This is a genomic window from Bacillus sp. CH140a_4T, assembly GCF_008923725.1.
In the GTDB taxonomy this organism is placed as follows: domain Bacteria; phylum Bacillota; class Bacilli; order Bacillales; family Bacillaceae_G; genus Bacillus_A.
On record NZ_WBPF01000013.1, the window covers coordinates 346,030 to 403,069 of the forward strand.

A 57,040-nucleotide genomic window follows, 5' to 3' on the forward strand; every position below is an offset into this window, starting at 1 on the left:
ATTTTTTGTATAACACTTGTGTTCCGCTATTCTCTTCCCCATCATTGATTAGCTCTTCATACAATTTCTTCGCCAAGCTTAAACCTGGTACTGGTAATTGCAATTTTTCAGCCTCATCTAAAGCAATCTTCATATCTTTCATAAAATGCTTTACATAAAACCCTGGTTCAAAATCTCCCTTTAACATTCGAGGAGCTAAATTACTCAATGACCAGCTACCTGCTGCTCCCGTTGAAATACTCTCTAATACTTTATCAGGATCTAATCCAGCCTTTTTCGCATAAGCAACAGCTTCACATACTCCAATCATATTAGAAGCAATCGCAATTTGATTGCACATTTTTGTATGTTGTCCACTTCCAGCTGGCCCTTGCAACTGAATATTTGTTCCTAGTTTTTCAAATAACGGTAAACATTTTTCATATATTTCTTTTTCCCCACCGACCATAATTGCGAGTCTTGCTTCTTTCGCACCAACGTCTCCTCCAGATACAGGCGCATCTAACGTATATATATTCTTACTTTTACCAGTTTCATTAATACGTTTTGCCAATGTTGGTGTAGATGTCGTGAAATCAATTGCTATCGTGCCTTCATTTGCATTCTCCAAAATTCCATCTATCCCAAAGTACACTTCTTCTACATCATGTGGATATCCAACCATAGTCATTACAACATCTACTTGCTTTACTAACTCTTTCGGTGTATCACACCAATTTGCACCATCTTGCACTAAAGAGTCTGTTTTCGCTTTTGTTCTATTATATACATATACTTTATGACCGTCTCGCATTAAATGACGCACCATACTTTTTCCCATTACACCAATACCGATGAAACCTATTGATACATTTTTACATTCCATTTTCTCATCCCCTTTGTTCTAATAAATCACTTACCATCTTTCGGAACTCGTTATTAAAATCATCATCCATACTATTTTTCACATTTGAAAATAAAATAACAAAAGTACCTTTTTCTTTATTAAAATTATTGAACGTGTTCCAGCCAGATAGTACACCATGATTATGAAAATAATCTGGATATATGTAAAAACTAAATGCATATTTTCCTTCTGTTGAAGATGAAAACATCGCTTGTATACTTTGTTCAGAAAGAAGTTTCCCATTTATAATCGCTTCGTCTAACTTCTTCATATCACCAACTGTCGTATACATCTCACCGCATCCGTATAACCAGTCCATTAACAATTTTTGTGCAGGTTCAAGTACATTCTCTTTCTTAACATATCCTTTCGTAAAATGCGGATCTCCCTGAGCCATATTGCCCATACCAGATTCATGCATTTCTGCTTTAGTAAATATATTTTCTTTTATGTAATCTCCTAAAGGCTTTTTTGATATGCTTTCTATAATATAGGCAAGCACCATATAATTATAATCTGTATATCTCCAACCTGTTCCTGGTGGAAATTCTAATTTTTGGCTTCCAATCCAATTTACTAAGTTTATACGAGAAGCAGCATTCACTTTCCCTTTTCCGCTTTCCGGTAAACCTGATGTGTGTGTTAACAAATGATATAAAGTAATATTTTTATCTACTGGAAAAGAGGGAATATATTTATTTACATTGTCTTGAATATTTAGCTTCCCTTGTTCCTGCAGCTGTAAAATAGATGTGGCCACGACTGTTTTCGTAATAGAACCGATACGATATTTTGTTTGAGGTGTATTCTCTATCTTATTTTGAACATCAGCATACCCATATCCTTTATTCAATATAACATGCTCTTTACCTGTTACTAAAACCGTTCCATTAAATTGCTTTCCTATCAAATATTGATCTAACTTTTGAGATATACTAGCATAATCAATTTGTTGTTCTTCTTTTTCTTCTATATTCTCTTGTACTTCTGATTCAATAGTAGGATTTACCTTAGTTGTTAATACAGTATTTTCCTTTATACTGGGATTATAGAGAAAATAGTATACTCCAACACAAACTACAGCAGACAGCGAAGCTATCGTCATTATTTTTTTTATCATATTGCTCCTCCATAATTCCTTCGTTCAAAATCCCTCCCACATTCTATTATCGAACAATAAAAAAAAATCGCAACAATTTGTTGCGAAAAATCACTTTTTTTCTTTTCTATATACGCATACTTGATTTTTTCCATTTTTTTTCGCTTCATATAATGCAATATCCGCTCGTTGCATTAATTCTTCTCTTGTAATCCCTTTTTCATATAATGCAACTCCAAAACTCGCTGTTAATTTCGAAATTCCTGAGAATTGCTTTGTTTCAATGAAAAATCGTAATGATTCCGCAACCTGAAATGCTTCTTTTTCTACTGTATTCGTTACTAATATAATAAATTCTTCGCCTCCCCACCTTGCAAATACATGTTGCTGCTCCACTTTAGATTTCATAAGCTCTGCAAGCTGAATTAACGCTAAGTCACCAAAATCATGGCCATATGTGTCATTTACTGTTTTAAAATTATCTATATCAAATAAAATAAGTGCTATGTTTTCATTATTACGTATCGCATTATCCCATTCTACTTCTAGTATTTGTTGGAATTTCAAACGATTATAAATCTCCGTTAACGAATCTATCATAGCAAGCCTTTCTTGTTCTTGATAGATTTCATCTAATTCTGTAATCTCTGTACACTTTACAATAAATCTCGATAAATCTTCTGGCAATGGTGTCGCACGTAATAAAAAAGTTGACACTTCCCCTTCATAGTTGGACATCTTAATTCTTCTATCATATGCTAATGTATCATCTAACCATGTTATATCATGAGTTGTTGAATAGTATCCATTTTCTCTAATAAAATGTTCAGCAAATACTAAATGTTGCTCACGATAGGCGAACAAATTTTCATAGCCAAAAAACTCTAAAAAATTTGTATTGCAATCAACAATCTCATCGTCTTCTACTATGAATAATAGATCATTTCGAAAATCAAACATCGTTTGAAGTAGTTCTTGTTGCAAACTTACTTGTCGCACTAAAGAAAGCTGATACAAACTTTTATTCACTTCCTCTAACACCATTTGTGGAGTCACAGGGGCTATCACAATATTACGGATCCCTAACGTAAGCACCTCTGTAAACTCACTGGTTATTTGTTGATCCCAAATGACAATAAAAGTACTCTGTGGATTATACATATTCTTAATATATTTTATTTGAGAAAAATCTGTTACATACATAATTACAATATGTGGTTTAGTCCTCTGAAACAACAATTCTCCTTCTTCAAAACTATTTGCTATAAACATACATTTTGGATGGATATTTTCTATCGTTTGTTGATGTGTACATCCATTTTCTATATAAAGGACATTTAACTGAAGATCTTGTAATACATTTTGGAAAACCGTATTCTCTAATAAAAAATGTAGTATGTTCATCACTAGTCTTCACTCACTTCATATATCTTGTTCTACTGAATTCCTCACAAACATTTTATAAAAGACTGTTCTTTAAAAATTTTAATGAGTGAGGGATACATGTTAACAAGCTCATTAAGAATGTTATCTTCGCTTTTTCACTCTATAAATTCCTTTTTTAGTGTATGATTATAGGAATTGTATCGTTTGTATGAATGCCCTAGCTCCCACTTTAAAACTTGACAATTAAAATCAATATATTATATTCTTAAATTCGATAACTTACAAAATGTAAGTAGTATATATTACATGTATTTTTTCATTATTTGATATGTAATTTGGAGGATATATAATGACAAACGCTAACTTTTTTAATGTTCTATATGAACGCACATCTACACGTGCGTTCAACCCAGAGAAAGAAATTTCATCTACGGAGTTACACGAGATTTTAAAGGGAGCTGCTCAAGCACCTTCTGCTTGGAACTTGCAACACTGGAAATTCCTTGTATTCCAAGGTGAAGATGTACAGAAACGATTACATCCAATTGCTTATAACCAGCAACAAATTCTTGATGCTTCTGCTGTAGTCGCTATTTTAGGTGATTTAGAAGCTTATAAAAACGTCGAACCAGTTTATGGTCCAATTGTAGAACAAGGATTTATGAAAGAAGAAGCAAAAGAGCGCTTAGCTAAAAATATTGAGTCTGCATATGCTCGTGAGCAATTCCCAAGAGATGCTGCCTTTTCAAATGCATCTTTAGCAGCGATGCAACTTATGCTTGCAGCTAAAGCAACTGGCTGGGATACTTGCGCTATTGGTGGTTTCAACCCACAAGCACTTACAGAAGAATTCAATGTCTCATCCCGCTACGTACCAATTATGCTTATTACAATTGGTGAATCAACTTTAAAAGGTCACCCTGCACCACGAATGAGCGTAGAGCAAGTGAGTGAATGGGCAAAATAATAAAGTGAAACTTTAATCAATGTGAGGGTCTTACTGCCCGTTAATACAAGAAAAAAAGAAACGAAGGTAATTTCATTACCTTCGTTTCTTTTTTTCTGTTACACATCCGTAATATTACAATGTATTATTCGACATCTACGCATAGAGAAATAGTAATTTTTATGCTATTTCTCTAAATATAAATGACGTTTCGTGTCGAATTTTGTTAAATCACCGAAATATAACCGTGTGTTTTTGTTACAATTATGATACAATGATAACAAATAGATAACAAGAGAGGGATTTTCATTGAGTTCATACGGAAGCTTTATTGCACTTTTATGTTACATAGTAACTGTACTGCTTCTATATTTTATTGGCGATGCTGCAAACATTTCAGTATTACAATTTCCCAAAGAAGAAGCGTTCCAATTAGAATCAGAAAAACATACTGCACGATCCATTGTACCACTACTCTTAGCTCTTCCTGTATATATCATCGTTTTATATAAAAGTAAAAAAGTGTAAAGGCTACCTATTTCATTCATTTCGGTGGTCTTTACATTTTTTGTGATACTTCCCCTATCTTAAACATCATTCCCTACTAAATACCGACCTAGTCTTTTAAAATGAGAAAATCCCCTAGAAAAAATTCCACGCTCTGTCCAATCACCAACTACCGAACTTACATAGATTATAAGTGTGAAGGGGGTGATGAGGATTATGTTTGGATCATTTGGATGCTGTGATAACTTTAGAGACTGTCATCATCGTGAAAGAGATTGTGACCATCGTGAGAAAGAGAAAGAGGTAGTTAGACCACAACGCCCTGCGGTATGTAACTTGCTTGCTAACATATCTGTAGGAACAGAAATTACCAGTTTAATTGTTAGAGATATTGTCGACCCATTTGCTGCGGTAGTATTTGAAGGTTTTGCTAATGGTGTTGCTCTTTTCTCAACTGGTGAGGGTCTTTTACGTGTATGCCCAACTGATATTGTTGCAATCGTTATCTAGTCCTGTACTTTATTATCGTAACAAATTAACTTTTATTTTTTCTATAGAAAAAACCTGAGACCGATTTCAAATCGACTCAGGTTTTTTATTGATTATATGCTTTTAACTAGTTCAACAACTTCTTCAGCAGTTGACATCATTAATGCTTTTTCTGCTAATGTTTCCATTTCTACTTTTGACAACTTGCTTAGTTGTGTTCTTGCAGGAAGAATAGATGTTGCACTCATACTGAACTCATCTAAACCTAATCCTAATAATAATGGGATAGCAAGTGAATCTCCTGCCATCTCACCACACATACCAGCCCATTTGCCTTCTTTATGAGCAGCATCGATAACCATTTTTACAAGACGTAAAATAGATGGGTTATACGGTTGGTATAAGTAAGCTACTTGTTCGTTCATACGGTCTGCAGCCATTGTGTATTGGATTAAGTCATTTGTTCCGATAGAGAAGAAATCAACTTCTTTTGCAAATTGATCTGCTAATACTGCAGAAGCTGGGATTTCAACCATCATACCCACTTCAATAGAATCAGAAACAGTTGTACCCGCTTCTACAAGTTTCGCTTTCTCTTCTAATAAGATTGCTTTCGCTTGACGGAACTCATCAAGAGTTGCAATCATTGGGAACATAATTTTTAAGTTACCGTATACGCTAGCACGAAGTAATGCACGAAGTTGTGTACGGAACACATCTTGCTCATCAAGACATAAGCGAATTGCACGGTATCCTAAGAATGGGTTCATTTCTTTTGGTAAATGTAAGTATGGAAGCTCTTTATCTCCACCGATATCAAGTGTACGAACAACAACAGGTTGACCTTCTTTTACACCTTCAAGAACTGCTTTATACGCTTCGAACTGCTCTTCTTCTGTTGGAAGATTGTCACGGCCCATGTATAAGAATTCTGTACGGTATAAACCAACGCCTTCTCCGCCATTATCGATAATACCTTGTACATCATTTGGTGTTCCGATATTTGCAACAAGCTCAACGTGATGTCCATCACTTGTTACAGTAGCTTGGTCTTTTAATTTTGCCCATTCAGTTTTTTGCTCTTCAAATTTCGCTTTCTTTTCTTCAAAAGAACGAAGGGTTTCTTCTGATGGATTTACAATTACTTCTCCATCTAAACCGTCGATGATTACGATATCGCCGTTTTGGATTTCCTCCATAACAACTTTCGTACCAACAACAGCTGGAATTTCCATAGAACGAGCCATAATTGCAGAGTGAGATGTACGGCCACCGATATCAGTTGTAAAACCTTTTGCATACTTACGGTTTAACTGAGCTGTATCAGATGGTGTTAAATCTTCAGCAATGATGATTACTTCTTCAGAAATTGTACCAGGGTTTGAGAAGTTAATGCCTAGTAAATGTGCAAGAACACGTTTTGTTACGTCACGAATGTCCGCAGCACGTTCTTTCATATATTCGTTATCCATGTTTTCAAACATAGAAATAAACATTGATGCAACTTCATCCATTGCAAATTCAGCATTTACTTTTTCGCTATTTACTTTATCTTTTACTGGGTTTACTAGTTCTGGATCATTTAACACTAATAAATGTGCTTCAAAGATCGCAGCTTTATCAGCACCCAGCTCAGCAAAAGCATGGTCCTTAATAGCTTCTAATTCAGTTTTTGCTTTCTCAAGCGCAGCGTCTAAGCGTGCAATTTCAGCAGCTTCGTTTGTAATTGATTTCTTTTCGATGTTAAATTCAGGATTCTCAAGTCTGAAAGCCTTTGCAATAGCAATCCCACTTGATGCAGCGATCCCTTGAATGTTAAGAGTCATTATTCTCCTAATCCTTCGTTTTTCATAGTTTCTTCGATAGCTGCTAGTGCTTGAGCTGCATCATCACCATTTGCAGTGATTTTAATTTCTGCGTTTTGTTGAATGCCTAAAGACATAACGCCCATGATTGATTTTAAGTTAACGTTCTTTCCGTTATACTCTAAGTTAATATCAGAACCAAATTTGCTTGCAGTGTTTACAAGTAGAGTTGCTGGACGAGCATGAATTCCTGAGTCGCTAGTTACTTTAAAGATTTTTTCCATGATAATTTATCTCCTTTAAATTACAGTATTTTTTAGTTGTATAGACGTGAGTACTACATCATCTATTGTATATAATAGGCGATGTTCGGTCAACCACATCGCCTATTATAATTATAAACATTTTGCGTCAAATTCCTATTGAATGTCAATAATAGCGTTTTCGCCCTTCTTAACATTTCCATCTTTTTTCAATTCGACTTGTTGCCCTTGTTGTAAATTCGTAAAGACAATTGGTGTAATAATAGATGGTGCATTTTCTTTTACAAATGCAAGATCTACTTTTAATAATGGTTGTCCTTGTTTCACTTTGTCGCCTTGTGCTACAAGTGCTTCAAAACCTTCACCATTTAATTTTACTGTATCAATACCGAAGTGGATTAAAATTTCTTTTCCACCTTCAGATTGAATACCAATCGCATGCTTCGTAGGGAATACGTTTACGATTTCACCGTTAACTGGAGAAACTACTGTTCCTTCTGTTGGTTCGATTGCAAATCCGTCTCCCATCATTTTTCCTGAGAATACTTGATCAGGTACTTCTGTAATCGGTAAGATTTTCCCTTCAATTGGTGAAACGATTGTTTCATTTTCATCAACTTTTTGAGGAGCTTCTTCTACTTTTACAGCCTCTTCTTTTTCAACATGAGGTGTACGACCTGACATAATATCATGAATTTGTGATTTTAATGTGTCAGATTTCGGTCCAAAAATAGCTTGAATGTTATTTCCAACTTCAAGTACACCAGCTGCTCCAAGCTCTTTTAAGCGATCTTTGTTTACATTCTTTTGTTCGTTAACTTGAACACGTAAACGAGTAATACAAGCGTCTAAAGAAGCAATGTTTTCTTTACCACCAAGTGCTACTAATACTTCACGTGGAAGTTCTCCTGCTTCTGTTTTACCTGCGCCGTCATTCGCATTTGCTACTTCACGACCAGGTGTTTTTAAATCCCATTTACGGATTGCAAAGCGGAATCCGAAGTAGTAAATAACTGCTAGCACAAGACCAACAATAATTACCCACCACCATGCTGTACGGCCTGGTAGTACACCGAATAACATAAAGTCGATTAAACCACCAGAGAATGTCATACCAATTTTAACACCTAAAATTTGCATTGTCATAAATGATAGACCAGCGAATACTGCATGAATTCCGAATAGTACTGGTGCTACGAATAGGAATGAAAATTCAAGTGGTTCTGTAATACCTGTTAAGAAAGATGTTAATGCAGCAGAGCCTAAAATACCAGCTGCTAATTTTTTATTTTCAGGACGTGCTTCATGGTACATTGCTAATGCTGCTGCTGGAAGACCGAACATCATGAACGGATACTTACCAGTTGTAAATGTACCTGCTGTTAATTCTACACCGTCTTTTAACTGTGCCATAAAGATTTTTTGGTCACCACGGATTAATTCGCCAGCTGCATTTGTGTACTGACCGAATTCGAACCAGAACGGTGAATAGAAAATGTGATGTAATCCAAATGGAATTAATGAACGTTCAATTAAACCGAATATGAATGCTGCTAATGTTCTATTTGCATCAATCATTTGATGTGAGAACGTATTTAAGCCACCTTGAATGTATGGCCAAATGAAACACATGATTATACCTACTACTAAAGAGAATGTTGCAGTTGCGATCGGTACGAAACGCTTACCTGCGAAGAAACCTAAGTATGATGGTAATTCAATATTGAAGTATTTATTGTAGCAATATGCCGCTACTATACCGACGATAATACCACCAAACACTCCCGTTTGTAGCGTTGGAATTCCTAATACGTTTGCATATGCTGGATCTGTAAATCCAATTTTTACTGGGTCTGCTCCAGAACTTGTTACTTTCACTAGCTTATCTACTTCTAAGAACACACTCATCGTTTTGTTCATAATTAAGTAGCCGACGAACGCTGCTAATCCAGCTACTCCGTCTCCACCAGCTAAACCAATTGCTACCCCAACTGCGAATAATAATGCAAGGTTAGCGAAAATGATATCACCAGATTGTTCCATAATTTTTGCTACCATTACGAACCAATCTGCTTTTAAAGCAGGAATAACATTTGTTAACTGTGGATTTTGAAATGCATTACCAAATCCAAGTAAAATACCTGCTGCCGGTAAAATCGCTACTGGAAGCATTAACGCTTTTCCGACTTTTTGAAGAACACCAAAGATCTTCTTAAACATGGAAACCCTTCCTCTCTTATCTATATTGATACCTTCCGACAAACGCCAAAAAGACATGAGGAAAAAAAGATAGAACGATAGCTATACAAAGGGTAGTATATCCCTTTCTCTAGCTTACATTCCTTGCTTTTCTCCACTCATGCCTGATCGAATCAGTAACACGTGTCAAAAATAGGTTTACGTATAAGTTCACTATAATTAAGGCAAACGTTTTCGTTACTTACCTTAATGTGTTTGTCGAAATTTGTATAACTTTGCAATAGTTATTATACATAACTATTGTAAGCGATTCAATGATTTTTTTTAACGTTTTCATTTTAGACAAAAATATATGTCTTTTTACACATGCTCTGCTTTCACTAAGCGCTGCAGGTGCATCGTTAAATATATGCTCTCTGCTTCATACACAGGAAGTTGCAATTCTTTTTGCATGACCTTAACTAGCTTCCAAGCTAAATTATAACAGACAGGATATTCTGCCTTTAATAAATCAGCAAAACTTTGTGATTCCTCTACTTTTTCCCCTTTTTTTACCCGTTCAATTGCATATTGTAAATGACGGATAAGGCGTAAATAGTGGATACTTTCTTGGTCTAATGTAATTTGTAAGTTTGTCTCAATTAAAGATACAAGCTGTGCAATGAGACGGGAGTTTTGATTAACTGAAGATAAATCTGAATTTGTAAGCGAACTGTAAATATGGAGTGCAATAAAACCAATTTCTCCTTCTGGCAATGTAATTTGTAAACGAGAATTTAAAAGGTCTACAACACCTTCAGCAATTTCATATTCCTCTGGATAGAGCATTTTCGTTTCAACTAAAAAAGGATTATCAATTGTAAGCCCTTGCTTTAATCGCTTAATTGCAAAAGAAATATGATCTGTTAAAGCGATATGAATATGTTCATTTAATGGTGATTTTGCTTTTTCTTGAATATAGAACATAATATCATTCATTAATTCAATTAATTTTTCACTCACATGTGGCACTAACAGTTTGTATTGTTCACGATCACGTTCATTTTTTAAAACAAACATTTTTTCAATTTGTTCTTGCTCCAATACATCTTTCGCTTTTTTCCCAAAGCCAATTCCTTTACCAATCACTACTACTTCCTCGTGTTCAGGATGGCTAGCAATGATGACATTATTGTTTAAAACTTTTTTAATTTCTAGATAATTACTCATATAACACCACCCTCGTACTTAAATAGCCTGCTTTTATGTTACAGAACATCCTTCTTTGTCGTCAATGTAAAACATCTACCATTTCATAAAAATTCATTTTTTAGACATGTTTATATATGATGCGTATAATGTAAGAGCAACTGTACATAGAAAGGAGATAACAACATGATTAAAATGTTTGTAAGTGATATCGATGGTACAATGATGCAACACGGAGGGTTAATTGACGAACAAGATATTGCAGCACTTCGCAGTCTCGCTGAGCAAAATGTTATTCTTTGTTTCGCTTCTGGCCGACTTGATAATGAAATTGCAAATTTAATGCAAACTGTAAATACAAATTTCCACCGTATTAGTGTCAATGGTGTTTTTGTATACACACACGAAAATAAGCAACTATTATCTGCAACTTTTGATTCCAGTATTCTTCCTGATTTGCTAGCGATGACAAATGAAGATCCTTATTTTCGTTATGTAAGTGATGAACATAATTATTACATTGAAGAGAAAACACCGTTTATTCATGAACTTGAACAACAAGTAACAATGACTTCCGTTGAAGAACCGCATCTATTAGAAAAAATTGATGATACTATTTTCCCAAATAAAATCTCTGTCGGCGGAACAAAGGAAAGTTTACAACTCCTTCAGAAAAAAATTGATGAAAAATTCCATGGAAAAGTTAGTACCTTCATTTCAGCAGAACAATGTTTAGATGTAATGCCACCTAATATTAGTAAAGGTTCTGCTATTTCTGTTTTATTACAAGAATTTCAAATACAACCAGAGGAAATTGCTTGCATAGGGGATTCTTATAATGATATTCCAATGTTTTCTTTAACTCCTCACAGTTTTGCTATGTCTCAAGCTGATGACGCAGTAAAAGAACACGCTCACTATGTAGTAAATACAGTTAAAGATGCTGTTAACCACGTAATTGCTCATAATAAAAATACGACTCACTCCTTGTAAGGATGAGTCGTATTTTTTCTTTACATGTTAAACAATTTAACATTAACTGTACTTCACAAACTGAAATATATTATTTGTTACGTGCGATATTTGTAATAAACTTATAACGATCCCCACGATAAATACATTTCACATACTCTAACGGTACTTCACCTTCTGAATATGACCATTGACGCATTACAAGCACTGGCGCCTTTTTAGGAATATGCAGATGTTCAGCTTCATTATCCGTTGCAATTGAAGCTTCAATTGATTGAGTAGCGCTAACAAGTTTAAAGCCCAGTTTTTTCTCTAAATGTTCATATAAAGATTGTTGCAATATTTCTTCGTTAATATCTTTTACAAGAGCTGGCGACAAATATGTCGTCTCAAAAGCAATCGGTTCATCATCAGCTAAGCGAATACGCCTCACTTCATAAACCGACTCTCCCTCCTGTATTCTCAACCGGTCTGCTATTTTCGCAGTAGCTGGAACTAGGCGGAAACTAAGTAATTGACTACTTGGGTTCATCCCACGAGAAATCATATCTTCTGTGAATCCCGTCATTCCTTGCAATTTTTGTTCCACTTTCGGAAGTTGGACAAACGTACCGATTCCACGTTTCCGATATAAATAACCTTGTTCCACTAAATTATTAATCGCCTGTCTGATTGTCATACGACTCACTTCGAACTTATCGCAAAGTTCATTCTCAGATGGGATTTTATCTCCCGGCTTCCATTCGCCGTCCTCAATTAGCTGTTTCACCCACTCTTGAATCTGATAATAGATCGGAAATGGTGAATACTTGTCGATGTTCATCAGCAATCGCCTCACTGCATAAAGATAGAGCTTCTTGATCAGCGATTACGGTTACATTCGGATGACGTTGTAAAACTGTAGCAGGACACGCTTCACTATATTCACCTTGCAATAATTCTTTAACAGCTTCTGCCTTTTTAGAACCCATAGCAACAAGTAGAATTTGTTTCGCTTTCATAATGCTTCCGATTCCCATTGTAATCGCATGAGTTGGCACATCTTCTTCTTTTTCGAAGAAGCGAAGGTTTGCTTGGCGTGTAGATTCTGTTAATTCAACAATGTTTGTTGGAGAATTAAACAGTGTTCCTGGTTCGTTAAATCCGATGTGACCGTTTTCACCGATTCCAAGAATCTGTAGGTCAACTGGGTTAGCAGCTAGAATGCCCTCGTAACGTTTGCACTCTTCCTCTAAATCACTTGCCATCCCGTTTGGTACATAAGTTTGTTTAAATGGAAGATGATCAAACAACTGTTCTTGCATGAAATAGTGATAGCTGTTTTTATCTTCATGTGGTAAATTTACGTACTCATCTAAGTTTACAGTGGTTACACGGCTTGTATCAAGTTTATTTTTTCGCATTTCTGCATAAATACCTAATGGAGAGCTTCCTGTAGCCATTCCTAATGTTGGATTTTCTTTTGTTTTTACAACTTCTTCAATTAATTTATAACCTGCTTCTGCTAGTTCTTCTGGATTTTTTACAACAAGAATATTCATTTAATTACTTCCCTTCCTTCATATGAATTCCTAAACGAACCGTATCATATACATGTAAATCTTCATTCATCACAACAAAGTCTGCATCTTTTCCTACCGCTAATGCACCTTTATGATTTAATCCAAACTCTTCTGCTTGGTTAACTGATGTCATCAGTACTGCATCTTCGATTGAACAACCTGTAAATTCAATTACATTTCGGAAAGCTTGATCCATTTTTAGAATACTACCAGCTAACGTTCCATCTTCTAATCGAGCACTACCATCTTTTACATGTACTGGCTGTCCGCCAAGCTCATATAATCCTTCTTCAAGACCTTTTGCACGCATTGCGTCAGTAATAACACTTACTTTTTTCGGTCCTTTTAATTTATATGCTAATTTCACCATATCAGGGTGAATATGAATACCATCTGTAATTACTTCAACCATTACATCTGGATTTAATAACACATGACCAACAACTCCTGGTTCACGGTGATGTAATCCACGCATTTGATTGTATAAATGCGTTGCATGTGTAATGTTTCTATTTTTTAGTTGCGCATCAATTGCATCTGTATGCCCCATTGTGCCAACAACACCAGTTTCAGCAAGATACTGCTCAAACTCTAATGCACCTTCTTCTTCAGGTGCATATGTTACTAATTTAATCAGATTCCCGCTTGCTTCCTGCCATTGTTTAAATTGTTCAATATTCGCAGGAACAATATGTTCAAGTGGTTGTGCACCTGCACGTTTTTTTGAAACATACGGTCCTTCTAAGTGAATATATTCGAAATGTGCTCCTTTTTCTTTCGCTTCCTTTGCAGCATGTAGTGCCGCTTCGATTGCTTCTGGAGCTTGTGTCATTGTTGTTGGAAAGTAAGTTGTAACTCCTTCTTTTAACATTTCTTTACCTAGAGTTACTAATCCATCGCTATTTGCATCCATCGCATCAATATCGTATCCACCATGAATATGAACATCAATCATACCTGGAATCACAATCTTCCCTGCCGCATCTAAAACCGCTTCATTTTCTTGTGATACATATTGAGCCATCAAACCAATTTCTTTAATTGTTTCTGCGTAACGAATAAATCCGTTTTCCACTACTTCTTGACCTGTATAAATTTTGGCATTGATGACAACTTGCGTTTTCATTTTCATCGATCCTTTCCCATGAAATACCTACTTGTTATTATTACCTTATTCGCCTAATTCCATCTTAATATATGCACGAGTAGTTGTCTATACATTCGAATGAAATTTCCTCTTTGTTTAACAAAAAGGAAACTTAGTACGTCTCTTGCAATTATAATATATGTTATTCAGTTTTCCAAAAAGGGAGAATATCCCCTATCATATTACTCACTTAAGTAATGGCATTAATCCACTAGAGCCTATTGTAATATGCTCGCCGTCTGTTTCCATTTCTACTGTACGTTTATTTGTTCCATATATCATTATACCACGCTGTTTTAAACGTCTCACTACACTTTGATGCGGATGTCCATACGGATTTCTGCTCCCATATGAAAGAATCGCAAACTGTGGTTCTACTTTCTTTATAAACATTTCACTTGTTGAAGTATAGGAGCCATGATGTCCCACCTTTAACACATCTGCATGTACATCAAATTGCTTTAATATTTCAGTTTCCGTCCGCACATCAGCATCACCCATTAGTAAAAAATCCGCTTTCCCGTATCGTACCTTTAACACAATTGAAGATTCATTATTTTCATCTTTTGATTTCCCATTGTTTAATACTTGTATGGAAACATGCGGATCTAGCGGTATGTATTGTCCCTCTTTTACTGAAACGAAAGGAATTCCTCTTTTTTTAATATGATTCCGGTATGTGTGATAAGTAAAAGAACTATATGTTTTTCCACTATCTAATATAAGTGATACCGGCATTTGCTCGACAATCGGAATGAGTCCTCCAATGTGGTCCATATCAGGATGCGTACTGACGATAACATCTAAATGGTTAATCCCTTTTTCGATTAGTTTTTGAATGATAACCTCTCCAGCTTCATAAGGTCCCCCATCAATTAACATCGTTTGTCCATTTGGCAATGTAATAAGTGTCGCATCACCTTGCCCAACTTTTAAAAAACTCACTTTCATTTTTCCAAAATGTTGCCGCTGCATATGTAACGGAGACGCGGTATGAATAGACATCATATATCTTTTGGCCGATGCACTATTTAAAGAAAAGCATAACAAAACAGAAACTAACAATAAAATACTTCGCATACTTCTCATAACTCGTCTCCTTTTTTCAATTAGTATGGCACGGTATATAATTGATATACAAAAAAAGCTTAGCAAAATGCTAAGCTTTTATTTCGATATCTCCTGTAAAGAACCAAAGAATAAATCTGCTTCATTCATTTGTTCATTCTCTTCAGAAAGTGCTGGTAAATCATCTAATGTTTTCAATCCAAATGTATCCAAAAATTCTTTCGTTGTTCCATATAAAATAGGACGCCCTGGGCCTTCTGCTCTTCCCATTTCTTTTATAAGTAAGTGTGAAACTAACGTTTGTAGCGCCTTATCGGTTTTTACCCCTCTAATCTCTTCCATTTCAGTCCTTGTAATAGGTTGACGATATGCCACAATCGCTAATGTTTCTAAAGCAGCCTGAGAAAGTGAAGCCGCTGTTGGGATATCTATTAATTTTTGATAGTACGAAGCATGTTCTTTCTTTGTAGCAAAACGATATACTTTTGCATACTGTACAATTTGTAAACCGCGGTGTGCACCTTCACATTCTTCTTGCATTTCTTCTAAAATATCGATTACTTCATTTCCTTCAATTTCAAGCACTTTCGCTATTTGTTCTGGATAAATCCCTTCATCACCAGAAACAAATAAAAGCCCTTCAATGATTGATTTCTGTTCTTTTCTATCCATTTTACGAGCTCCTTCCTCCATTTTTCTCCATAAAAATACACATCAAAAAACCGAATCACAATCAATGCGTTCGGTTCAATATTTTTTCTCTTGTTCCAAACGATACATTCAAACCTAGCATGAGATATAATATTTCCATCCCATTTTCCATACTAACTCTATGCAGATTTAGTAGAGCTTGATACGAAAATTTCATCAAAATTATGTTCTTGTTCAATTATGATTTGTTGATTTTTCATAAGCTCAAGAACCGCTAAAAATGTTACAACCATTATTTCCCGTTCATCATCAACAAACAAATCATAAAAACTTTGACGACCACCTTGTATTTCTAACTGCTTTAAAATATCAATCATGCGCTTTTCAATTGGTATTTCTTGACGAGTAATACGTGTTGTTACAGGTTTCTTTGCTTTTTTACGGCGCATTAATTTTTGAAATGCCGCTAGCATATCATATAACGTAACATCAAGAGGCAAGTTTGTCTCCTCTTCTTGTTGCAATGATGTAAAATCAATTGGCGGACGTGTATATAGCTGTGCTCTTTCTTGTTCTCTTTCTTTTAGCTCAGTAGCAACTTGCTTATATTTCTTATATTCAATTAACCTCTCCATCAATTCTTGACGAGGATCATCTATAAAGTCATCACCGTTATCAAGTACATCTTCTTCATGTTTCGGCAACAACATTTTACTTTTAATTTGTAATAAAGTCGCAGCCATTACTAAATACTCACTTGCAACATCTAATTGTAGTTCTTTCATCGTGTGAACATAAGATAAATATTGCTCTGTAATTTCCGCTACAGGAATATTATATATATCAATTTCATAACGATGTATTAAATGTAACAATAAATCTAAAGGCCCTTCAAAAGCCTCTACTTTAAAATTATACTGCACAAAGCATCCCACCACATTTTTTCTATAACAACATAAGTATAGAGCATACTCATGTTCTATCCAACCTTTTTAAGAAATTTAATTAAAAATAGACCGATGCCTATGTCATCATGCCCACCGCTTCATATGATAACAGTGTAGTAAGAACAATGTAGGAGGTCAAAAAACTATGGGTCACGTTGATTGCGGTTTTAGCGGTGGGTTCGCATTACTTGTTGTATTGTTTATTTTACTAATTATTGTAGGGGCAGCTTGCTTCTGCTAATATGAACAATAACGACTAGGGAAAATTCCCTAGTCGTTTATTGTTCATATTTCTATGGTACACTTGTATTTATAACCGTTAAACAGGGGTGAAGAAAATGTATCCTACTGAATACATACAATTTTTAATTCATTTTCATGGAGATTATGATTATTTTGAATGTCACGAAATACTGGAAGAATATTGGAAAACAAAACCGCGAGAAAATCGTGATAATTATTTAGTCGGTCTTATTCAAATTGCAGTTTCTTTATACCATCAAAGACGCTCCAACTGGAATGGCTCAGAGAAGATGATGAAAGGCGCCATAACGATTTTAGAAAACAACAGTGCACCTTTACAACGTTTAGGAATAAATCAGACACAACTTCTATTCTTACTCAAGGATAGATTACAATCTATACAGAAAGAAGAAGGTTTTACGCCGTTATTTTTACCATTATCGGATACAGCATTAGAAAAGCATTGCATGGAATTATGTCAGAAACAAAATTTTCCTTGGAAGGACGTGAATGCTACTTCTAATGAATATATCATACATAAGCACACATTACGTGATCGAACAGAAGTCATCGCTGAACGAAACGAACAATTACAAAAAAGAAAGCAGAGATAATAAACTACTTATCTCTGCTTTCACGAATGTATATTTTGTTCCAGCCCTTTACACTTTTTGCAAAAACTTGCTGTTTGCTCATTTCCGCAAATTGTAAACTCAAGAAATTTACTCTTTAACTCTTGAACCATCTTCGTCCCAATACCCATATGACGGTGAGATGGGTTCACACTCAAATGCTGAATTTCCAACACTTGATTCTCTTTTTTTACAATCCCCATTATCCCAACAAAATCTTCGTTTTGTTTCCACAAATACAATTGCCAATCATCCTTTGCTTCATAATCTTTCATAGTCAATTGTAATGTTTTCACATCTTTTTCAGTTGGCATAAATGAAAGAAGCCCCATTGCAATCTTTTCATAACTTTTTTTAAAACGAATTAACATAACCCTTATCCCTTCTTACAAAAGTTACAAACTATTAATCCCCTCAACCACTCTTTTCATATCACATTCATTTTACAATATTTTCAACAGAGTGAGAAGAGGCTAAAACAACTTGATAATCATACAAAGCGAAAAGAAGAAAGTCAAATATATGTTTCAATACTATTTTTTCTAAGTAGATTAAAAAAAGAAACACTGTTATATGAAAGTAAAAAGAAACATCAGTTGCTCATTACCACTTCAATATTCATCACCTGAGAGCAAATGAATTCTAGCAAAATTAATTTAATAAAAAATATTTATTGAAACATGTAATCTAATGTATTCTATGTAATTTGGTAAAATTTTGTTCTCATAAGCGCCATATTTTCGCTACAATAACAGTACGACTTGTATCATATACTACAAACGAAATACCCATTCCTATTAAAAAAACAAAAAAGAGAGCCATAGCTCTCTTTTCCCATTAACTTACTCTTCCCAAACTTTAACTTCTTTCATTACATCGCCTTGACGCATGTTTAATACTGTTTCAATACCGCTTGTTGCTTTACCGAATACAGTATGTACACCATCTAAATGTGGTTGTGGCTCATGAACAACAAAGAATTGGCTACCGCCAGTGTTACGGCCAGCATGAGCCATAGAAAGTGACCCTACAAGGTGTCTATGAGGATTTCCATCAGTTTCACATGGGATAGAGTAGCCCGGGCCACCTGCACCTGTTCCTGTTGGATCTCCACCTTGGCTTACGAAGCCAGGAATAACGCGGTGGAATGTCACACCATCATAAAATCCTTGCTCTGCTAGTTTTTTAAAGTTTTCTACTGTTTTTGGTGCCTCTTCTGGGAAAAATTCTAAATCGATTTTTTCACCATTTTCCATTAATATGTATCCTAAAGTTTTCATACGTATATGTCTCCTTTCAACTATCTCAGCACTATATTACCACATTCATGACTAGAAACAAAAAGAATCCGACAATCTACATACTTCTTTTTTGAAATGTGGAAAAAGCTAGGTGACAAATAAGAAATATATACTATAATAACTGTGTTGCCCGAAAATTTTAGAAAGAGAAAGGGAGCGATTTTTCGTGAAAACGAAATTACTAGCTCTGCTATTAGCTGTAACGGTATTTATAATGCCAACAGCTTCGTTTGCAGACATCATCGAAGGAGAATCAATTGTTACACTAGGAGAAAACTTGTCTGAACAACAAAAACAAGATCTGTTACAAGAAATGAAAGCACCGAAAGATGCTACAATCATTACTGTGTCTAATGCGGAAGAACATAAATTTCTAGAAGGGATTGTTCCAAAAGCCCAAATTGGTACGAGAGCAATTTCCTCTTCTATGATTACATACACAAAGCCAGGGTCTGGTCTCATTGTACGTTCAAAAAACATTAATTCGATAACAGATGCAATGTACACAAACGCACTTATTACAGCAGGTGTGAAAGATGCAGAAATTCAAATTACTGCACCATTTAAAGTCTCAGGAACCGCTGCTTTAACCGGTTTAATGAAAGCCTATGAAACAACATCGAACAAAGCAATTCCTGAAGAAGTAAAAAAAGTAGCCAACGAAGAAATGGTGCAAACAGCCCAGCTCGGCGATAAAATTGGTGAAGAAAAAGCAGTTCAACTTGTTGCAAAAATTAAAGAAGAGATTGCCAAAGAACAGCCAAAAACGACTGAAGATTTACGTTCATTAATTCAAAAAATTGCGGATCAACTTGGTATTACATTAACGGATGAACAGTTAGATAACTTAGTTGCGCTATTTGATAAAATGAAAAATCTTAATATCGATTGGAATCAAGTTGGCAGTCAGTTAAATAAAGCAAAAGAACACGTTTCTGCCTTTTTAGGATCTGAAGAAGGGCAAGGTTTCCTAGATAAAGTTAAAGATTTTTTCTCAAGTATCATTGATTTTGTTAAATCGTTATTCAAGTAAAAAGAAGCTCGTCACTGACGAGCTTCTTTTTTATACAAGTAACGGCAATTTCATAACAGCTTCTTCAACCGAACGAACAATATGATTTGCCTTCTCCTTCACATATGGATGAGCATGATGAAGAGTAAATGAATGCGGGGTTACTTCAAACATAGAAATATCATTGAAAGAATCTCCAATGCATGCAACTTCATTTGCTTCAATTCGCAAATGTTCCATTAGTCGCCTTAAAGCACTCCCTTTACTTACTCCCCTTGGCATAATATCAACATAGCGTTTACCAGACATAAAAACTTCCGCTTCGCTCTGAAATGTATCTCGTAACTCTTCATCTAATGCTGCAATTGTCTCTTCTTCCCCAAAAACAAACAATTTCGCAGGATGTACAGTCTTACCAAATTCCTCTTCTAATGCTTCTATCTCAGCAATATGCACGCCCATATACGTCTCAAAAGTATGATGATGTTCATTCTTTCTTTTTGTATACCGTTGCTCATTTGCACAAACAATATCTGCTAGTCCCTTTTTATGGATATATCGATATATTTCCTGGGCAATCCCATCTTCAAAACTTGATTCATGAAATATTTTTCCATCCGGCAGTAACATCGTCGCTCCATTTAAACTAGTTGTGTAATACGGGAATGAAAACCTATTTACGACTTCATCGATTCGATGAGTAAAGCGGCCAGAGGCAAAACAAATATTTGTCCCTTTTTCAGCTAACCAACAAAGTGCACGTTCATCTTCTTTTTGCATATGATTCACATTGTAAACGAGCGTATCATCTAAATCACTTACAAATAATTTAATCATGTCCTCTTCCCCTTCCATACACAATATCTACTCTAAGTGTACACAATAAATGTTTGATTTTTGTTAAAAAACAATAAATTTTTGCTAAAAAAATAAACGGGTGTATAATCCCGTTTATTTTTGTCTTTTTACATTTTGAGGTTTTACAATACTTGGGCGTACTTTTAAACTAGACATCGTTGGACGGAGTAGAATTTTTGTTAATGCGCCCCAATCAAATGGTAAAAACGGCCATAAATAAGGTGTTTGTAAACTTTTTATAGACGTTAAAAATAAAATCAATATCGTCATACCAATTACAAATCCCATTTCATGAAATATACCTGTCAAAATAATGACAAATAGCTTTCCGATTTTATTCCCAAGCCCTAGTTCATAACTCGGTGTTGCATATGCTCCAATCATAGAAACTGCTACATATAAAATTACTTCTGGTACAAACAAACCTACATCAATAGCAATTTGACCAATTAATATGGCAGAAATTAATCCTGCTGCAGACGACAATGATGTCGGTGTATGAATGGCAGCCATCCTTAAAAATTCTAGTCCGATTTCGGCCATCAAAATTTGTAATAAAATTGGTAAATGCGTCATCTTGTTCGGTCCAATGAAAGCGAGACTTTCCGGTAAAAGAGTTGGATCAAAAACAAACACCAACCAAAATGGCAGTAAGAACAGCGAAAATATAACACCTAAAAAACGTACCCAACGTAAAAATGTACCTACAGCTGGATTTTGTCTAAACTCTTCTGCATGCTGTAAATGGTGGAAATATGTTGTTGGAGTAATCATAGCACTCGGTGATGTGTCAACAAGTACTAACACATGTCCTTCTAGTAGATGATTTGCTGCTACATCTGGTCTTTCTGTGTATCGAATAAGTGGGAAGGGATTATAACCTTGTTTAACTACAAATTCCTCTACCGTTTTATCCGCCATCGTAATTCCATCTATTTCAATGTTACTTAATTCTTGTTTTATTATCTTCACTAAATCTGGATTTGCAACATCTTGTACATATGTAATACAAATATCCGTTTGCGATCTATCTCCTACTCGAATCATTTCATTTCGAAGACGTGGATCTCGAATTCTCCTACGAATTAACGCTGTATTTACAACGATATTTTCAACAAATCCATCCCTCGCACCGCGTACTACTTTTTCAGTATCAGGTTCTGTTGGTGTTCGTCCTGGATAGCTACGAACATCTATTGCGAACGCTTCCGTTTCACCTTCCACAAATATAACGATGAGTCCTGATAATACTTGGAGCATTACCTCATCCATCGTTTTCACTTTACTTACTTGTTGATGGATTAAACGATTCTCTAAAAGCTTCACTGTATCTTCTTCTACATCCCTTATTTCATTTGTATCCACCGCTTCTTCTAAAATAGGGATAATATAATTTGTATCACAAAGTCCGTTTACAAATAACACACCAATTTCTTTATTTAAAATTTGAAATTTACGAATACCAACATCGTATGTAACACCCAGTCCAGCTGTTTGCTTTAAGTAATTTTCATTATCACTTATGAAAGATGAAATAGGGATTTCCACTTTTTTAGGCTTCGTCATAAAAACCACTCCTTTCCAAAATTAATTGAATCGCTTTTCTAGTAATAGGTGATCCCCTCTCCCATTCATCGTTCCCACACATCTTACCAATATCACCAACTCCCACAATGACAGGAACATTCAGATCATCTAAACAATAAATTGTATCTCCGCTAATTCTGCCAATTTCACCATCTGGAAGTCCAAATTTATCAACACCGTATTCGGTTAAATTCCCATTCCGATCTACACTTACATCTACACGTGCCCATTCCCAATGATGTGTATTAGACGCTACTGCCAAAATCCCCAGTACATCAATTTGTTTATGTGTGGCTACATATTTCAAAGCCTTTTCACCAGATCCTTCTCCAATAAATCCGCTGTCATCAAACATGACAAATACAGGGTCATATGGCGTTTGCATAATAAGCTCAACAACTTTCTTCCCTGTCAATTTGGTTGGATTACTTTGTGATGCCGAAATACACCTTCCCCCAAATTCCTTCGTTAAAAGCTCAATTGTTCGCTTTGCATATTCATCTCCATCTGTGACCAAAACAACCCTTCGTCTCATTTGATTTATCCTTTCGGTTTACATATAAGTGCTACAAAAAATGAAAATAATATCGCTGCGGAAATGCCTGCAGACGTTAAACTAAACATACCCATACCAATCCCTATATATCCGTGTTTTTCTGCCGCATGCATTGCCCCGTGTAATAAGGAATGTCCAAAACTTGTAATAGGAACTGTCGCCCCGGCACCAGCAAACTTTATAAGCTTATCGTACAATCCGAATCCATCTAAAATTGCACCTATAACTACAAAGGTAGCCATTAAATGGGCTGGTGTTAACTTTGCGAAATCTAATAATATTTGTCCAATTACACAAATAGCGCCTCCTACAAGAAATGCATATATAAAATCCACAATTCACTCTCCCTTCACTCTCTCAAATACGACACCATGCGCAATGGTTGGAATTGTTTCTTTCTGCTGCATCATCATCGGACTTAATAACGCGCCAGTAGCAACGACAAAAATTCGTTGTAAGTTCCCTTTTTGCATCTCTCTTAATAAATGGCCATATGTGACAACAGCTGAACATGCGCAACCACTCCCACCAGCAAATACTTCTTCTTGACCGGAATCATAAATCATTAATCCACAATCATTATATATATGCCCAATATCATATCCTTCTTCCAGTAACAGTTGTTTCGTGATTGGTGTCCCAATAGCTGATAAATCACCGGTAACAATCAAATCATAATCAGCGGCACTTCTCTTCAAATCTTCAAAATGTTGCTGAATTGTATGAGCAGCAGCAGGTGCCATGGCCGATCCCATATCTAAAGGATTCGCAATTCCTAAATCTTGCACTTTTCCAATCGTAGCTGCCGTAATTTTAATGGCACTTTTTTCTTTACTAATTAATATGGATCCCGCACCTGTAACAGTGGAATTTGCTGTTCCTGGCTTTTGTCCCCCATACTCGGTTGGATAACGAAACTGTCTTTCCGCCGTTGCATTATGACTACTTACCGTCGCTAAAACACGATTTGCGAACCCACCATCTATAAAGGCGGATCCGACCGCTAAAGTCTCCATCGAGGTCGCACAAGCGCTAAACATCCCTAAAAAGGGAATCCCCCACTTACGCGCAACATAATTTGCTGTCACTGTTTGATTTAATAAATCACCCGCCAAAAAGAAATCAATTTGTGATGTTTCTATATTTCCTTTTTGCACGACTTGCTGAATTGAATCTGACATTAATCTTCGTTCAGCAAGTTCCCAATTTTCCTCTCCGCAATGTAAATCATCGTATGAAATATCAAAATCCTTTCCGAGAGGGCCTTCAGCTTCTTTTGGACCGACAGCAGTACCGGTTGCATTCACATAAATATCATTTTGAAATACCCACGTTTGTTTTCCAGTCAACCTCATACTAGCCCCTCCTTTAAGACATAAAAATGTTAAAAGTATACCTTATTAACCCAATAACGTATGCACCAACGACCCCAAAAACGATAACACTTCCCGCCAGCTTAAACATATTTGTAGCAACACCAAGCACAATTCCTTCACTCTTATGTTCTAACGCAGCGCTCGCCATAGAATTCGCAAATCCAGTAACAGGTACGGCCGATCCTGCTCCAGCAAATTGACCGATTTTATCATATACACCACAACCTGTTAAAATCGCTGACAATAATACAAGAGTGGCAACTGTCGGATTTCCTGCCTCTTGTTCACTAAAATGAAAATAATGTATATAAAATTTCATCAATACTTCTCCAACAGTACAAATGAGCCCACCTACAAAAAATGCCTTAACACAATTTATGAAATAGTTTGGTTTTGGATGGTACTCCTTCACTTTATTTGCGTAATCATCCTTTAGTTTTCGCCCTGTCATTTATATATTGCCTCCTACTTTACGAAATAAATCCAGTGAAACAACGAGCCTATTACCTTCCCAAGTACAAGAGCAACGAGTAAAACAACAATTTTCCCCTCTACCCCTACTCGTTTCGCTAAAATAGGTAACACATTTAACACTTCTGTTAATGCGGCTGCGAGCATTCCAATGAATGTGCCACAAAATATTCCTAATATAACAAGCCAATATTGCGACGTTTGAAATGTAATGTTTTTCAAACTACACCAAGCTCCTGTTAACGTACCTACAATAACTGCCCACTCAAAATATTGAATGTGCTTTCCACTTCTCGTTAATTGAGCTAGACGGGGGATTATACCCAGTACAGCTAAAAATGCGACATATCCGCTACCTACTGCAATTCCTCCCGCTAAACCAATTAAAATAACAAGCCCAGACTCAATCATCGGCAAGTTGTTTCATATTGTCCTTGTTTTCATGAACGATTACATATTGGTCAAGTGACTGCTGGTATTGGAACATCTCCACTTCTAACGGACTCGGTTCTTCATTAATTCGCTTTTGAAATACATGGTTAAAAAATAAAACCATACCTAACCCAAGACCTACCGAATAAGGAATTTGAAATAGAAGTGGTTGTGCCTTAAATTCTCCCGTAATCATGTAATATAATCGCTGGTGCACTTGTTGCATGCTTACATCTTCATGGAAATAAATAATCGCAAGAGCCGCTCCAATAAAAAGTAACAACCATACAAGTCCGAAGAAAATCGGATGTACTTTCTTTTTTTCATATATAATTTCAACAAGAGTTTGTCCAGAACCGAGTAAATTAATTTGTATATGAGCCGCTTTTTGTTGAATAATCTCAATAATTTTCATAACATCAATTACAACATGTGTCTTATCATGCGCTGTTATTTTGTAAACTACCTCATCCTGTAACGACTCAACTACCACAGCATCTCCGGCAAGTTGAGCGACATCACTCAGTTTCACTTCATACGTAGGAGAAACTTTTAATCGATTACGCATTTTAATATAAATTGTTTGTTCCAATTTCCATTCACCTCTTCACTCTTCCTCGTAGTTGTAGTATGGTTATTGAATTTTTTTCTAATACAATTTTTTCATAAAAAAACATCTGTACCGTTTCGGTACAGATGTTTTTTAGTTTATGCCTTTTTCTTAAATAAATTTGCAATACTTAATACGAGTCCTCCCCAAATGACTACCATACCAATAACCATCATCATAATCGCTGATCCGCTCATTATGAAACACCCCGATCTTTCCATTCTTTTTCAAGCTTAGCAGAATCTGAATGTATTTGTGCATTCCATTTCTTTAGACTAATGATTAGTGCAACGATAAGGAACGCTGCTGCAATTGACCAACCATATGTTACGACAAACTCCGTTGGATAATCTCCGTAGTTCTTTTTAATATTTTGGATTATACCATCAATTAACATGTATCCTAACATAAGCGGGGTAATAACGAGTAAACTCACTCTCCAAAACGTCCCTAACTTAATATCAGATACGAAGTTTGCGTGATTTTGATACACTGGTAAACGGCGTAGAATAAGCCCTATCGTAACTACTTCCACTAATGCAATTGAAATTAATCCGAAGTTATTAGCGAAATAATCAACAACATCTAGGAACATAAGCCCGCCACGTGTTGCAAAAACAAGAGAAACTAGTACGAGAAGTGTCCCCATAATTCCAATTGTTTTTTGGCGGCTTAAGCTGAACTTTTCAGATACGGCAGCAAAACATACTTCCGCAAGCGAAATGAGGGATGTAATTCCAGCAACCGTTAATGATAAGAAAAATAATACGCCGAATAACGATGACATCGGTAATTCATTAATAATTTGCGGGAATACTACGAACGCAAGCCCTACACCAGCACTTGCTACTTTATCAACCGGTACTCCCATATTGTTTGCCATAAACCCAAGAGCTGCAAAGACCCCAATCCCTGCTAATAATTCAAATCCTGAGTTTGCAAAGCCAGTAATAAAGGCATTATTTGTTGTATCTGAGTTTTTCGGTAAATAACTAGAATACGTAATCATAATTCCAAATGCTAAAGATAAGCTAAAGAAAATTTGACCGTAAGCAGCAAGCCATACCTTTCCATCAAAAATACGACTCCAATCCGGTTTAAAGAATGCATCTAATCCTTGCATCGCACCTTCCATCGTCACTGCACGAACTACGATAATAAGGAACATAACAACTAGTAAAGGAATGAAAATACGGTTAACCACTTCGATTCCTTTTTTAACTCCTTTAAATGCTACACCAAGCACAATAATCCAAACGAGAGCTAATGGAATTAACACTTCCGGTACGAGCCCTCCAAACTGTCCAGGCTTATCTGCAACATGCAAATACTCTTTAAATAAAAATGATTGCGTATCTTTCCCCCATGCTCCAGTAATTGCAAAGTACGTATACGAGATAGACCAAGCAATAATTACTGCATAATATGTTGAAACGATAAACGTTACACACATTTGCCACCATCCGATAAATTCAGCACGCGGACTAATACGGAAGAACGTAAGTGGCGCGGACCCACGGTGACGATGCCCAAGAGCAAATTCAAATGCCAATAATGAAATACCAGTCGTTAATAATGCAAATAAGTACGGTAAAAAGAATGCGCCTCCCCCATTTTCATACGCTGTATAAGGAAAACGCCATATGTTTCCTAATCCAACGGCAGAGCCGACCGCTGCGAAAATAAATCCAGCACGCGTTCCCCATTGTTGCCTCGTTTCCATATTTCTTTCCCCCTTTGTGACAAGTTCATACTTGGATTATATTTTAAATTTACTAAATTATCAATAAATTCTGTTAACTTTTGTGAAAATTATAATTTTTCCATTTTCAATAACAAAAAAAATCGAATAGATAGCTATTCATCTATTCGATCTTTCATCTGTTTTAATATTTTCTTTTCAAGTCTTGAAACTTGTACTTGCGAAATGCCTATTCGTTCCGCTACTTCTGATTGGGTTTGATCTTTATAGTAGCGTAAATACACAATTAAACGTTCTCGATCATCTAATTCTCTAATTGCTTCTTTTAAAGCAATTTTATCAAACCATTTCGTTTCAGATTGATCGGCAATTTGATCTAAAATAGTGATTGGATCCCCATCGTTTTCATACACCGTTTCATGTATGGATGAAGGAGCACGACTCGCTTCTTGCGCAAGAACGACTTCTTCCGGCGTTAGTTCTAACGCTTCGGCTACTTCATTAATCGTTGGGGCTCTTCCAAATTCTTTCGAAAGCTCGTCTCTCATCTTTCGTATTTTATTTCCTGTTTCTTTTAAAGATCTACTTACTTTCACTGATCCATCATCACGTAAAAATCGCTGTATTTCGCCAATAATCATTGGAACTGCATATGTTGAAAATTTCACGTCGAAAGATAAATCAAATTTATCTACCGATTTTAAGAGCCCAATACATCCAATTTGAAATAAATCGTCTGGTTCGTATCCTCTATTAAGAAAACGCTGTACAACCGACCATACGAGACGCATATTACTTTGAACGATTGTATCTCTTGCTTGTTGATCTCCATCTTGACTTTGTTGAATTAACGCTTTTAGCTCGTGGTCCTTTAACTGAGGTTTCTTCTTCTCATTTTTGACCTCTATGTCCATAGGCTATTCTCCTTAATTGCATAGAGCGTTACTATTTGATAAGTATTTTGTCAAATGGATTGTTGTCCCGAAAGATTCGTTTGAAATAACTTCTACTTCATCCATAAAATTTTCCATGATAGTAAATCCCATTCCGGAACGCTCTAATTCAGGTTTAGTTGTAAAAAGGGGTTGTCTTGCTTCATCTAAATCAAAGATGCCAATCCCTTCATCTCGAATCGTGAGTTTCACCATTGCTTCTTCCAAAATTACAGAAATATAAACAACACCTTCTGCATTTCCTTCGTACCCATGAATAATTGCATTTGTAACTGCTTCTGACACAACTGTTTTAATCTCCGTAAGTTCTTCCATCGTTGGGTCTAGTTGCGCAATGAAAGCAGCTACTGTAACGCGAGCGAATGATTCATTTTGACTTAATGCTGAAAATTGAAGGTTCATTTCATTTCTCATTTATGCCCCCCCCAACGTCGCGAGCGCATGCGCTTCACTTTCTTCTAAGCGAACAATTTTAAATAAGCCCGACATTTCAAATAAACGCTTAACAGGCGGTGAAATTGCACAAACAACCATTTCTCCACCTAATCCCTTTACATGCTTATATCGGCCTAATATAACACCTAAACCAGAACTATCCATAAACGATAAGTTCTCTAGGCTCAAAACAATATGATGAACACCATGTGTCTCAATCATATCTGTTACTTTCGTTCGCAACTCTTCAGCAGTATGATGATCTAATTCACCCGCTAGTCTCACACATAGGACGTCACGTTTTACTTCTAATTGCATGGAAAGACTCACACGATTTCCTCCTTATGCTCAAACTTTACTCATTTACATACATAAAGATTTTCGTGATTCAACATAAGAATCCTTCCTACTGACAAAAGAAGAACTATTTCGTCATAAAGTGAAACCATTCAGCAATTATTTACTTTCATACGAATAGAAAAGCGGCAAAATGTTTGCCGCTATTTTGATGTTGAAAACATCCCAAAACTTCTTTTAAATAACTCCCACCAGCTCGCTGCAGCAACATCTTCTTTTGCTATAATTGTTTGTTTTAATAAAACATCTTTATCTTTTTTAATAACAAGCGTACCAAGTGCATCGCCCTTTTTAATTGGTGCTTTCACTTTCTTTTCAGCAATTACTTCTTGCTTTACTTTGTCCATATTTTCGCCCTTCTTCATAAGAAGAGACACATTGTCTGACGCAACTAAATCTACTTTTTCTTTTTTCCCTTTTCCTACTTGGACAGTTTTAATTTTTTCGCCTCGTGTATACAATTTCTTTGTCATATATTGACCAAATGCATAGTCAAGAAGCTTCGTCACTTGATTGTTCCGTTCTTTCGATGTAGGTGCACCCATAACAACTGAAATAACACGCATCCCATTCTTTTCAGCCGATGCTGTTAAACAATATTTTGCTTCTGTCGTAAAGCCTGTTTTCACACCATCTACTCCAGGGTAAAAACGTACTAACTTATTCGTATTCACGAGCCAAAACTTCTTATCCGTATCTTCACGTAAATAGTCTTCGTATTTACCTGTGTATTTGCGAATAAGTGGGTACTTCATTAATTCTCTCGCCATTATAGCCATATCATTTGCTGTGGAATAATGGTCTTTAGCCGGAAGACCTGTTGGGTTTTGGAAATGAGTGTTTTTCAGTCCTAAATCTTTCGCTTTTTTGTTCATCATATTTACAAAACCTTCTTCTGAACCAGCGATATGCTCCGCTACTGCAACAGACGCATCGTTTCCAGATGCAATGGCAATACCTTTTAGCATTTCATTTACAGTCATCTCTTCCCCAGGCTCTAAAAAGATTTGTGATCCACCCATTGAAGCTGCATGCTCACTCGCTCTCACTTTATCGGTCAGTTTTAGTTTTCCTTTTTCAACTTGTTCCATAATTAATAGCATTGTCATAATCTTCGTCATACTAGCAGGTGGTAATTTTTCATTTGGATTTTTATCAAACAAAACTTTACCTGTATCTTGTTCAATTACAATTGCTGACGACGCTTGTTCCGCTAACTTCGGCGTTGTTTCTTCTGTTTTCTCCTGCTTCGTTTTCTCAGATTGTGCGAAACTAACTGAAGTACCAGAAAGCAATAACATGAAACAAACAAGTATTCCAAAAACTCGCTTCATGACTAACCCTCCATTCTATATCAGACCTATTTTTTCCAATTTTTTATTTTTTAATACCATATTTTTCTAATATTTTCAGTTGACAAATACATTCATCACCTATATTGTATTAAGTGTATTACATGAAGTAGTACACCTAATACAAGTCAGAAAGGAGACATTGCTCTTGCATATTCAACTTGATCCAAGAAGCAACACTCCGATATGGGAACAAATTGTTCAAAATATAAAAGAACTCGTATTGAAGAACATGTTAGCTCCAAGTGACAAACTACCTTCTGTACGCGAACTCGCTTCTTTACTCGTTATAAATCCAAATACAGTGAGTAAAGCGTACCAAGAGTTAGAGCGACAAGGGATTATTGAAACATTACGAGGAAAAGGAACATTTGTATCCCAATCGATTGCCCCAACATTAGACGAAAGGAAAATCGCTATGGTTGAAAAGCAATTTCATCAATTACTATTAGAAGCCTCTTATCTTGGTGTTACGAAAGATAAAATTCATGATTGGATAGATTCATACTATAAAGAGATTGGAGGGAATGCAGATGCTGAAAGTGACAAGCTTGAAGAAAACGATTGATAATCAAACAATTTTAGATGATGTTTCTTTCACATTACAAAGAGGAAGTATCATCGGATTACTCGGAAGAAACGGTGCGGGGAAAACAACTTTATTACGAACGATGGTCGGCATTTTAGATCCTGATGCAGGGACTGTTACATATGAAGATACAAACATTCATCAGTGTCCTGAAATAAAGCAAAAAATCGTATATGTCCCTGATTCTACTAACATACTGAACGGATATACGGTAAAAGAAATTGTAAAGTTTTATAAAGAAGTTTATACCGCATTTGATGAAGCATATTTCTATGAACTGTTAGAACGTTTTAACTTACCAAACAAACGAATTCGTAGTTATTCAAAAGGTATGAAAGCACTACTTGCTATCATTTTAGCTGTTTCGACAAAAGCAGAATATATCATTTTAGATGAACCGACAAACGGACTTGATCCTATCGTTAAAAGGCAGATTTTACAGTTTCTTGTTGGAGAAGTTGCGGAAAAAGAGCTTACCATTTTCATCTCAACTCACCACTTAGATGAAGTGGAACAAATTGCAGATACAATCATTATATTAAAAGGCCATACTATCTCTTCTATTACATCACTAGACGATGCAAAATCACGATTTGCTAAAATCCAAGTTGCTTACGAACGTTCATTACCTCAAAAACTAGAAAACTTAAGCAATATTAAAATATTAAATCAAACAGGAAAAGTGTATACAATCTTAATTGAGGGAAATGTGGCTACAACACTGGAGAAGTTTTATAAAGAACAACCTATACTCATTGAAGAATTAACAATGTCACTTGAAGATATTTTTATCACTACATTTGAGGAGGATTCACATGTTTCATAAAGCTTTATGGATGAGGCAATGGAAGCAAGGAAAATATATAATTCTATTATTTTGGTTAATTAGTTTATATCAACTACCTTATAAATATTATCAAGCAGCACAAATGCAACTAAAACTATCAAAAATGAAATTTGGTGACTATACATATTACTACTCCTACTATTTTCAGACATCTGATGGTGCCGTCTTCTTTCAAGGAGCTACTCTTATTGCACTCGCTTGTCTTTTAATTGGATGGGAACGTAACAATCAATCAACTGATTTTCTATTCTCGATGCCTTTTAAACGAAAGGATATTTTTTTAACAAAATGGTGGCTTGGTGTTTTGAATATTATTACAGTACAAATTGTTTGCTGGATTAGCATGTACGCAATAAAGAACATGTCGTTTCACAATGAGTATCAAAACTTTGCTCCGTTCTATAGTTACTTTCTATATGCTACCGTTGTACTTATCGCTATTTATACATTCGCCTTATTTATCGGAACTATTACTGGACATATATTTTCTCAAAGTAGTTTAACTATCATTCTATTATTTTTACCATACGGTTTTGGATTATTAATTTCCGGGTTCATTTATTCTCACACACAATGGTCTTTAGATGCAATGGGAGAAATAGAGCACCATACTTATGAGTACTTACAACATATAGGTATCATTTCACCATTAGAATATTTTTCTATTACTTATGATTACCACCCGATAGAAACATTTGATGACTATGGCAATAAACTTTCTAGTGTACCACAGGACAAACCAATGGAGCGTATTTCTGTACCTTCTCCTTGGACACTATTAACACCATTTTCTTACATCATTATCTTTTTATCAATGGCAACCTTTCTATACACACGTACACCGAACGAACAAAGTGGAAAAATACTATTGTTTCCTAACTTGCAAAAATGGTTCATAATTTGCACTGTTCTATGCTTCGGACTACTTGGTGGTAGAATATTAGGCGGACGAGATGCACTTCTGTCTTATTATGTTGGATTTTTCCTATTCGCTACCATAAGTTACTTCATTTTTACACGTCTATTAAAATTGAAGTTTGCTTTTGCAGGGAAATAAATATGCATTAAGGTGGTGGATACATGTTCCCAAAAGCATCATAGATGTGAAACTATAAACACGGAACAATGGCATTGATAGAAGCTGACGAAAAAAGTCATACAATGACAAAAGAAAGATGTTAGAAATTATTTAACTCTTATATGAACTAAATAAAAAAGGCATTGCACAAGAGCAATGCTTTTTTATTATATATATCCCGATCTAAATAAAGGGGTTATTTCACATTCTCTCTTCTTTTCCCATACTCTTTTTCTTGCTTCGTTCCAAACCCGTCACCATTTGCGACGATTTGATCTGTTGGAGCAACTATGCTTTCAGCAATTCTCCATTCCCCCCCTTGTTGAATAAACACTTGCATAAAATAATTCATTCCATTTAACTGATACGAATTTTCTTTTTTCACTTCATATCGAGCTGCAACATAATACACTTGCACATTCTCAGCCTCAAACTTAGAAATATATTGTGATAATCTCGGGATGTACTGTGATGCTTTTTGAAGTGGTAGCTGCTTTACTTTTACAAGAGAAGACTTGGTTACATTACTGATCGTATCTTCATGCCGAATGTTATCACTATGATGAAATAAAATAGCATTCTGCATTGAACGAATCCATAGTTTTGAATATAAAACCGGTTGCTTATTTGAAATATGTTGTAATTCTTTTTGAACGACTTGAAGAGGCGTTGCGGCATCCACGAATTGATTAAAGCAGAAAAAACTTCCAATCATAATGAACAGCATAGAAATACGTTTCATAATTTTTCACTCCGATTCTTTTTAATTAAAGTATTGGAGTTTCAAAATGTTTTTATTCAAAAGAAAAAGGATAGGAAAGCTTTCGCTTCCTATCCTCATTTATTATAATACGCGGCCAAATAGCTCTAACACCATTTCTATTTCTTGGTCGCTCCAACCTTTAAATCTCTCTTTATAATATTCTTTACGCACAGCTTCAAGTTTTTCAGTTACTTCTCTTCCGTGTTCTGTAATTTCTAGGTACACGATACGACGGTCTGAATTTGAACGCTTTCTTTCTACAAACCCTTTTCGTACGAGACGATCAGTAACAGCTGTAATATGACTGGAGGTTACGTTTACTTCACTCGCAATTTGCGAAGCCATCTGTGGACTGTTTAAAAATAACGCGCGTAATACAGAAAATTCATTGTATGGCATATGTTCTGCAAAACGTGTATTAATATCATTTTGTAATAAACGTATCATCTTTCGGAATGATCCGGATAACTCTAAAATCAGTGTTTCTCTTTTTTCGTTCACTAGCCTCGTCCCTTTTTTATCATATTTACACATATTATAATCTATAAATACCTATGTTGTATATGCTTTCTTCCCTCAACATTCTCATTTATGTAACTTTTTTCATATAAATTTCTTTTTTGTTCACACATATACATATAAATAAGGATGGTGATGGAAGATGCAAGGTGGAATGAATCCTTATTTACACAACGTACGTACAGCTAATACTGGTAAAGAAGCGACTATTACTGTACAAGGTGAAGGTGTTGTCAAAGCAAAACCAAATGTTGTTATATTAACGATTGGTATTCGTACAGATCATAAAAATGTAAAGCAGGCACAAGAAGAGAATGCAGTGCAATCAAAACAATTATTGGATGCACTAAAACAACTAGGTATTGCCGACAAAAATATAGAAACCATTTCATATACGATTACGCCCCAGTACGAATATGTAAATGATAAAGCATTATTACAAGGATATCGTGTAGAACATTTGTATGAAATTACCGTTTTAAATGTACAAAAAGCAGGGGAAGTATATGATATAGCCGTTTCAAATGGAGCAAACTTAGCAAAAGGATTACGTTTTCGAATATCTCATCCAAATAAATATTATGAGCAAGCTCTCATTCAAGCTCTGCAACAAGCGGTAGAAAAAGCTCGTGCTATTGCGAGTACATACAATTTAAACATTAATCCAGTTCCACTCTCATTCGTTGAAGAATCTGCCCAATTACCACGGGAAGTGACGTCCTATGCTACTTTACATGCGCAAGCAGCTCCGCCCATTCAATCGGGAGAATTAGAAATCATTTCAACAATACGAGCGATTTTTACGTATTTATAAATAATTTCATTTATAAGTAAACGTTATCATTTTCCTTGTTGTAAAAACATGATGTTCTGATATAATAAAGGACGGTGAGCTCTTACAAAAGAGATATCACGGGTGGGAGAGGGATATGAAAAAGAAGGTTTAACATGAAAGGAATACTTGAAAGAACATTTAAATTAGGTTTACACGAAACATCACCAAAACAAGAAGTTTTAGCTGGAGTTACGTCATTTTTCACAATCGTATATATTATGATTGTAAATGCATCCATTTTATCCGATGCTGGCATTCCTCTTGAAGCTGGAATTTTAGCAACTGTTTTCAGTTCATTTGTCGGATGTCTGCTCATGGCATTTTGGGCAAATGCACCTGCTATTCTTGTCCCTGGTATGGGTGTAAATGCATTCTTCACGTACACTGCTGTGCATACGCTCGGATTAACTTGGCAGGAAGCATTAGCAGCTGTCTTCATCTCTGGTATTATTTTTGCAATTGCTGCGTTTACACCAATCGCTCGCGTGCTTTCAGTATCGATTCCAAAGTCATTAAAGGAAGCTATTACTGTCGGCATCGGATTATTTTTAGCATTTATCGGATTGCAAAAAGGTGGTTTAGTCGTTTCGAATCCAAATACTGCTGTTGCAATGGGTAAATTAAGTAGCCCTGTCGTTCTTGCGACACTACTTACTCTTATCGTTGCACTTGTACTATTTATTCGTAACGTACGTGGAAGCTTTTTATGGACGATTGCAATAGGAACTGGTATTGCATGGCTATTTGGTCTTGTTGATACAAGTCAAATCGGTAATAGTTCATTCTCATTCGCTAATTACGGCGATGTGTTTGGAGCTATGTCATTTGGCAAACTTTCTTCCTTACCGTTTTGGATTGCAACATTCTCCTTAAGCATGGTGCTTATTTTTGAGAACATGGGACTTCTGCACGGTTTATTAGAAGATGACCGTAAATTCCCACGTGCTTACCAAGCCAATGCAATTTCAGCAATGACATGTGGTCTATTTGGCACAAGCCCTACCGTATCAACAGTAGAGAGTGCCGCAGGTATTACTGCAGGCGGAAAGACAGGTCTGACGTCTATCATTACAGGGTTGTTATTCTTTGCATCACTATTTGCACTTCCGTTTGTCAAACTAATTCCTGATAGTGCCATTGCACCAATCTTAATTATTATTGGCGGCCTGATGATTACAAGCATTCAGCAAATTCCTCTGAACGATTTTTCAGAAGGATTTCCAGCGTTCTTAATTATCGTCATGATTCCGCTCACATATAGTATCGCTGATGGCATTGCGTTCGGATTTATTGCTTATCCTATCTTAAAAGTTGCTCTTGGAAAGCGTAAAGAAGTCGCACCGTCTATGTATATCGTTACATGCTTATTCTTAGCCATGTTTGTATTACATGCTATTGGTTAAGTAAAAACACCGAGGAAAATTCCTCGGTGTTTTTTACTTAAACCATCCTTTTTTATAAAACCAAGCCATCATGCCACCGCCAATTAGTGCCATTAGAAGTAGACAAACAAAATAACTATATTGTCCACCAAGCTCCGGCATATGCGTAAAGTTCATTCCGTATACTCCCGCAATAAATGTTAATGGCATGAAAATAGTCGAGAATACAGTTAATGTTTTCATAATGTTATTCATATGATGTGAGTTTAATGAAAAATAGCTATCTCGAATATCTGCCGTTAACTCCCGGCTTGCCTCAATCATTTCTGTCAGTTTCAGTAAATGATCATGTATATCTTTAAAATAAATTTCATGATCACTTATACCGTAAAAACGAGTCGAATTTAAAATACGATACAATAAATCACGCATCGGAATGATTGTACGCCTTAGTTTCGATAAATCTGCACGTATATCAAATACTTCTTCTAGCACACTTCCTGCTGTCTCACCCGTTAAATTATCATCAATGGCATTTAAATGATCCTCAATGTAATATACAGGCGCAAAATAGTCGTCCACAATTTGGTCGATAATGGTATGCGCTACGTGCAGGGGACTATTTTTAATACGCTTCTTTTCTCCAAGTGTTTTCCATACTCTTTCGATTGCATTGTTATGAGAAAAGTGGAAAGAAACAATAAAACGATCACTAATAAATAAATCGATTTCGTGCGGTTCTAATCCATCCTCACCAAATGCATGAAGAACTAAAAAGTTATATCCATCATAAAAATCAACTTTTGGTCTCTGTACATATTCTATACAATCTTCAATTGCAAGGGGATGGAACTTAAAATGATCTTGCAAAATGTATGTATACTCTTCTTTCGTTGGCTTATATAAATCTAGCCAATACCATGCAATATGGTCTTTCGTTGTTTCTTCTAGCGAAACATCATATAATACTTCATCTGTTTTTGTTATTGCACAAATTCTAATCATAATTTCACCCATTATTATTATAAACAAAAAATAGTAAAAAAAGCCAAGGAGAAATACTCCTTGGCCCTTTTTTATTATTCAGTAACGATGCCGTGCACTAATGTTGGTGCATCTACATGTTCGTTAGCAATCTTCATGTTCTCATAAATTTTTGCTTTTACATCTTCCACATTCTCACGGTTTGCGTAAATAGTAACAAGGGATTCACCTTTTTTCACGCTGTCCCCTACTTTTTTGCGAAGCATTAAGCCAACTGCTAAATCAATTTCAGATTCCTTCGTCGCACGTCCTGCTCCTAAAAGCATCGCTGCTGTTCCGATTTCATCTGCAACGATTTCTGATACATAACCGTCTTCCTTCGCTTCTACTTCAATTTTAAACTGTGCTTGCGGTAATTTAGAAGGGTCATCAACAACAGATGCATCGCCGCCTTGCGCTGATAAGAACGTTTTAAATGATTCTAGCGCTTTACCGTTGTTCATTACTTCAATTAATTTCTCACGCGCATCTTCTAAAGATGAAGCTTGTCCAGCAAGGTATACCATTTGACTTCCAAGTGTTAAACATAACTCCTCTAAATCTTTTGGCCCTTTACCTTGTAATGTATCAATTGCTTCTTGTACTTCAAGTGCGTTACCAATAGCCTCACCAAGTGGTTGACTCATATCAGAAATAACAGCCATCGTATTACGACCAACGTTATTACCAATGCGCACCATTGCTTCTGCTAAACGTTTTGCATCTTCATCTGTTTTCATAAATGCACCTGCTCCAGTTTTTACATCAAGAACAATTGCATCTGCACCAGCAGCAATTTTTTTACTCATAATTGAGCTTGCAATAAGCGGAATTGAGTTTACTGTTGCCGTTACATCACGAAGTGCATACAATTTTTTATCGGCAGGTGTTAAATTTCCACTTTGACCAATAACTGCGATTTTGTTTTCATTTACAAGTCGCATGAATTCATCATTTTCGATTTCAACATGGAATCCTGGAACTGCTTCTAATTTATCAATTGTACCACCAGTATGTCCTAGACCACGTCCAGACATTTTTGCAACCGGTACACCTAAAGCGGCTACTAATGGACCTAACACAAGTGTTGTTGTATCACCAACACCACCTGTTGAGTGCTTATCTACTTTTACCCCTTCAATAGCTGATAAGTCGATTGTATCACCGCTATTTACCATTGCCATCGTTAAATCAGCACGTTCTTGATCGTTCATATCTTGGAAGAAAATTGCCATTGCAAGTGAACTTACTTGATAATCAGGAATATCACCATTCGTATATCCTTCAACAATAAAGTTAATTTCTTCTGTCGTTAATGCATGTCCGTCACGTTTTTTTGCAATTAGGTCCACCATTCTCATTGTGAGGTCACCCCTTCATTTGTTTTACAATTGCTTTTACTAATGCTAAGAAGTTAGCTTTAACACGTTCTGTCGTTTCAATTACTTCATCGTGGTGAAGTGGCTGATCTAAAATACCAGCTGCCATATTTGAAATACAAGAAATACCAAGTACTTTCATACCAGCATGACGCGCTACAATTACTTCTGGTACTGTAGACATACCAACTGCATCTCCGCCAAGTGTACGAAGCATACGAATTTCAGCAGGTGTTTCATATACAGGACCTGTCATTCCAACGTATACACCTTCTTGTACTTTAATATTTAAGTCCGCTGCAACTTGTTTCGCCATTTCACGAAGTTCTGGTGTATATGATGTAGACATATCAGGGAAACGTACACCCATTTCAGAATCATTCGGTCCGATTAATGGATTTGTACCCATGAAGTTAATGTGGTCTGAAATTAACATAAGATCGCCTGGCTCAAATGATGTATTTACACCACCAGCTGCATTTGTTACAACAACTGTTTCTACACCTAGTTCTTTCATAACACGAACTGGGAATGTTACTTTTTGCATGTCGTATCCTTCATAGAAGTGGAAACGTCCTTGCATTGCTACTACTGTTACACCTTGAAGTGTACCGAATACTAGTTGACCTGCATGACCTTCTACAGTTGATACTGGGAATTCAGGGATTTCACTGTAAGGTACTGTTACTGCGTTCTCGATTTCATCTGCTAATACCCCTAGTCCAGATCCAAGGATTAGTCCTACTTGTGGCGTTTCTTGAAATTTCTCTTTTAAGTATGAAGCTGATTTTGTAATAAGTTCACGATTCATTTGTTTATCCCCCTATTTCTTTAGCTCGTTTAAGAAGCTTGTTCCGTGTTCTGGCATTTTCACACCGAAGTTTTCTGCTACCGTTGCACCAATATCAGCAAATGTTTGGCGAAGTGATAGTTCTTGTCCGCCATCTTTCATGCTTGGGCTATATGCTAATAACGGTACATATTCACGTGTATGATCAGTACCGTGGTGAACTGGATCATTACCATGGTCTGCTGTAATTAATAATAAGTCATCTTCTTTTAGTTTTTCGAATACTTCTGGAAGACGAGCATCATATTCTTGTAGAGCTTCTCCGTATCCTTGTGGATCACGGCGGTGTCCAAATAATGCATCAAAGTCAACTAAGTTCAAGAAGCTAAGACCTGTAAAGTCCATATTTAATGTATCTACAAGCTTATCCATTCCATCCATATTAGACTTCGTACGAAGTGATTCAGTTACCCCTTCACCATCATAGATGTCAGAGATTTTACCGATAGCAATCACATCGTAGTCACTATCTTTTAATTCATTCATTACCGTACGGCCGAATGGTTTTAATGCATAATCATGACGGTTTGGTGTACGTGTAAAGTTTCCAGGCTCACCAACGAATGGACGAGCGATAACACGACCTACCATGTACTTCTCATCTAACGTTAATTCACGTGCAATTTTACAAATTTTATATAACTCATCAAGTGGCACTACTTCTTCGTGTGCAGCGATTTGTAATACGCTATCAGCAGAAGTGTAAACAATTAAAGAGCCTGTTTCCATTTGTTCTTGGCCAAGTTCATCCAGAATCTCAGTTCCAGAAGCTGGTTTATTACCGATAATTTTACGACCTGTTTTTTCTTCTAATTCATCAAGTAATTCTTTGGGGAATCCTTCAGGGAACACTTGGAATGGTGTATCAATGTAAAGGCCCATAATTTCCCAGTGTCCTGTCATTGTATCTTTACCAGTAGATTTCTCTTGCATTTTTGTATAATATCCAAGTGGTTTTTCTACTCTAGAGATACCTTTCATTTCACGAATGTTACCAAGACCTAACTTCACCATATTTGGCATTTGTAATCCATTCATATGTTCAGCAATGTGACCAATTGTGTCAGAACCTAAATCACCAAATTGCTCAGCATCTGGTGCTTCGCCGATTCCTACAGAGTCCATTACGACTAGGAATATACGTTTATATTTATTCATAACTGCGACCTCCTATAAGTTCAGTTCTACTTCTTGTAGTATGTTCAAAACGCTATAAAGTGAAACTGTTATTCATAAGAATTATCTTTCGTTCTCACTGGTAAACAGTACTTCTTTAAATGATTCTCTAACCTATTTCGTTTACTTTGAAACGACTCAAAAACATTTCTAGTTTTTTCTAAGTCAGATGTCAGACATCTGATACTGATATCATAACATGTTTACGCTTTCTTTTTAATACATTTTCGTAGAATTTCTTATTTTATTCACACTTCTATTGTAATCCATTATGCAAAGAAGTGCTAATTATTTTATGATTTATTTCTTCATATAAAGTGAAAAATTAATTAACTTACAAATAACGAGATAAAAATAAAAAGCAGCTCTAAAGAGCTGCTTTTTATTTTACTTCTACTGTTTCTTCTTTATGTTCATGCAGTTCGCCTTTTTTAACATGAACTTTCACTTTGTAAGCACCGTTTTCTTTGAAAGTATGTTTCGTTTCATACTCTCCTTTATTTCCTTCTTTTGCTGGAATAAATTCGTGTTTTTCAACACCATCTTTCCAAATCTCAAGTTGTACTTCAGCACCAGTTAACGCTTCTTCTTTTTGTTTTAAATGAACTTTCATAGTCGATTCTGCATTTGCTTTTATATCACCAGCCATAAGGTGGATCATCGTATCGCTTTTATGATCGCCATGTCCTGCACCGTGATCACTATTTCCTTTTTTCACATCTTCTACTTTTGCATTTCCTACAGCAACTGTTGTTTCTGGCATAACATGCATTTCACGCGCATTTGTATGAGGAATAATATGATATACTCCATCAGTTTCAAATGTTTTCTCTACTGCATAAACACCTTTTCCTTTATGCTTCCCATCTAACATCTCGTGTTTCTCGTCGCCATCTTTCCAAATCTCAAACTTTACATCATCAGCATCCGTTACTCTTTCTTTTCCTTGCGTAACAAGTGCTTGTACTTCTGTTTTTTCACCAAGCTTAATTTCTTTCGGATTCGTTTGAACCGCTACTTTTATAGCTTCCAGTTTCTGTTCTTTTTTCGGTTCTTCTTTGTTTGTATTACAGCCAGCCAATGCTAGCATCGCGATAAATAAAGTCATAATAAGTTTTTTCATCATCATTTCCTCCTTCATACCTTATTTAGTATAGAGGAAATACATTGTAATATTCTAGTCTTCTGCTGAAAACAATGTACGAAATGTTTGTGAAGTTTTTGTGAAGTGCTATAACCTTTTGAATCTATGAAAAAAAGAGCATAGTCACTATGCTCTCGGATGAAATTGTTTATATACATCTTTTAATCTAGCTTTTGAAACATGCGTATAAATTTGCGTCGTTGAAATATCTGCATGTCCTAGCATTTCTTGCACAGCACGCAAGTCTGCTCCATTTTCTAATAAATGCGTAGCAAAAGAATGGCGCAACGTATGAGGTGTAAGCTCTTTTTCAATATTTGCTTCTTTCGCCAATCGTTTTAAAATTTTCCAAAAACCTTGTCTTGATAATCGATTCCCGTGATGGTTTAAAAAGAGTGCATCTACTACTTTTTTACCCATCAATTCTCTTCTTCCCTTTTCAATATACTTTTGAATCGCTTCCGTCGCTAAACTTCCTAGTGGAATAATTCTTTCTTTATTCCCTTTCCCTATACAACGAACAAATCCCATCGTTAAATGTACATCTTCTAAATTTAAGGCAATTAACTCAGAAACACGAAGTCCCGTTGCATACAGTAACTCTAGCATCGCTTTGTCACGAACCCCAAAAGCACTCGTCATTTTTGGTGTCTGAAGTAACGCCTCTACTTCATCGATTGATAATACTTTCGGTAATTTCCGTTCTCCTTGCGGCGTTTCAATATGTACGGATGGATCGTGTTCTACCGCTCGTTCACGAAGTAAAAACTGGTGAAAAGAACGAATCGATGCAATATGACGTGCTAATGTTTTCGAAGATTTTCCGTTTTCTTTTAAGTGCTGCAGAAAATTAACAATATGCAAGCGTGTTACTTCATGAAAGCTTTTCGCTTGTTCTACATTTTGCAAATACTTTACATAACTTTTTAAATCACGTTCATAAGATACTACTGTATTTTTCGCTAGCCCTTTTTCGACAACCATATAATGAATAAAATCTTTTAATTGATCTTCCAATCTACACTACTCCCCATTTTCATAGAAAAACATCATTCTATTTACGAAAGCATCTTTTGCCGGCTCTTCATTCCCTGATACTTTTTCTACAGTCTCTTCTTTTGGTTTTTCATAACGATGATAGCTTTCATATTCTTCATTTATCCATAGTATAGCGAAATAAAACAAAATCGTACAACTTGTAAATAATAAAAATACTTTTATCCCATCAAAAGTTAATTTTAAAGCTCGGCGCATTGTAAATTCCTCCAAAATATAAGTTATTACAACATATGCCAAGCTTTCACCAATTTATACCTTATTCAAATAAAAAACCTCTTCCTAGATAAATAGGAAAAGGTTATTTTTCATCCGTTTCATTTTCTTGACAATTTTTACAAATCCCATGGAATGTTAAACGATGATCTTTCACTTTAAAGCTCCAGTCACGTTCTACTTTCCTTTCCACTTCACCAAGTAAATCTTCTTGTATTTCTTGTACAGCACCACATTGTGTACAAATCAAATGATGGTGAAAACGCTGCGCACCTTCTTGGCGTAAGTCATAGCGTGAAACACCGTCTCCGAAGTTGATCTTATCGACAACTTTTAACTCAGATAATAGTTCTAAAGTTCGATAGACGGTTGCTAATCCGATCTCTGGCGACTTTTCTTTTACAAGGAGGTAAACATCTTCTGCGCTTAAATGATCTTCTTCATTTTCTAGCAGCACACGAACTGTTGCTTCACGTTGCGGTGTTAATTTGTAGCTCGCTGCATGTAATTGCTTCTTAATTCGTTCAATTCTTTCTTCCATTCGGTACTACTCCCTCCTCGCCACTCTTACACCATTATATCAGAAGAAGGGCTTCTGTCAAAAGAAAAACAATAAAAACAAATTGATAATTATTCTCAAAAAGTATTTATTGTTTATTAATAGCCTCAACGACTTCTTTCATTAAAATTGGTGATGCATAAGCTTCTACACTAGAAGCAAGAGCTAACACCGCTCCGATTACAAGAAAGAAGCATGTATAACGAATTAATAATGGTAATAGCGGCTCGGTTATTTTCCGGATAAATTGATGCCTAATCATGCGCAAGGAAAAGCTTGCGGCAATTGTTGTCATAACGAGAAATACTGGAATAATAATGAGATTTTGTGGCAATACAGAAACGAATGCTAATAATAATCCATTCCATCCATGCTGACTGACTAAAAAACCTACTGTAAATCCGACAACTACTCCTTTTACAAATAATAAAATAAAAATAAGTGGCAATCCAATAATTGAAATTCCCAAAATCCAAATAAATCCAATGTATTTTAATTGCGAAAAGTAACTTTCTCGAAACATTTCGCCTGCAATAGCAAATTCTCCTTTAGAAACTTGTCCAAAAAAACGTTGTAAATAAAATGATAAATCTTGTTTTTGATTTAATTGTAAGCTATTTACAAGAATGGCCCCAAATATTACTCCCATCAATAATAAAACAGCGTTAAATATATATAATGAAGAGTTTTCCTGTATGTGAGACATTACACGGTCTTGCCAAGTTTTTCGCCACATTTTTCTTCCCTCCGTTCACACTCTTACTAAAAATGTATGAAAGAAAGAAAAAAGTATGACGAATTAACATTGAAATTCCGCTCTACTTTGCTAAACTAAAAGGTAGAGAATAGGAGGGATTTCTCTTGAAACCATTATTATTAGATTTTCCAACATTATTTCAAACTGAACGCTTACAAGTTCGTAAGCCATTTCCAGGTGATGGTGCAGAAGTGTATGAAGCAATCCAAGCTTCTCTAGAAGACTTAGTACCGTGGATGCCAATTAACGCTGACACAGAGGAAAGTGCTGAAGAAATCGTTCGTAACGCTCACGGACAGTTTTTACTTCGTGAAACACTTGATTTTCACTTATACGATAAAGTATCTGGTACATTCATCGGAGCTATAACGCTCAAGCCTGAAAACTGGGATATTCCAAAGTTTTCACTTCACTTCTGGCTGCATAGCGCTTATACAAAACAAGGCTATATGACTGAAGCCATTAAAGGTGCCATTCAATTTGCCTTTGATAAGCTAAGTGCTAGAAGAATTGAAATTCGTACTGATGCAACAAATGCAAATGCATGTAACCTAGCAGAACGTTTAGAATTTATTCTAGAAGGTACAATGGAAAATGATTTCATAGCACCAGATGGTAGCTTACGTGATGCACGCGTATACGCAAAAATCAATTAAAAAAACACTCGCCTTTGGCGAGTGTTTATTTTTGTAGTTGTAAATATTGTACTGCAAACATCGTCTTCGCATCATGAATACGAAGATCTTTCATAAGAGTAATCGCTTCTTCTAACGATACTTCCATTAATTCCACAAATTCATCTTCATCTAACTCGGCTTTATTTTCTTTTTTCGTCAAACCTGTAGCTTTATATACATATAAAATTTCATCTGCAAATCCTGGAGATGTATAGAAAGAAGTAATAAGCTCCATATTTTCACATACATATCCTGTTTCCTCTTCTAATTCACGAACTGCTGTCACCTCAGGTTTTTCACCAGGTTCTAATTTGCCGGCCGGAATTTCTATAATCGCCTTTTCAAGCGCTTTACGATACTGCTCAACAAGCACAATTTTCCCCTCATCAGTAATAGCAATAACAGCAACTGCACCAGGGTGATTTACAATTTCACGTTTACTCATCGCTCCATTTGGTAATACTACATCATCAACACGAACTTTTATAACTCTACCATCAAAAATTGGTTCAGTTTTTACTGTTCTCTCTGCAAGATTACTCATACTACTTCATCTCCCTGTTCTATTTCCTATTCTTTCCTCATACATTTTACCACATTGAAAGGAGCGTGATAGAAATGAAAGTTTATATTTTACCAAATCGCGTCACTTTAGTCGGGAAAGCATGGCAAATTCGCCATAAACTAAAACAATATGGCAAAGAGTATACAACTGTACAAGAGTGGATTACAGCTAATAAAAAGTAAACGTTTGTCAACCTCTTTTTCCTTTCGTACAATAAGAGTAAGGAGGTTGACTTATGAAAAAACGTCAATTAGGAAACTCAGATTTGTTTGTTACAGAAATGGGCCTTGGTTGTATGTCTCTCGGTACATCTGAAACAGAAGCTATGCGTATTATCGATGAAGCAATCGATTTAGGAATCAATTTTTTTGATACAGCGGATTTATATGATTATGGATTAAACGAAGAATTTGTTGGAAAAGCATTAAAAGGGAAACGAGACCAAATTGTTCTTACAACGAAGGTTGGAAATCGATGGACAGAAGAAAAAAACAGCTGGTCTTGGGATCCTTCTAAAAATTACATAAAGGCTGAAGTGAAAGAAAGTTTACGTAGACTTCAAACTGATTATATTGATCTTTATCAACTTCACGGCGGGACGATTGAAGATCCTATAGACGAAACAATTGAAGCCTTTGAAGAATTAAAAAAAGAAGGTATCATTCGCCATTACGGTATTTCTTCAATACGCCCAAATGTCATCCGTGAGTATGCAAAACGTTCAAATATCGTTAGTGTGCTAATGGAATATAACCTTTTAAATCGTCGCCCTGAAGAGTGGTTCCCGCTTCTAAATGAACAGCAAATTAGCATTATTGCTCGCGGACCACTTGCAAAAGGAATTTTAACTGACAATAATGTGAGAAAGATAGAAAGAGTAAAAGAAAAGGATTACCTTTCTTATTCTTACGATGAATTAAATACAACACTAGCAAGTGTAAAAGAACGAATCGGAGAAAGCTCTTTAACAGGAACAGCTATTCAATATTGCTTACATAACGAAACTGTTGCAGCTGTTATACCTGGTGCAAGCTCTATTCAACAATTGCAGGAAAATGTACAGGCTAGTAAACAAACAGAGTTAACAACAGCAGAATATATACAACTTCAGCAAATTGCTAAATGTGATACTTACACTTTACACCGTTAAAAAGACGCTACCATACTGGTAGCGTCTTTTTATAGCGTATCATATTTATCAGGATTCGTTCCTACATGTAAATTACGATTTAACGTATTGATTTGAGTCATCTCTTCTTCCGTTAGTGAAAAATCAAAGATAGTAAAATTCTCTTTAATACGGGATGGTGTAACAGATTTAGGAATCGTCACTACCCCGCTTTGAATATCCCATCTTAATATAACTTGCGCAGGTGTTTTATCATATTTGGTAGCAATGTCCTGAATAATCGGGTGCTCGAATACTTCCCCGCCTCTCATTAATGGACTCCATGCTTCCATTTGAATTTGCTCACCTTGGCAGAAATTACGCAATTCAAATTGTGCTAACATCGGATGAAGTTCCACTTGGTTTACCATCGGTTTCACCTTACAATTTGGTAATAACAGTTCTAAATGATGTTTATGAAAATTAGAAACACCAATCGCGCGCACTTTACCTTCTTCATACAGTTTTTCTAACGCTCGGTACGTATCGACATACTTCCCTCTTATTGGCCAATGTATTAAATATAAATCTACATAGTCCATTTGTAATTTCTTTAAGCTTTTCTCAAACGCCTCAAGTGTTTCCTCATATCCTTGATCGTCGTTCCAAACTTTTGTTGTAATAAATATGTCTTCTCTCGGAATCCCTGATTCACGAACCGCTTCTCCGACACCGCTTTCATTTTCATATACAGTTGCTGTATCAATCGAACGGTATCCAACTTCTAACGCTGTTTTTACTGCTTGTTTTACTTCGTCGCCTTCTTTCGCTTTATAAACGCCTAGACCAATCATCGGCATTTTTACGCCATTATGAAGTGTAGTTGTTGGAATGTGCACAGTCGTCTCCCTTTCATTCTTACATTTTTTATAAGCCACCACTTTATTTCAACAAGATTCAACCAAAAAGTCAAAACATATGTACAGTTTACATAATAATTTTATACACTAAAACGCAAACTCAATTATTCATATTTCCTTCTCTCCATTCTTTCGCTTTTTCATCAACACTACGCACAAACTCATTTTTTCCTTCCGTATATAACGTGCCATCATATGTATATTTTTCGGCTAATTCTTTCTTTAAGGTTGCATATTCCTCTGCTTCTTCACAATGAGCCATCATATAATCACGAAACGCTAAATGCCTTACTATCTCAGGATTTCCTTTTTCAAAAACATGTAAGTGATACGAGCGTTTTTCCTCCGTTCCATGAATAAAATAACGACGTCTTGAAATACCATTTTCCCCTTTTACGATATAACCAAGCTCTTCAAAACGTTCATTCCAATGATCTACTCTATCGATACTCTCTACTTCCATAATCATATCTATAATTGGTTTAGCTGCCAGTCCTGGCACTGACGTACTTCCAATATGATGGACTTTCACCATTTCTGGCATCGCCGATTTTAATCGTTCGGCCTCTATTTGAAATTTTTCATTCCAATGATTTTCATGCGGAACGACTACAATTTTTCTCATTTTACACTCCCCTTTTCTTACAAGCTCGTCAAAAAAATGATCAGCGGTATGCACTGATCATTTTTTTATATTATTTAAAGTCTTTCCAAGTAAGGCTACTTTCACTTAACAGTTCTTCAAATGATTTATTCTTTTCACGTTCTTTTTGTTCTCGGCGCTTTCTTTCCAGTTCAGCTGCCTCTTTTTCTTCTTCTCTCACTTGCAATTCTTTCTTCTTATTCTTTAATTGCTGCATGAGTGAATCATTTAATTGATCGCCTAATGTAAGCAACTCTTTCTCTGGATTATTCACTTGCGATTGTCTTTGCACTTGCCTTTGTTTCTTTTTCTTCATGCTACTCACCTTTTACTTTTTTCTCCATTATAGTAGATACACAATGAACTCGACAATAAAAAAGGTTCGTTACTCTACTATTCGCCTTTTGTAAATATGTTAATTTTTCGAAAAAACTAAATTTTTATATAGATATAATCCTATGAATCTATTAAAATTATGTCGTATGATGTCAGATTATAAAAAAGGAGAATTACATTATGTGGAAAAAAATCATTCCTGCTGTTGCCGTTTTAAGCACCATTACTTTTTCAAGCGTATTTGCCGCTCCCCCATCCCAGATTCCAGCTGAACAAAACCGCTACGTAGACGTACAAATGCTTGGTATTAATGATTTCCATGGACAACTAGATACTGTAAAAAAGATTAATAACAAAGAAGCTGGTGGCGCTGATTACTTAGCTACTTATTTAAAAGAACGTAAAAAGCAAAACCCTAATACACTTCTCGTACATGCTGGCGATATTGTCGGAGCTAGTCCACCAGTTTCAGCATTGTTACAAGATGAACCAACGATTGAATTTTTAAATGACTTAAAATTCGATGTTGGTACAATCGGAAACCATGAATTTGATGAAGGTATCGATGAAATGAAACGCCTCATTTACGGTGGATATCACGAGAAAACAGGGAATTTCAAAGGTGCTAACTTCCCTTATGTCGCTGCTAACTTCTATAACAAATCAACTGGTCGCTTATTTTTACCACCATTTACTGTAAAAATGGTAGATGGTGTTCCTGTAGGATTCATTGGCGTTGTTACAACTGATACGCCAAATGTCGTGATGCCTACTATGCTTAAAAATGTACAGATCACTGACGAAGTAGAAGCAATTAATAAATCAGCGCAACAATTAAAGCGTCTCGGTGTTAAATCCATCGTCGTCCTTGCCCATGTCGGCGGAACAACTGATGAGTCTGGCGTGACAAATGGAGACCTTACTCGCATTGCAAATGAAACAGACTCGGAAGTTGATGTTATTTTCGGTGGACATAGTCACACGTATGTAAATGGTACTGTAAATAATAAACTAATCGTCCAAGCGAACTCTTATGGAACAGCTTTCTCAGACGTAGATGTAACAATTGATCGTAAAACAAAAGATATTGTAAAGAAAAAAGCTGAAGTGATTACAACATATCATGAAGGTGTAGAACCTGATAAACAAGTAAAACAAAAAATAGATCAATATAAAGAAAAAATCGCACCACTTGTAAATGAAGTGGTAGGAAAATCTACAGCAGCTGTTGACCGTAAACAAAACGATGCTGGTGAATCTACTCTTGGGAATGTAATTGCCGATGCACAGCGTCAAACGATGCAAGCTCAAATCGCACTTATGAATCCTGGTGGTATTCGTAATGACTTAGATGCTGGCGATATTACATGGGGCGAATTATACGGCATTCAACCTTTCGGAAACCAATTAATTAAAGTAGATTTAACAGGCCAAGATATTCGCGATATTTTAAATCAGCAGTGGCAAAAAGGTACGACGCGCATGCTTCAAATTTCAGGTATTCAATATACGTGGGATTCCCATAAACCAAATGGTGAAAAAGTTACAAATATACGTTTGACAAACGGAGAAGAATTATCTCCCTCTCAAACGTATAGCGTAGTTGCAAATGCTTTCTTAGCTTCTGGCGGTGATGGATTCGTATCATTTAAAAATGGGAAAAATGCAGAAACTGGTCCAAACGACTTTGAAGCGCTAGTCGATTACGTAAAACAATTAAAAGAACCAATTCAGCCAGTTATTGATGGAAGAATTCAAAAGGTAAATTAAGTATTTCCTTAATATGCGATCCAAATTTTCATTATAAAGGATACGCACTTATACTTGATTCACAATATTAGTAAAACCTAAAAAGGATACTCGTTCTTACAATGAACTTAGTATCCTTTTCTTTAGTTATCAAAATGGGATGTTTTGTTAAAATCATATTGTTGTAAAAATTGTTGTAACGCCTCTTCTACAAGTTTAGATTTTTGAATTCCTTTCGATTCTGATATAGCATCTAATTTTGCTAATATTTCTTTATTAATAGAAAAGGTACGTTTCTTTTTTTCTGTACTTATACTCATAATTGGCGCAATTACTTCTTCTCTCTTTCTTAATAACTCATAAATACTTTGTAATTGCTCATAAATTAATAATTGATAATCTGTTTTCGCATATTGAAGGGCTGTCGCTTCTTGGAGTTGTAAGTGACGAGGTTCTTCTCCATCCCCTACAAAAATACGTTTCTTCTGTTCTCCATCATATTCGTATCCAATCAATCTTAATTTCTTTGATAATGTATACGGGCTTATTTCAAGACGTTTTGCTATGATAGCGATGGATTCACGTCTATTTAAGCAATCTATAATTTCTCCAATCGTCACAATTTCCCTCCTCCCGTGTTGAAATGACACTAGTATGGTATGTTACAATGATTTTCTAACAGTATATGCAAAACGAATAGCCTGTGCGATTCATACGATTTTAGAAAAGGAGGTTTTCCATATGCTTTTTCGTAGCTATACCCCACAATTTTATAATGAAAATAAACAAATCATTCCTAATAGTATTGCTACGATGGAAAGCGTTACGATTCATAATCGAAAACAAACTCTCCTTATGCGCGGGCAAAACGTAGAGCAGCCAATTTTATTATGCTGTCATGGTGGACCGGGAATGGCACAAATTGGATTTATTCGGCATTTTCAAAAAGAATTGGAAAAACACTTCATCGTAATTAATTGGGATCAGCGCGGGGCAGGTAAATCCTTTTCACTGAAAGATTTCGGAGCAAATTTTACAATCGAACAATTCGTGTCCGATGCAAAAGAAGTGATTCAATATGTACTTAAAAAGTTCAATAAACAGAAACTATTTCTCGCTGGTCATTCTTGGGGAAGCATTATTGGGCTTAACATAGCACATCAATATCCACAATATATCGAGGCTTACATCGGTATTGGGCAGATTGTACATATGAAACAAAACGAAGAATTGCTATATCAGCATTTAATTCTTTCTGCCAAAAGACATGATCATAAAAAAGCGTTAGCGTCTCTTTTAAAATTAGGAAAACCACCATTTTTAGATACGAGACGTCTCATTATTCAAAGAAAGTGGCTTGGCACATTCGGAGGAGCAATACAAAACGGATCTTCCTTTTCTTTCATACGGAAAGGCTTCTTTTCTCCCGAATATACGCTATTAGATTGGTTCAAGTTTCTCGCAGGAAATTTAAAATCTGGCGTTTTATGGGAAGAAATGCTAACAATCGATTTCTTTTCTTCTATTTCAAGTTTATCTATTCCGGTTTATTTTTGTTCTGGTCGCTATGATTATCAAACTCCTTATGCACTCGTTCAGGAATATTGTGATGTAATAGAAGCGCCTATAAAAAAGATGATTTGGTTCCCAAATTCAGCACATTCTCCCGATTTAGAAGAACCAGAATTATTCGCTCAATCTTTACAATCAATTAAACAAGAGCTAGCTTTTCAGCATTAGTAATAAAAGGCTCTTTTACATTTCATAGAAAACAATTTATAATAATATGTCGCAACTATGTATAAAGTGAAACTTTAATCAGTGGGGGTTTTCTTCATCCCCCACTGATTATTAGTTGAACCAATCGGACTTTTATGGGCAGTTGACCCCCGCCTAACTTCTTTGCTTTCGCTGAATTTTAAGGTGGGGGGCTTACTGCCCATTAAAGCGGGATAAATATAGCAAGGTGCTTCATATTTACTTGCCTTAACACAATAAAATTTTGGGGAGATTACATTTATTATGAATGCTGTACTCGTCGCAGTAGCAGTTATGCTATTGCTTAGTTTGTTACGTGTCCAGGTCATTGTCGCCATCATTGTTGGAGCTTTAACAGGCGGAATTATCGGCGGACTTGGTATTTCAGAAACTATTAACACTTTTACAACTGGTCTTGGAAACAGTGCTCCTATTGCTTTAAGTTATGCAATGCTTGGTGGTTTCGCTATTTCTCTTTCCAAAACAGGACTTCCAGATGCCATGATTCACACCGCATTAAAATGGATTGGCAATGAACAAGACACGAAAAAACAAGTTTATTCTAAAATACTTATTTTATTTATCATTTTAACGATGGCTTGTTTCTCACAAAATGTGATTCCTGTTCATATCGCTTTCATCCCCATCTTAATTCCAGCACTTTTAAAAGTATTAAATGAGCTGAAAGTGGATCGCAGACTTGTTACATGTATTATTACATTCGGATTGATTACTCCTTATATGTGGATTCCAGCGGGGTTCGGAAAAATTTATCATGACGTACTGCAAACAAATGCTGCGCAAAGCGGTCTTACATTTGATGTCGCACTTATTCCAAAAGCAATGACTATTCCAGCAATCGGTATGATTATTGGATTATGTATAGCAGTATTCATTACGTACCGGAAACCTCGTACGTATGAAACAGAACAAGTTCATACAACCGCAAATGAAATCGTTCCCTATACAAAACGTAGCATTACTTTCGGATTATTATCTATCATAGCTACATTAACTGTTCAATTAGCAACAGAATCAATGATTTTCGGTGCTTTAGCAGGGATTATCGTCTTATCAGTAAGTGGTAGTCTACCTCTTAAAGAAGCAGATGCGATATTAACAAGCGGAATGCGCATGATGTCCTTTATTGGTTTTGTTATGATCGCAGCTGCTGGATTTGGCGCTGTTCTTCGAAAAACAGGACATGTTGAATCGCTTGTGCAAACGAGTGCACATATAATTGGAAATAATAAACCGCTCGCTGCATTTCTTATGCTTGTGATTGGACTTCTCGTTACGATGGGAATTGGTTCCTCCTTTTCAACCATCCCTATTTTAACAACAATTTTTGTACCTCTTTGCATGCAGCTTGGATTTAGTCCAATGGCTACAATTGCAATTATCGGTACAGCCGGAGCGCTAGGCGATGCAGGATCTCCAGCATCAGATAGTACACTTGGACCAACATCTGGTTTAAATGCTGATGGTCAACACCATCATATATGGGATACATGTGTACCAACTTTCCTGCATTATAATATACCGTTACTTATATTCGGCTTTATTGCCGCAATTACATTATAAAAGGTGCGTTTTATACGCACCTTTTACTTTTTTATTTTCCGTTTTAATTGTTGCAAAGCTATTTTCCCATTTTCTTCGGCACAACTTTCAATTTTCATGAGTGACGGGCCTATCCATTCACTGTCTATGCTCCCGTTCGATCCAATAATTTTCAACTTATCCGGTATACGGATATTTAAATTTTTCGCTGCTTGAATTAACTCAAAAGTAACCTTTTCACTTGAAGTTACAATTCCATCTATATACGGGTAAGTTTGCAATAATGTAATAAACTGTTTATTCGTATACCCTTGTACACATACTTCTCGATAAGAGATTCCTTCCTCCCAAGCAGCGTCTAAAAATCCTGATATGTGCTCTTCCGTTTCTTCACTACCTTCTCCCTCATCGAAATAAGCAAGAAAGTGACAACCTTTCTCTTTTAATAAAGAAACCGCTCTTTGTCCACTTTCATAATAATTTGCATCGGATTGTTTTTCATCAATCACAACAAACGGAAGTGGAATTTCTCCAATACTTTTAAAAACTGATCTTGTTAAAATAACACCTGCAACGTTATTTTCCTTCAACATATGTATATATCTATCTTTATTCTCTATATTACAAACAATAATTTGATATCCTTCTTTATATGCTATTTCCTCAATACAATGTAGCAAAGTGATGTTTGATGGGTTATATAAATTATCTACAAGTAACGCAATTATCGTTGAATTCTGTTTAAACAATGGCTTTGCTGTACTATTTGGCCTATAACGTAATTCCTCAATTGCTTCCTTTACTTGTTTTACTGTGCCTTCATGAACGTATCCTTTTTCATTAATAACTCGTGAAACGGTTGCGACTGAAACACCTGCCAATTTTGCAACATCACGTATAGTTGCCACATCGTCACCCCTTAATATGGTAATAGATTACAATTTTACGGTAACCTAAATTACAATATTCGTCAAGGTTAATAACTTATATTTCTGAAAATTGTTACATCAATTTATTAAACGATACTCCAACTGGATTTCATGTAAAATTGGGATGTTATCATATCCAATACGTGGAATTTCTTTCTTTATTTTTCGTGCCTCTTCCGCCGCATTCACATATAAATTAGTCATCACAAAATTACGTTTTTGGTAAAAACGTAACGCATTCATATTATCATTTGTTGTAATAAGCCAAACCCGCCCGCACTGTTCTTCTTCTGCAACTTGTAATACATAATCTACAAGTTTCGTCCCTATTCCTTTTCTTTCTTCAAAGCTATCTAAAGATACAATTTCGCACATATTTCCGGTCACTTCATACGTTATAATTCCAATTATTCTGTCATCTGAGAGCGCAACAAATCCTGGCAACTCTTCTAACTGATGCCCCTTACCACGTGAAACCATCAATGAACTCCCCCAGTTCTCACACATGAACATTCGGATTGTTTCTTTCATCGTTGGCGTAATTTTTTGTATATACACCATTTCCTATTTCTCCCCTTTTCTATCATTGTGATACAATGTAAGTGTATCACATGTAACGGTATTTGGAGGATGAGGTAAAGTATGAAACGTTTTTTTGCAGCATTGTTTACTATACTAGGTGCGATAACTGCCCTTGGGATTTTCTTTACAAATAAAGTGATGTACTTAAAGAAAAAAACAGAGGAAGAAGTACTCGAAAGAGAAACGAAAAAACATTTTCGTATAGAGGATTTTGATGCTCTTCATAAAGAAGAAATTCATATTCCTTCGCAATTCGGATATGATCTTCACGGATATTACATTCCTGCTGGTCATTCCAATAAGTTTATGATTTTTTGCCACGGCGTAACTGTAAATAAAATGAACTCTGTAAAATATGCAAGGTTATTTTTAAACAGAGGGTATAATGTCTTTATTTATGATCATCGTCGTCATGGTAAAACTGGCGGAAAAACAACAAGCTATGGATACTATGAAAAACATGATTTAAAATCTGTAGTTGACTGGCTAAAAAGTCGTTTTGGAAAAAATATAACACTCGGCATTCACGGTGAATCTATGGGAGCTGCAACACTTCTTCAATACGCAGGACTTGTAGAAGATGGTGCTGATTTCTATATTGCAGATTGTCCTTTTTCTGATTTTTACGGGCAATTACAACACCGTTTAAAGGTTGAATTCCATTTACCTAAATGGCCTTTATTACCTTTAGCAAATGCTTTTTTAAAAGTGCGTGACGGTTATACGATTCGCGAAGTTTCACCAATCGATTGTATAAAAAATATTAACAATCCCGTCCTCTTTATTCATAGTAAAGATGATGATTATATTTTAGCTGATATGACGAAAGCACTATATGAAGCAAAAGAAAACAATAAACAACTTTATATTGCAGAACACGGCACACACGCTTGCTCTTATAACGAAAATAAAGAAGAATATGAAGAAGCCGTTGATCAATTTTTAAATTCATATGTAAAAGAAACAAAAAACAGGCTTGCATAAGCCTGTTTTTTATTGCGCTAAAACGTCTGTAACTTGTTCCATATTTTCAGAAATCCATTGC

Annotated in this window: 67 protein-coding genes and 1 pseudogene (2 of these 68 running past the window's edge); 19 read left to right on the forward strand and 49 right to left on the reverse strand. The window is 35.7% G+C overall.

From position 1 onward, the window contains the following. From F8162_RS10400 to F8162_RS10410, 3 genes are all read right to left on the reverse strand, one after another. A protein-coding gene (locus tag F8162_RS10400; RefSeq protein WP_151632901.1) for an NAD(P)-dependent oxidoreductase crosses the window boundary here: on the reverse strand, nt 1–865 show its 5' portion. The gene continues 14 nt to the left of window position 1, outside the view; only the first 865 of its 879 coding nucleotides appear in the window; it begins with the start codon at nt 863–865; its stop codon lies beyond the left edge, outside the window. A 4-nt stretch (nt 866–869) separates the two neighbouring features. After that, nucleotides 870–2,006 carry a serine hydrolase domain-containing protein gene (locus F8162_RS10405; RefSeq protein WP_151632903.1) on the reverse strand — a complete coding sequence of 379 codons (1,137 nt, stop codon included), beginning with the start codon at nt 2,004–2,006 and terminating at the stop codon, nt 870–872. A 90-nt stretch (nt 2,007–2,096) separates the two neighbouring features. Next, complete coding sequence (locus F8162_RS10410; protein WP_151632905.1) at nt 2,097–3,389, reverse strand: GGDEF domain-containing protein; 1,293 nt, start codon at nt 3,387–3,389, stop codon at nt 2,097–2,099. Nucleotides 3,390–3,720: 331 nt separating this feature from the next. Here F8162_RS10410 and F8162_RS10415 point away from each other — a divergent pair, with 331 nt between their 5' ends. From F8162_RS10415 to F8162_RS10425, 3 genes are all read left to right on the forward strand, one after another. Continuing rightward, entirely contained in the window at nt 3,721–4,338 is a 618-nt protein-coding gene (locus F8162_RS10415) for a nitroreductase family protein (RefSeq protein WP_151632907.1), read from the forward strand. 288 nt (nt 4,339–4,626) lie between these two features. Then, complete coding sequence (locus tag F8162_RS10420) at nt 4,627–4,845, forward strand: hypothetical protein (RefSeq protein ID WP_000100487.1); 219 nt, start codon at nt 4,627–4,629, stop codon at nt 4,843–4,845. Nucleotides 4,846–5,040: 195 nt separating this feature from the next. Continuing rightward, on the forward strand, nt 5,041–5,334 hold the full coding sequence (locus F8162_RS10425) for a DUF3915 family protein (RefSeq protein ID WP_151632909.1): 294 nt from the start codon (nt 5,041–5,043) through the stop codon (nt 5,332–5,334). A gap of 92 nt (nt 5,335–5,426) precedes the next feature. Here F8162_RS10425 and ptsP read toward each other — a convergent pair whose 3' ends face one another. The 4 genes from ptsP to glcT form a co-directional block, all read right to left on the reverse strand. Then, complete coding sequence (gene ptsP / locus F8162_RS10430; RefSeq protein WP_151632911.1) at nt 5,427–7,139, reverse strand: phosphoenolpyruvate--protein phosphotransferase; 1,713 nt, start codon at nt 7,137–7,139, stop codon at nt 5,427–5,429. Further along, a complete protein-coding gene (ptsH, locus tag F8162_RS10435; protein WP_000411080.1) occupies nt 7,139–7,402 on the reverse strand; it encodes a phosphocarrier protein HPr in 264 nt (87 codons plus the stop codon). Before ptsH ends, ptsP begins: the two co-directional genes overlap by 1 nt. 135 nt (nt 7,403–7,537) lie before the next feature. Continuing rightward, nucleotides 7,538–9,601 carry a PTS glucose transporter subunit IIABC gene (ptsG, locus tag F8162_RS10440; RefSeq protein ID WP_151632913.1) on the reverse strand — a complete coding sequence of 688 codons (2,064 nt, stop codon included), beginning with the start codon at nt 9,599–9,601 and terminating at the stop codon, nt 7,538–7,540. Nucleotides 9,602–9,940: 339 nt separating this feature from the next. Beyond that, the gene (gene glcT, locus F8162_RS10445) at nt 9,941–10,789 is read right to left on the reverse strand and encodes a glucose PTS transporter transcription antiterminator GlcT (RefSeq protein ID WP_098667429.1); all 849 of its coding nucleotides are present in this window, start codon (nt 10,787–10,789) and stop codon (nt 9,941–9,943) included. A 165-nt stretch (nt 10,790–10,954) separates the two neighbouring features. Between glcT and F8162_RS10450 the strand changes: the two genes are divergently transcribed. Further along, on the forward strand, nt 10,955–11,761 hold the full coding sequence (locus F8162_RS10450) for an HAD family hydrolase (RefSeq protein ID WP_151632915.1): 807 nt from the start codon (nt 10,955–10,957) through the stop codon (nt 11,759–11,761). 70 nt (nt 11,762–11,831) lie between these two features. Here F8162_RS10450 and phnF read toward each other — a convergent pair whose 3' ends face one another. The 6 genes from phnF to scpA form a co-directional block, all read right to left on the reverse strand. Next, the gene (phnF, locus tag F8162_RS10455) at nt 11,832–12,563 is read right to left on the reverse strand and encodes a phosphonate metabolism transcriptional regulator PhnF (protein ID WP_002194085.1); all 732 of its coding nucleotides are present in this window, start codon (nt 12,561–12,563) and stop codon (nt 11,832–11,834) included. Continuing rightward, the gene (gene nagB, locus F8162_RS10460) at nt 12,493–13,281 is read right to left on the reverse strand and encodes a glucosamine-6-phosphate deaminase (protein ID WP_151632917.1); all 789 of its coding nucleotides are present in this window, start codon (nt 13,279–13,281) and stop codon (nt 12,493–12,495) included. The genes phnF and nagB overlap by 71 nt, the downstream gene beginning before the upstream one ends. Before the next feature lie 4 nt (nt 13,282–13,285). Next, nucleotides 13,286–14,428 carry an N-acetylglucosamine-6-phosphate deacetylase gene (gene nagA, locus F8162_RS10465; protein ID WP_098092847.1) on the reverse strand — a complete coding sequence of 381 codons (1,143 nt, stop codon included), beginning with the start codon at nt 14,426–14,428 and terminating at the stop codon, nt 13,286–13,288. Between the two features lie 207 nt (nt 14,429–14,635). Then, nucleotides 14,636–15,538 carry a ComEC/Rec2 family competence protein gene (locus F8162_RS10470; RefSeq protein ID WP_151632919.1) on the reverse strand — a complete coding sequence of 301 codons (903 nt, stop codon included), beginning with the start codon at nt 15,536–15,538 and terminating at the stop codon, nt 14,636–14,638. A 78-nt stretch (nt 15,539–15,616) separates the two neighbouring features. Beyond that, on the reverse strand, nt 15,617–16,189 hold the full coding sequence (gene scpB / locus F8162_RS10475) for a segregation/condensation protein ScpB (RefSeq protein WP_151632921.1): 573 nt from the start codon (nt 16,187–16,189) through the stop codon (nt 15,617–15,619). A gap of 158 nt (nt 16,190–16,347) precedes the next feature. Continuing rightward, nucleotides 16,348–17,091 (reverse strand): segregation/condensation protein A, encoded by a 744-nt coding sequence (gene scpA / locus F8162_RS10485; RefSeq protein ID WP_001199757.1) that lies wholly within the window; start codon nt 17,089–17,091, stop codon nt 16,348–16,350. A gap of 169 nt (nt 17,092–17,260) precedes the next feature. On the opposite strand from scpA, the gene F8162_RS10490 reads away from it, so the two are divergent. Continuing rightward, on the forward strand, nt 17,261–17,356 hold the full coding sequence (locus F8162_RS10490; RefSeq protein ID WP_000510194.1) for a YjcZ family sporulation protein: 96 nt from the start codon (nt 17,261–17,263) through the stop codon (nt 17,354–17,356). Nucleotides 17,357–17,453: 97 nt separating this feature from the next. Continuing rightward, the gene (locus F8162_RS10495; protein WP_151632924.1) at nt 17,454–17,972 is read left to right on the forward strand and encodes a DUF309 domain-containing protein; all 519 of its coding nucleotides are present in this window, start codon (nt 17,454–17,456) and stop codon (nt 17,970–17,972) included. A 20-nt stretch (nt 17,973–17,992) separates the two neighbouring features. Here F8162_RS10495 and ribT read toward each other — a convergent pair whose 3' ends face one another. The 3 genes and pseudogenes from ribT to F8162_RS10510 form a co-directional block, all read right to left on the reverse strand. Continuing rightward, nucleotides 17,993–18,361 carry a GNAT family N-acetyltransferase RibT gene (ribT, locus tag F8162_RS10500; protein ID WP_000908397.1) on the reverse strand — a complete coding sequence of 123 codons (369 nt, stop codon included), beginning with the start codon at nt 18,359–18,361 and terminating at the stop codon, nt 17,993–17,995. A 67-nt stretch (nt 18,362–18,428) separates the two neighbouring features. Next, nucleotides 18,429–18,612, reverse strand: a pseudogene (locus F8162_RS29055) (hypothetical protein). Between the two features lie 220 nt (nt 18,613–18,832). Next, nucleotides 18,833–19,270 carry a peptidylprolyl isomerase gene (locus F8162_RS10510; protein ID WP_000853785.1) on the reverse strand — a complete coding sequence of 146 codons (438 nt, stop codon included), beginning with the start codon at nt 19,268–19,270 and terminating at the stop codon, nt 18,833–18,835. Nucleotides 19,271–19,457: 187 nt separating this feature from the next. Here F8162_RS10510 and F8162_RS10515 point away from each other — a divergent pair, with 187 nt between their 5' ends. After that, nucleotides 19,458–20,324, forward strand: coding sequence for a DUF1002 domain-containing protein (locus F8162_RS10515; RefSeq protein ID WP_151632926.1), 867 nt, complete (start codon nt 19,458–19,460; stop codon nt 20,322–20,324). A 30-nt stretch (nt 20,325–20,354) separates the two neighbouring features. Here F8162_RS10515 and F8162_RS10520 read toward each other — a convergent pair whose 3' ends face one another. From F8162_RS10520 to dacF, 14 genes are all read right to left on the reverse strand, one after another. After that, nucleotides 20,355–21,158 (reverse strand): Cof-type HAD-IIB family hydrolase, encoded by an 804-nt coding sequence (locus F8162_RS10520; protein WP_151632928.1) that lies wholly within the window; start codon nt 21,156–21,158, stop codon nt 20,355–20,357. Between the two features lie 96 nt (nt 21,159–21,254). Beyond that, nucleotides 21,255–22,727, reverse strand: a complete 1,473-nt coding sequence (spoVAF, locus tag F8162_RS10525; protein ID WP_151632930.1) for a spore germination protein SpoVAF — start codon at nt 22,725–22,727, stop codon at nt 21,255–21,257. Further along, complete coding sequence (locus tag F8162_RS10530; RefSeq protein ID WP_001254416.1) at nt 22,714–23,283, reverse strand: stage V sporulation protein AE; 570 nt, start codon at nt 23,281–23,283, stop codon at nt 22,714–22,716. Before F8162_RS10530 ends, spoVAF begins: the two co-directional genes overlap by 14 nt. A 5-nt stretch (nt 23,284–23,288) precedes the next feature. After that, nucleotides 23,289–23,639, reverse strand: a complete 351-nt coding sequence (gene spoVAE, locus F8162_RS10535; RefSeq protein WP_151632932.1) for a stage V sporulation protein AE — start codon at nt 23,637–23,639, stop codon at nt 23,289–23,291. Nucleotides 23,640–23,642: 3 nt separating this feature from the next. Beyond that, nucleotides 23,643–24,659, reverse strand: coding sequence for a stage V sporulation protein AD (spoVAD, locus tag F8162_RS10540; protein ID WP_151632934.1), 1,017 nt, complete (start codon nt 24,657–24,659; stop codon nt 23,643–23,645). A gap of 13 nt (nt 24,660–24,672) precedes the next feature. Further along, nucleotides 24,673–25,131 carry a stage V sporulation protein AC gene (gene spoVAC / locus F8162_RS10545; protein ID WP_151632936.1) on the reverse strand — a complete coding sequence of 153 codons (459 nt, stop codon included), beginning with the start codon at nt 25,129–25,131 and terminating at the stop codon, nt 24,673–24,675. Between the two features lie 14 nt (nt 25,132–25,145). Beyond that, a complete protein-coding gene (spoVAB, locus tag F8162_RS10550; protein WP_151633855.1) occupies nt 25,146–25,562 on the reverse strand; it encodes a stage V sporulation protein SpoVAB in 417 nt (138 codons plus the stop codon). After that, the gene (spoVAA, locus tag F8162_RS10555; RefSeq protein ID WP_151632939.1) at nt 25,555–26,175 is read right to left on the reverse strand and encodes a stage V sporulation protein SpoVAA; all 621 of its coding nucleotides are present in this window, start codon (nt 26,173–26,175) and stop codon (nt 25,555–25,557) included. Before spoVAA ends, spoVAB begins: the two co-directional genes overlap by 8 nt. Before the next feature lie 116 nt (nt 26,176–26,291). Then, nucleotides 26,292–26,390: a methionine/alanine import family NSS transporter small subunit gene (locus F8162_RS10560; RefSeq protein ID WP_151632941.1), complete on the reverse strand. Its 99-nt coding sequence runs from the start codon at nt 26,388–26,390 to the stop codon at nt 26,292–26,294. Continuing rightward, nucleotides 26,390–27,916 carry a sodium-dependent transporter gene (locus F8162_RS10565; RefSeq protein WP_151632943.1) on the reverse strand — a complete coding sequence of 509 codons (1,527 nt, stop codon included), beginning with the start codon at nt 27,914–27,916 and terminating at the stop codon, nt 26,390–26,392. Before F8162_RS10565 ends, F8162_RS10560 begins: the two co-directional genes overlap by 1 nt. Nucleotides 27,917–28,050: 134 nt before the next feature. Continuing rightward, entirely contained in the window at nt 28,051–28,809 is a 759-nt protein-coding gene (gene sigF, locus F8162_RS10570; protein WP_000350733.1) for an RNA polymerase sporulation sigma factor SigF, read from the reverse strand. 12 nt (nt 28,810–28,821) lie between these two features. Continuing rightward, nucleotides 28,822–29,262 carry an anti-sigma F factor gene (spoIIAB, locus tag F8162_RS10575; protein WP_001243399.1) on the reverse strand — a complete coding sequence of 147 codons (441 nt, stop codon included), beginning with the start codon at nt 29,260–29,262 and terminating at the stop codon, nt 28,822–28,824. Beyond that, on the reverse strand, nt 29,263–29,613 hold the full coding sequence (gene spoIIAA / locus F8162_RS10580) for an anti-sigma F factor antagonist (protein ID WP_151632945.1): 351 nt from the start codon (nt 29,611–29,613) through the stop codon (nt 29,263–29,265). It abuts the gene before it with no gap. Nucleotides 29,614–29,783: 170 nt separating this feature from the next. Beyond that, the gene (dacF, locus tag F8162_RS10585) at nt 29,784–30,974 is read right to left on the reverse strand and encodes a serine-type D-Ala-D-Ala carboxypeptidase DacF (protein WP_000831997.1); all 1,191 of its coding nucleotides are present in this window, start codon (nt 30,972–30,974) and stop codon (nt 29,784–29,786) included. Between the two features lie 166 nt (nt 30,975–31,140). Between dacF and F8162_RS10595 the strand changes: the two genes are divergently transcribed. From F8162_RS10595 to F8162_RS10605, 3 genes are read left to right on the forward strand one after another with little or no spacing between them, the layout of a single operon-like run. Then, complete coding sequence (locus F8162_RS10595; RefSeq protein WP_151632947.1) at nt 31,141–31,560, forward strand: GntR family transcriptional regulator; 420 nt, start codon at nt 31,141–31,143, stop codon at nt 31,558–31,560. Further along, nucleotides 31,526–32,407, forward strand: coding sequence for an ABC transporter ATP-binding protein (locus F8162_RS10600; RefSeq protein WP_151632949.1), 882 nt, complete (start codon nt 31,526–31,528; stop codon nt 32,405–32,407). The genes F8162_RS10595 and F8162_RS10600 overlap by 35 nt, the downstream gene beginning before the upstream one ends. Further along, complete coding sequence (locus F8162_RS10605) at nt 32,397–33,485, forward strand: ABC-2 transporter permease (RefSeq protein ID WP_151632951.1); 1,089 nt, start codon at nt 32,397–32,399, stop codon at nt 33,483–33,485. The genes F8162_RS10600 and F8162_RS10605 overlap by 11 nt, the downstream gene beginning before the upstream one ends. Before the next feature lie 217 nt (nt 33,486–33,702). Here F8162_RS10605 and F8162_RS10610 read toward each other — a convergent pair whose 3' ends face one another. Together F8162_RS10610 and F8162_RS10615 are read right to left on the reverse strand one after the other, a co-directional pair. Next, nucleotides 33,703–34,248, reverse strand: a complete 546-nt coding sequence (locus tag F8162_RS10610) for a hypothetical protein (protein WP_151632953.1) — start codon at nt 34,246–34,248, stop codon at nt 33,703–33,705. Between the two features lie 102 nt (nt 34,249–34,350). Then, complete coding sequence (locus tag F8162_RS10615) at nt 34,351–34,770, reverse strand: MarR family winged helix-turn-helix transcriptional regulator (RefSeq protein ID WP_001003313.1); 420 nt, start codon at nt 34,768–34,770, stop codon at nt 34,351–34,353. 160 nt (nt 34,771–34,930) lie between these two features. Here F8162_RS10615 and F8162_RS10620 point away from each other — a divergent pair, with 160 nt between their 5' ends. Next, nucleotides 34,931–35,602, forward strand: a complete 672-nt coding sequence (locus F8162_RS10620; protein WP_001161444.1) for an SIMPL domain-containing protein — start codon at nt 34,931–34,933, stop codon at nt 35,600–35,602. A gap of 134 nt (nt 35,603–35,736) precedes the next feature. Then, nucleotides 35,737–37,026: an NCS2 family permease gene (locus F8162_RS10625; RefSeq protein ID WP_151632955.1), complete on the forward strand. Its 1,290-nt coding sequence runs from the start codon at nt 35,737–35,739 to the stop codon at nt 37,024–37,026. Between the two features lie 33 nt (nt 37,027–37,059). Here F8162_RS10625 and corA read toward each other — a convergent pair whose 3' ends face one another. The 9 genes from corA to spoIIM all read right to left on the reverse strand — a co-directional run bounded on the left by corA (nt 37,060) and on the right by spoIIM (nt 45,114). Further along, nucleotides 37,060–38,022 carry a magnesium/cobalt transporter CorA gene (corA, locus tag F8162_RS10630; RefSeq protein ID WP_151632957.1) on the reverse strand — a complete coding sequence of 321 codons (963 nt, stop codon included), beginning with the start codon at nt 38,020–38,022 and terminating at the stop codon, nt 37,060–37,062. Between the two features lie 62 nt (nt 38,023–38,084). Next, nucleotides 38,085–39,389: a pyrimidine-nucleoside phosphorylase gene (locus tag F8162_RS10635; protein ID WP_001243077.1), complete on the reverse strand. Its 1,305-nt coding sequence runs from the start codon at nt 39,387–39,389 to the stop codon at nt 38,085–38,087. 7 nt (nt 39,390–39,396) lie between these two features. Then, on the reverse strand, nt 39,397–40,218 hold the full coding sequence (locus tag F8162_RS10640) for a purine-nucleoside phosphorylase (protein WP_001078443.1): 822 nt from the start codon (nt 40,216–40,218) through the stop codon (nt 39,397–39,399). 12 nt (nt 40,219–40,230) lie between these two features. Further along, nucleotides 40,231–41,415 carry a phosphopentomutase gene (gene deoB, locus F8162_RS10645; protein ID WP_151632959.1) on the reverse strand — a complete coding sequence of 395 codons (1,185 nt, stop codon included), beginning with the start codon at nt 41,413–41,415 and terminating at the stop codon, nt 40,231–40,233. 400 nt (nt 41,416–41,815) lie between these two features. Further along, a complete protein-coding gene (locus F8162_RS10650) occupies nt 41,816–42,559 on the reverse strand; it encodes a FixH family protein (protein WP_151632961.1) in 744 nt (247 codons plus the stop codon). Between the two features lie 144 nt (nt 42,560–42,703). Then, entirely contained in the window at nt 42,704–43,594 is an 891-nt protein-coding gene (xerD, locus tag F8162_RS10655) for a site-specific tyrosine recombinase XerD (protein ID WP_000390083.1), read from the reverse strand. Between the two features lie 6 nt (nt 43,595–43,600). Continuing rightward, nucleotides 43,601–43,831: a YqzK family protein gene (locus F8162_RS10660; RefSeq protein ID WP_001250432.1), complete on the reverse strand. Its 231-nt coding sequence runs from the start codon at nt 43,829–43,831 to the stop codon at nt 43,601–43,603. 103 nt (nt 43,832–43,934) lie between these two features. Then, complete coding sequence (locus tag F8162_RS10665; protein WP_000392657.1) at nt 43,935–44,390, reverse strand: Fur family transcriptional regulator; 456 nt, start codon at nt 44,388–44,390, stop codon at nt 43,935–43,937. 106 nt (nt 44,391–44,496) lie between these two features. Then, entirely contained in the window at nt 44,497–45,114 is a 618-nt protein-coding gene (spoIIM, locus tag F8162_RS10670; RefSeq protein WP_225990154.1) for a stage II sporulation protein M, read from the reverse strand. A 155-nt stretch (nt 45,115–45,269) separates the two neighbouring features. Between spoIIM and F8162_RS10675 the strand changes: the two genes are divergently transcribed. Continuing rightward, nucleotides 45,270–45,821, forward strand: coding sequence for a GNAT family N-acetyltransferase (locus tag F8162_RS10675; RefSeq protein WP_151632963.1), 552 nt, complete (start codon nt 45,270–45,272; stop codon nt 45,819–45,821). Between the two features lie 25 nt (nt 45,822–45,846). On the opposite strand, the gene F8162_RS10680 is transcribed toward F8162_RS10675, so the two are convergent. Beyond that, nucleotides 45,847–46,386, reverse strand: coding sequence for an NUDIX hydrolase (locus F8162_RS10680; protein WP_151632965.1), 540 nt, complete (start codon nt 46,384–46,386; stop codon nt 45,847–45,849). Between the two features lie 74 nt (nt 46,387–46,460). Between F8162_RS10680 and mciZ the strand changes: the two genes are divergently transcribed. Then, a complete protein-coding gene (gene mciZ, locus F8162_RS10685; RefSeq protein ID WP_000870295.1) occupies nt 46,461–46,589 on the forward strand; it encodes a Z-ring formation inhibitor MciZ in 129 nt (42 codons plus the stop codon). Between the two features lie 53 nt (nt 46,590–46,642). Next, a complete protein-coding gene (gene lolS / locus F8162_RS10690; RefSeq protein ID WP_151632967.1) occupies nt 46,643–47,557 on the forward strand; it encodes an aldo/keto reductase in 915 nt (304 codons plus the stop codon). 29 nt (nt 47,558–47,586) lie between these two features. Here the strand turns inward: lolS and F8162_RS10695 are convergent, their stop codons facing one another. From F8162_RS10695 to F8162_RS10705, 3 genes are all read right to left on the reverse strand, one after another. Next, nucleotides 47,587–48,414 (reverse strand): aldo/keto reductase, encoded by an 828-nt coding sequence (locus F8162_RS10695; RefSeq protein ID WP_151632970.1) that lies wholly within the window; start codon nt 48,412–48,414, stop codon nt 47,587–47,589. Nucleotides 48,415–48,535: 121 nt separating this feature from the next. Then, complete coding sequence (locus F8162_RS10700) at nt 48,536–49,060, reverse strand: GrpB family protein (protein ID WP_151632972.1); 525 nt, start codon at nt 49,058–49,060, stop codon at nt 48,536–48,538. A 70-nt stretch (nt 49,061–49,130) separates the two neighbouring features. After that, nucleotides 49,131–49,394, reverse strand: coding sequence for a YqkE family protein (locus F8162_RS10705; RefSeq protein ID WP_087981791.1), 264 nt, complete (start codon nt 49,392–49,394; stop codon nt 49,131–49,133). A 200-nt stretch (nt 49,395–49,594) separates the two neighbouring features. Between F8162_RS10705 and F8162_RS10710 the strand changes: the two genes are divergently transcribed. Further along, complete coding sequence (locus F8162_RS10710) at nt 49,595–51,184, forward strand: bifunctional metallophosphatase/5'-nucleotidase (RefSeq protein ID WP_151632974.1); 1,590 nt, start codon at nt 49,595–49,597, stop codon at nt 51,182–51,184. Between the two features lie 122 nt (nt 51,185–51,306). On the opposite strand, the gene F8162_RS10715 is transcribed toward F8162_RS10710, so the two are convergent. Continuing rightward, nucleotides 51,307–51,783 carry a ribbon-helix-helix domain-containing protein gene (locus tag F8162_RS10715; protein WP_151632976.1) on the reverse strand — a complete coding sequence of 159 codons (477 nt, stop codon included), beginning with the start codon at nt 51,781–51,783 and terminating at the stop codon, nt 51,307–51,309. A 121-nt stretch (nt 51,784–51,904) separates the two neighbouring features. Between F8162_RS10715 and F8162_RS10720 the strand changes: the two genes are divergently transcribed. Both F8162_RS10720 and F8162_RS10725 read left to right on the forward strand, forming a co-directional pair. Further along, entirely contained in the window at nt 51,905–52,903 is a 999-nt protein-coding gene (locus F8162_RS10720; protein ID WP_151632978.1) for an alpha/beta fold hydrolase, read from the forward strand. A 282-nt stretch (nt 52,904–53,185) separates the two neighbouring features. Beyond that, on the forward strand, nt 53,186–54,505 hold the full coding sequence (locus F8162_RS10725; protein WP_151632980.1) for a Na+/H+ antiporter family protein: 1,320 nt from the start codon (nt 53,186–53,188) through the stop codon (nt 54,503–54,505). A 23-nt stretch (nt 54,506–54,528) separates the two neighbouring features. On the opposite strand, the gene F8162_RS10730 is transcribed toward F8162_RS10725, so the two are convergent. Then, complete coding sequence (locus tag F8162_RS10730; protein WP_151632982.1) at nt 54,529–55,392, reverse strand: LacI family DNA-binding transcriptional regulator; 864 nt, start codon at nt 55,390–55,392, stop codon at nt 54,529–54,531. A gap of 99 nt (nt 55,393–55,491) precedes the next feature. After that, complete coding sequence (locus F8162_RS10735) at nt 55,492–55,974, reverse strand: GNAT family N-acetyltransferase (RefSeq protein ID WP_151632984.1); 483 nt, start codon at nt 55,972–55,974, stop codon at nt 55,492–55,494. Between the two features lie 81 nt (nt 55,975–56,055). Between F8162_RS10735 and F8162_RS10740 the strand changes: the two genes are divergently transcribed. Next, the gene (locus tag F8162_RS10740) at nt 56,056–56,979 is read left to right on the forward strand and encodes an alpha/beta hydrolase (RefSeq protein WP_151632986.1); all 924 of its coding nucleotides are present in this window, start codon (nt 56,056–56,058) and stop codon (nt 56,977–56,979) included. Nucleotides 56,980–56,988: 9 nt separating this feature from the next. On the opposite strand, the gene F8162_RS10745 is transcribed toward F8162_RS10740, so the two are convergent. Then, on the reverse strand, nt 56,989–57,040 hold the 3' end of the coding sequence (locus F8162_RS10745; RefSeq protein WP_098498734.1) for a DUF2552 family protein. 194 nt of this gene lie beyond the right edge of the window; 52 of the gene's 246 nt are visible here — the last part of the coding sequence; the start codon falls outside the window, past its right edge — the gene reads right to left on this strand; its stop codon occupies nt 56,989–56,991.

Bases quoted from the DNA above. Each gene is read 5' to 3' on its own strand.
- deoB (WP_151632959.1), bottom strand. From the start codon at position 41,415: ATGAATAAATATAAACGTATATTCCTAGTCGTAATGGACTCTGTAGGA.
- spoVAF (WP_151632930.1), bottom strand. From the start codon at position 22,727: ATGACGAAGCCTAAAAAAGTGGAAATCCCTATTTCATCTTTCATAAGT.
- F8162_RS10700 (WP_151632972.1), bottom strand. From the start codon at position 49,060: ATGAGAAAAATTGTAGTCGTTCCGCATGAAAATCATTGGAATGAAAAA.
- F8162_RS10725 (WP_151632980.1), top strand. From the start codon at position 53,186: ATGAATGCTGTACTCGTCGCAGTAGCAGTTATGCTATTGCTTAGTTTG.
- F8162_RS10510 (WP_000853785.1), bottom strand. From the start codon at position 19,270: ATGAAAACTTTAGGATACATATTAATGGAAAATGGTGAAAAAATCGAT.
- F8162_RS10740 (WP_151632986.1), top strand. From the start codon at position 56,056: ATGAAACGTTTTTTTGCAGCATTGTTTACTATACTAGGTGCGATAACT.
- lolS (WP_151632967.1), top strand. From the start codon at position 46,643: ATGAAAAAACGTCAATTAGGAAACTCAGATTTGTTTGTTACAGAAATG.
- F8162_RS10405 (WP_151632903.1), bottom strand. From the start codon at position 2,006: ATGATAAAAAAAATAATGACGATAGCTTCGCTGTCTGCTGTAGTTTGT.
- F8162_RS10415 (WP_151632907.1), top strand. From the start codon at position 3,721: ATGACAAACGCTAACTTTTTTAATGTTCTATATGAACGCACATCTACA.
- F8162_RS10720 (WP_151632978.1), top strand. From the start codon at position 51,905: ATGCTTTTTCGTAGCTATACCCCACAATTTTATAATGAAAATAAACAA.
- spoVAB (WP_151633855.1), bottom strand. From the start codon at position 25,562: ATGATTGAGTCTGGGCTTGTTATTTTAATTGGTTTAGCGGGAGGAATT.
- F8162_RS10495 (WP_151632924.1), top strand. From the start codon at position 17,454: ATGTATCCTACTGAATACATACAATTTTTAATTCATTTTCATGGAGAT.
- F8162_RS10640 (WP_001078443.1), bottom strand. From the start codon at position 40,218: ATGAATCGTGAACTTATTACAAAATCAGCTTCATACTTAAAAGAGAAA.
- F8162_RS10650 (WP_151632961.1), bottom strand. From the start codon at position 42,559: ATGATGAAAAAACTTATTATGACTTTATTTATCGCGATGCTAGCATTG.
- phnF (WP_002194085.1), bottom strand. From the start codon at position 12,563: ATGAACATCGACAAGTATTCACCATTTCCGATCTATTATCAGATTCAA.
- F8162_RS10660 (WP_001250432.1), bottom strand. From the start codon at position 43,831: ATGCGCCGAGCTTTAAAATTAACTTTTGATGGGATAAAAGTATTTTTA.
- F8162_RS10710 (WP_151632974.1), top strand. From the start codon at position 49,595: ATGTGGAAAAAAATCATTCCTGCTGTTGCCGTTTTAAGCACCATTACT.
- nagB (WP_151632917.1), bottom strand. From the start codon at position 13,281: ATGAATATTCTTGTTGTAAAAAATCCAGAAGAACTAGCAGAAGCAGGT.
- corA (WP_151632957.1), bottom strand. From the start codon at position 38,022: ATGGGTGAAATTATGATTAGAATTTGTGCAATAACAAAAACAGATGAA.
- F8162_RS10610 (WP_151632953.1), bottom strand. From the start codon at position 34,248: ATGAAACGTATTTCTATGCTGTTCATTATGATTGGAAGTTTTTTCTGC.
- spoIIAB (WP_001243399.1), bottom strand. From the start codon at position 29,262: ATGAGAAATGAAATGAACCTTCAATTTTCAGCATTAAGTCAAAATGAA.
- F8162_RS10625 (WP_151632955.1), top strand. From the start codon at position 35,737: ATGAAAGGAATACTTGAAAGAACATTTAAATTAGGTTTACACGAAACA.
- F8162_RS10490 (WP_000510194.1), top strand. From the start codon at position 17,261: ATGGGTCACGTTGATTGCGGTTTTAGCGGTGGGTTCGCATTACTTGTT.
- F8162_RS10560 (WP_151632941.1), bottom strand. From the start codon at position 26,390: ATGAGCGGATCAGCGATTATGATGATGGTTATTGGTATGGTAGTCATT.
- glcT (WP_098667429.1), bottom strand. From the start codon at position 10,789: ATGAGTAATTATCTAGAAATTAAAAAAGTTTTAAACAATAATGTCATC.
- F8162_RS10635 (WP_001243077.1), bottom strand. From the start codon at position 39,389: ATGAGAATGGTGGACCTAATTGCAAAAAAACGTGACGGACATGCATTA.
- F8162_RS10735 (WP_151632984.1), bottom strand. From the start codon at position 55,974: ATGGTGTATATACAAAAAATTACGCCAACGATGAAAGAAACAATCCGA.
- F8162_RS10665 (WP_000392657.1), bottom strand. From the start codon at position 44,390: ATGGAAGAAAGAATTGAACGAATTAAGAAGCAATTACATGCAGCGAGC.
- F8162_RS10470 (WP_151632919.1), bottom strand. From the start codon at position 15,538: ATGAGAAGTATGCGAAGTATTTTATTGTTAGTTTCTGTTTTGTTATGC.
- ptsG (WP_151632913.1), bottom strand. From the start codon at position 9,601: ATGTTTAAGAAGATCTTTGGTGTTCTTCAAAAAGTCGGAAAAGCGTTA.
- scpB (WP_151632921.1), bottom strand. From the start codon at position 16,189: ATGGATAGAAAAGAACAGAAATCAATCATTGAAGGGCTTTTATTTGTT.
- F8162_RS10605 (WP_151632951.1), top strand. From the start codon at position 32,397: ATGTTTCATAAAGCTTTATGGATGAGGCAATGGAAGCAAGGAAAATAT.
- dacF (WP_000831997.1), bottom strand. From the start codon at position 30,974: ATGAAGCGAGTTTTTGGAATACTTGTTTGTTTCATGTTATTGCTTTCT.
- mciZ (WP_000870295.1), top strand. From the start codon at position 46,461: ATGAAAGTTTATATTTTACCAAATCGCGTCACTTTAGTCGGGAAAGCA.
- F8162_RS10410 (WP_151632905.1), bottom strand. From the start codon at position 3,389: ATGAACATACTACATTTTTTATTAGAGAATACGGTTTTCCAAAATGTA.
- F8162_RS10565 (WP_151632943.1), bottom strand. From the start codon at position 27,916: ATGGAAACGAGGCAACAATGGGGAACGCGTGCTGGATTTATTTTCGCA.
- ribT (WP_000908397.1), bottom strand. From the start codon at position 18,361: ATGTTAATTCGTTTTAAAAAAAGTTATGAAAAGATTGCAATGGGGCTT.
- spoVAC (WP_151632936.1), bottom strand. From the start codon at position 25,131: ATGACAGGGCGAAAACTAAAGGATGATTACGCAAATAAAGTGAAGGAG.
- F8162_RS10600 (WP_151632949.1), top strand. From the start codon at position 31,526: ATGCTGAAAGTGACAAGCTTGAAGAAAACGATTGATAATCAAACAATT.
- F8162_RS10520 (WP_151632928.1), bottom strand. From the start codon at position 21,158: ATGGAAGGGGAAGAGGACATGATTAAATTATTTGTAAGTGATTTAGAT.
- sigF (WP_000350733.1), bottom strand. From the start codon at position 28,809: ATGGACATAGAGGTCAAAAATGAGAAGAAGAAACCTCAGTTAAAGGAC.
- F8162_RS10450 (WP_151632915.1), top strand. From the start codon at position 10,955: ATGATTAAAATGTTTGTAAGTGATATCGATGGTACAATGATGCAACAC.
- F8162_RS10680 (WP_151632965.1), bottom strand. From the start codon at position 46,386: ATGAGTAATCTTGCAGAGAGAACAGTAAAAACTGAACCAATTTTTGAT.
- F8162_RS10620 (WP_001161444.1), top strand. From the start codon at position 34,931: ATGCAAGGTGGAATGAATCCTTATTTACACAACGTACGTACAGCTAAT.
- F8162_RS10425 (WP_151632909.1), top strand. From the start codon at position 5,041: ATGTTTGGATCATTTGGATGCTGTGATAACTTTAGAGACTGTCATCAT.
- spoVAD (WP_151632934.1), bottom strand. From the start codon at position 24,659: ATGAGGTTGACTGGAAAACAAACGTGGGTATTTCAAAATGATATTTAT.
- ptsH (WP_000411080.1), bottom strand. From the start codon at position 7,402: ATGGAAAAAATCTTTAAAGTAACTAGCGACTCAGGAATTCATGCTCGT.
- ptsP (WP_151632911.1), bottom strand. From the start codon at position 7,139: ATGACTCTTAACATTCAAGGGATCGCTGCATCAAGTGGGATTGCTATT.
- F8162_RS10530 (WP_001254416.1), bottom strand. From the start codon at position 23,283: ATGAGACGAAGGGTTGTTTTGGTCACAGATGGAGATGAATATGCAAAG.
- F8162_RS10705 (WP_087981791.1), bottom strand. From the start codon at position 49,394: ATGAAGAAAAAGAAACAAAGGCAAGTGCAAAGACAATCGCAAGTGAAT.
- spoIIM (WP_225990154.1), bottom strand. From the start codon at position 45,114: ATGTCTCACATACAGGAAAACTCTTCATTATATATATTTAACGCTGTT.
- nagA (WP_098092847.1), bottom strand. From the start codon at position 14,428: ATGAAAACGCAAGTTGTCATCAATGCCAAAATTTATACAGGTCAAGAA.